Annotated in this window: 54 protein-coding genes (2 of these 54 cut by a window edge); 23 read left to right on the top strand and 31 right to left on the bottom strand. The window is 68.9% G+C overall.

Going from position 1 to position 57,671, the window contains the following annotated elements:
• Positions 1-528, bottom strand: partial view of a methylmalonyl-CoA mutase family protein gene (locus J4E04_RS10970; RefSeq protein ID WP_490150484.1) — the beginning only. Its footprint begins 1,404 nt before the window's first position; 528 of the gene's 1,932 nt are visible here — the first part of the coding sequence; it begins with the start codon at positions 526-528; its stop codon lies off the left edge, out of view.
• 274 nt (positions 529-802) lie between these two features.
• Here J4E04_RS10970 and J4E04_RS10965 point away from each other — a divergent pair, with 274 nt between their 5' ends.
• From J4E04_RS10965 to J4E04_RS10955, 3 genes are all read left to right on the top strand, one after another.
• Positions 803-1,426: a TVP38/TMEM64 family protein gene (locus J4E04_RS10965; protein ID WP_285186007.1), complete on the top strand. Its 624-nt coding sequence runs from the start codon at positions 803-805 to the stop codon at positions 1,424-1,426.
• Between the two features lie 115 nt (positions 1,427-1,541).
• Positions 1,542-2,138 carry a hypothetical protein gene (locus tag J4E04_RS10960; protein WP_027505318.1) on the top strand — a complete coding sequence of 199 codons (597 nt, stop codon included), beginning with the start codon at positions 1,542-1,544 and terminating at the stop codon, positions 2,136-2,138.
• Positions 2,138-2,716 carry a hypothetical protein gene (locus J4E04_RS10955; RefSeq protein WP_490150483.1) on the top strand — a complete coding sequence of 193 codons (579 nt, stop codon included), beginning with the start codon at positions 2,138-2,140 and terminating at the stop codon, positions 2,714-2,716. Before J4E04_RS10960 ends, J4E04_RS10955 begins: the two co-directional genes overlap by 1 nt.
• Positions 2,717-2,719: 3 nt before the next feature.
• Here the strand turns inward: J4E04_RS10955 and J4E04_RS10950 are convergent, their stop codons facing one another.
• The 3 genes from J4E04_RS10950 to J4E04_RS10940 all read right to left on the bottom strand — a co-directional run bounded on the left by J4E04_RS10950 (position 2,720) and on the right by J4E04_RS10940 (position 5,293).
• Positions 2,720-3,949, bottom strand: a complete 1,230-nt coding sequence (locus tag J4E04_RS10950) for an SPFH domain-containing protein (protein WP_051613228.1) — start codon at positions 3,947-3,949, stop codon at positions 2,720-2,722.
• Complete coding sequence (locus tag J4E04_RS10945) at positions 3,950-4,381, bottom strand: NfeD family protein (protein WP_027505316.1); 432 nt, start codon at positions 4,379-4,381, stop codon at positions 3,950-3,952.
• Positions 4,382-4,444: 63 nt separating this feature from the next.
• Positions 4,445-5,293, bottom strand: a complete 849-nt coding sequence (locus tag J4E04_RS10940) for a DUF3097 domain-containing protein (protein ID WP_490150482.1) — start codon at positions 5,291-5,293, stop codon at positions 4,445-4,447.
• Positions 5,294-5,426: 133 nt separating this feature from the next.
• On the opposite strand from J4E04_RS10940, the gene J4E04_RS10935 reads away from it, so the two are divergent.
• Positions 5,427-6,248: an Rv1486c family protein gene (locus J4E04_RS10935; RefSeq protein ID WP_222631088.1), complete on the top strand. Its 822-nt coding sequence runs from the start codon at positions 5,427-5,429 to the stop codon at positions 6,246-6,248.
• A 104-nt stretch (positions 6,249-6,352) separates the two neighbouring features.
• On the opposite strand, the gene J4E04_RS10930 is transcribed toward J4E04_RS10935, so the two are convergent.
• The 8 genes from J4E04_RS10930 to J4E04_RS10895 all read right to left on the bottom strand — a co-directional run bounded on the left by J4E04_RS10930 (position 6,353) and on the right by J4E04_RS10895 (position 15,009).
• Positions 6,353-7,405, bottom strand: a complete 1,053-nt coding sequence (locus J4E04_RS10930; protein WP_222637577.1) for a ferrochelatase — start codon at positions 7,403-7,405, stop codon at positions 6,353-6,355.
• Positions 7,406-7,468: 63 nt separating this feature from the next.
• The gene (gene inhA, locus J4E04_RS10925) at positions 7,469-8,293 is read right to left on the bottom strand and encodes an NADH-dependent enoyl-ACP reductase InhA (RefSeq protein ID WP_027505312.1); all 825 of its coding nucleotides are present in this window, start codon (positions 8,291-8,293) and stop codon (positions 7,469-7,471) included.
• 68 nt (positions 8,294-8,361) lie between these two features.
• Complete coding sequence (fabG1, locus tag J4E04_RS10920) at positions 8,362-9,120, bottom strand: 3-oxoacyl-ACP reductase FabG1 (protein ID WP_037185384.1); 759 nt, start codon at positions 9,118-9,120, stop codon at positions 8,362-8,364.
• 108 nt (positions 9,121-9,228) lie between these two features.
• Entirely contained in the window at positions 9,229-10,224 is a 996-nt protein-coding gene (locus tag J4E04_RS10915; RefSeq protein ID WP_027505310.1) for a VWA domain-containing protein, read from the bottom strand.
• A complete protein-coding gene (locus J4E04_RS10910) occupies positions 10,221-11,231 on the bottom strand; it encodes a DUF58 domain-containing protein (RefSeq protein ID WP_374197736.1) in 1,011 nt (336 codons plus the stop codon). Before J4E04_RS10910 ends, J4E04_RS10915 begins: the two co-directional genes overlap by 4 nt.
• Positions 11,228-12,445 (bottom strand): AAA family ATPase, encoded by a 1,218-nt coding sequence (locus tag J4E04_RS10905; protein WP_490150481.1) that lies wholly within the window; start codon positions 12,443-12,445, stop codon positions 11,228-11,230. The genes J4E04_RS10910 and J4E04_RS10905 overlap by 4 nt, the downstream gene beginning before the upstream one ends.
• A 95-nt stretch (positions 12,446-12,540) precedes the next feature.
• Positions 12,541-14,151 (bottom strand): NlpC/P60 family protein, encoded by a 1,611-nt coding sequence (locus tag J4E04_RS10900; protein WP_490150480.1) that lies wholly within the window; start codon positions 14,149-14,151, stop codon positions 12,541-12,543.
• 288 nt (positions 14,152-14,439) lie between these two features.
• Positions 14,440-15,009, bottom strand: a complete 570-nt coding sequence (locus J4E04_RS10895) for an Rv1476 family membrane protein (protein ID WP_231476272.1) — start codon at positions 15,007-15,009, stop codon at positions 14,440-14,442.
• 379 nt (positions 15,010-15,388) lie between these two features.
• On the opposite strand from J4E04_RS10895, the gene J4E04_RS10890 reads away from it, so the two are divergent.
• Both J4E04_RS10890 and J4E04_RS10885 read left to right on the top strand, forming a co-directional pair.
• Positions 15,389-18,193, top strand: coding sequence for an aconitate hydratase (locus tag J4E04_RS10890; protein WP_056445197.1), 2,805 nt, complete (start codon positions 15,389-15,391; stop codon positions 18,191-18,193).
• Positions 18,194-18,327: 134 nt separating this feature from the next.
• Positions 18,328-18,897 carry a TetR/AcrR family transcriptional regulator gene (locus tag J4E04_RS10885; RefSeq protein ID WP_027505306.1) on the top strand — a complete coding sequence of 190 codons (570 nt, stop codon included), beginning with the start codon at positions 18,328-18,330 and terminating at the stop codon, positions 18,895-18,897.
• 6 nt (positions 18,898-18,903) lie between these two features.
• Here J4E04_RS10885 and J4E04_RS10880 read toward each other — a convergent pair whose 3' ends face one another.
• Positions 18,904-20,535 (bottom strand): ABC-F family ATP-binding cassette domain-containing protein, encoded by a 1,632-nt coding sequence (locus J4E04_RS10880; protein ID WP_027505305.1) that lies wholly within the window; start codon positions 20,533-20,535, stop codon positions 18,904-18,906.
• A gap of 140 nt (positions 20,536-20,675) precedes the next feature.
• Here J4E04_RS10880 and J4E04_RS10875 point away from each other — a divergent pair, with 140 nt between their 5' ends.
• The 7 genes from J4E04_RS10875 (at position 20,676) to J4E04_RS10845 (ending at position 27,295) form a co-directional block, all read left to right on the top strand.
• Positions 20,676-21,446 (top strand): SDR family oxidoreductase, encoded by a 771-nt coding sequence (locus tag J4E04_RS10875; RefSeq protein WP_027505304.1) that lies wholly within the window; start codon positions 20,676-20,678, stop codon positions 21,444-21,446.
• Positions 21,443-22,570 carry a lycopene cyclase family protein gene (locus J4E04_RS10870; RefSeq protein ID WP_490150536.1) on the top strand — a complete coding sequence of 376 codons (1,128 nt, stop codon included), beginning with the start codon at positions 21,443-21,445 and terminating at the stop codon, positions 22,568-22,570. Before J4E04_RS10875 ends, J4E04_RS10870 begins: the two co-directional genes overlap by 4 nt.
• Positions 22,571-22,613: 43 nt before the next feature.
• Entirely contained in the window at positions 22,614-23,636 is a 1,023-nt protein-coding gene (gene ku / locus J4E04_RS10865) for a non-homologous end joining protein Ku (RefSeq protein WP_027505303.1), read from the top strand.
• Positions 23,637-23,819: 183 nt separating this feature from the next.
• On the top strand, positions 23,820-25,070 hold the full coding sequence (locus J4E04_RS10860; protein ID WP_261769385.1) for an SDR family oxidoreductase: 1,251 nt from the start codon (positions 23,820-23,822) through the stop codon (positions 25,068-25,070).
• A 40-nt stretch (positions 25,071-25,110) separates the two neighbouring features.
• The gene (locus J4E04_RS10855; RefSeq protein WP_155956982.1) at positions 25,111-25,350 is read left to right on the top strand and encodes a hypothetical protein; all 240 of its coding nucleotides are present in this window, start codon (positions 25,111-25,113) and stop codon (positions 25,348-25,350) included.
• Complete coding sequence (locus J4E04_RS10850) at positions 25,347-26,108, top strand: phosphatidylserine decarboxylase (protein ID WP_307108850.1); 762 nt, start codon at positions 25,347-25,349, stop codon at positions 26,106-26,108. The genes J4E04_RS10855 and J4E04_RS10850 overlap by 4 nt, the downstream gene beginning before the upstream one ends.
• Positions 26,105-27,295 (top strand): GNAT family N-acetyltransferase, encoded by a 1,191-nt coding sequence (locus J4E04_RS10845; protein ID WP_490150479.1) that lies wholly within the window; start codon positions 26,105-26,107, stop codon positions 27,293-27,295. The genes J4E04_RS10850 and J4E04_RS10845 overlap by 4 nt, the downstream gene beginning before the upstream one ends.
• Before the next feature lie 7 nt (positions 27,296-27,302).
• Here J4E04_RS10845 and J4E04_RS10840 read toward each other — a convergent pair whose 3' ends face one another.
• The 7 genes from J4E04_RS10840 to J4E04_RS10810 are packed head-to-tail and all read right to left on the bottom strand — an operon-like array spanning position 27,303 to position 33,808.
• Complete coding sequence (locus J4E04_RS10840; RefSeq protein WP_027505300.1) at positions 27,303-27,650, bottom strand: metal-sulfur cluster assembly factor; 348 nt, start codon at positions 27,648-27,650, stop codon at positions 27,303-27,305.
• Positions 27,647-28,117, bottom strand: coding sequence for a Fe-S cluster assembly sulfur transfer protein SufU (gene sufU / locus J4E04_RS10835; RefSeq protein WP_027505299.1), 471 nt, complete (start codon positions 28,115-28,117; stop codon positions 27,647-27,649). Before sufU ends, J4E04_RS10840 begins: the two co-directional genes overlap by 4 nt.
• The gene (locus J4E04_RS10830) at positions 28,114-29,382 is read right to left on the bottom strand and encodes a cysteine desulfurase (protein ID WP_056444665.1); all 1,269 of its coding nucleotides are present in this window, start codon (positions 29,380-29,382) and stop codon (positions 28,114-28,116) included. The genes sufU and J4E04_RS10830 overlap by 4 nt, the downstream gene beginning before the upstream one ends.
• Positions 29,379-30,152 (bottom strand): Fe-S cluster assembly ATPase SufC, encoded by a 774-nt coding sequence (sufC, locus tag J4E04_RS10825; protein WP_027505297.1) that lies wholly within the window; start codon positions 30,150-30,152, stop codon positions 29,379-29,381. The genes J4E04_RS10830 and sufC overlap by 4 nt, the downstream gene beginning before the upstream one ends.
• A gap of 49 nt (positions 30,153-30,201) precedes the next feature.
• Positions 30,202-31,419 (bottom strand): Fe-S cluster assembly protein SufD, encoded by a 1,218-nt coding sequence (sufD, locus tag J4E04_RS10820; protein WP_490150478.1) that lies wholly within the window; start codon positions 31,417-31,419, stop codon positions 30,202-30,204.
• Positions 31,416-32,867: a Fe-S cluster assembly protein SufB gene (sufB, locus tag J4E04_RS10815; protein WP_027505295.1), complete on the bottom strand. Its 1,452-nt coding sequence runs from the start codon at positions 32,865-32,867 to the stop codon at positions 31,416-31,418. The genes sufD and sufB overlap by 4 nt, the downstream gene beginning before the upstream one ends.
• Positions 32,864-33,808 carry a helix-turn-helix transcriptional regulator gene (locus tag J4E04_RS10810; RefSeq protein WP_490150477.1) on the bottom strand — a complete coding sequence of 315 codons (945 nt, stop codon included), beginning with the start codon at positions 33,806-33,808 and terminating at the stop codon, positions 32,864-32,866. The genes sufB and J4E04_RS10810 overlap by 4 nt, the downstream gene beginning before the upstream one ends.
• A gap of 250 nt (positions 33,809-34,058) precedes the next feature.
• On the opposite strand from J4E04_RS10810, the gene mptB reads away from it, so the two are divergent.
• From mptB to J4E04_RS10790, 4 genes are all read left to right on the top strand, one after another.
• On the top strand, positions 34,059-35,726 hold the full coding sequence (gene mptB / locus J4E04_RS10805) for a polyprenol phosphomannose-dependent alpha 1,6 mannosyltransferase MptB (RefSeq protein ID WP_222637793.1): 1,668 nt from the start codon (positions 34,059-34,061) through the stop codon (positions 35,724-35,726).
• Complete coding sequence (locus J4E04_RS10800; RefSeq protein WP_490150476.1) at positions 35,723-36,697, top strand: ABC transporter ATP-binding protein; 975 nt, start codon at positions 35,723-35,725, stop codon at positions 36,695-36,697. Before mptB ends, J4E04_RS10800 begins: the two co-directional genes overlap by 4 nt.
• Positions 36,694-37,494, top strand: coding sequence for an ABC transporter permease (locus J4E04_RS10795; protein ID WP_027505292.1), 801 nt, complete (start codon positions 36,694-36,696; stop codon positions 37,492-37,494). Before J4E04_RS10800 ends, J4E04_RS10795 begins: the two co-directional genes overlap by 4 nt.
• A 97-nt stretch (positions 37,495-37,591) precedes the next feature.
• A complete protein-coding gene (locus tag J4E04_RS10790) occupies positions 37,592-38,575 on the top strand; it encodes a COX15/CtaA family protein (protein WP_027505291.1) in 984 nt (327 codons plus the stop codon).
• A 10-nt stretch (positions 38,576-38,585) separates the two neighbouring features.
• Here the strand turns inward: J4E04_RS10790 and J4E04_RS10785 are convergent, their stop codons facing one another.
• The gene (locus tag J4E04_RS10785; RefSeq protein WP_027505290.1) at positions 38,586-38,966 is read right to left on the bottom strand and encodes a hypothetical protein; all 381 of its coding nucleotides are present in this window, start codon (positions 38,964-38,966) and stop codon (positions 38,586-38,588) included.
• Positions 38,967-39,071: 105 nt separating this feature from the next.
• Between J4E04_RS10785 and J4E04_RS10780 the strand changes: the two genes are divergently transcribed.
• On the top strand, positions 39,072-40,037 hold the full coding sequence (locus J4E04_RS10780) for a quinone oxidoreductase family protein (RefSeq protein ID WP_490150475.1): 966 nt from the start codon (positions 39,072-39,074) through the stop codon (positions 40,035-40,037).
• A 13-nt stretch (positions 40,038-40,050) separates the two neighbouring features.
• On the opposite strand, the gene J4E04_RS10775 is transcribed toward J4E04_RS10780, so the two are convergent.
• Complete coding sequence (locus J4E04_RS10775; protein ID WP_490150535.1) at positions 40,051-41,028, bottom strand: heme o synthase; 978 nt, start codon at positions 41,026-41,028, stop codon at positions 40,051-40,053.
• A 337-nt stretch (positions 41,029-41,365) separates the two neighbouring features.
• On the opposite strand from J4E04_RS10775, the gene tkt reads away from it, so the two are divergent.
• Genes tkt through pgl form a run of 5 tightly spaced genes read left to right on the top strand, consistent with a single transcriptional unit; the run spans position 41,366 to position 47,789 of the window.
• The gene (tkt, locus tag J4E04_RS10770) at positions 41,366-43,465 is read left to right on the top strand and encodes a transketolase (RefSeq protein ID WP_490150474.1); all 2,100 of its coding nucleotides are present in this window, start codon (positions 41,366-41,368) and stop codon (positions 43,463-43,465) included.
• 4 nt (positions 43,466-43,469) lie between these two features.
• Positions 43,470-44,591, top strand: a complete 1,122-nt coding sequence (gene tal, locus J4E04_RS10765) for a transaldolase (protein ID WP_490150473.1) — start codon at positions 43,470-43,472, stop codon at positions 44,589-44,591.
• Positions 44,592-44,594: 3 nt separating this feature from the next.
• Positions 44,595-46,154: a glucose-6-phosphate dehydrogenase gene (zwf, locus tag J4E04_RS10760; protein ID WP_490150472.1), complete on the top strand. Its 1,560-nt coding sequence runs from the start codon at positions 44,595-44,597 to the stop codon at positions 46,152-46,154.
• Positions 46,151-47,056: a glucose-6-phosphate dehydrogenase assembly protein OpcA gene (opcA, locus tag J4E04_RS10755; RefSeq protein ID WP_027505284.1), complete on the top strand. Its 906-nt coding sequence runs from the start codon at positions 46,151-46,153 to the stop codon at positions 47,054-47,056. The genes zwf and opcA overlap by 4 nt, the downstream gene beginning before the upstream one ends.
• Positions 47,049-47,789: a 6-phosphogluconolactonase gene (pgl, locus tag J4E04_RS10750; RefSeq protein ID WP_490150471.1), complete on the top strand. Its 741-nt coding sequence runs from the start codon at positions 47,049-47,051 to the stop codon at positions 47,787-47,789. Before opcA ends, pgl begins: the two co-directional genes overlap by 8 nt.
• A 236-nt stretch (positions 47,790-48,025) precedes the next feature.
• Here the strand turns inward: pgl and ppc are convergent, their stop codons facing one another.
• The 9 genes from ppc to uvrC all read right to left on the bottom strand — a co-directional run.
• Entirely contained in the window at positions 48,026-50,794 is a 2,769-nt protein-coding gene (gene ppc, locus J4E04_RS10745) for a phosphoenolpyruvate carboxylase (RefSeq protein WP_222637592.1), read from the bottom strand.
• A gap of 68 nt (positions 50,795-50,862) precedes the next feature.
• Positions 50,863-51,096: a preprotein translocase subunit SecG gene (gene secG, locus J4E04_RS10740; protein ID WP_027505281.1), complete on the bottom strand. Its 234-nt coding sequence runs from the start codon at positions 51,094-51,096 to the stop codon at positions 50,863-50,865.
• An 89-nt stretch (positions 51,097-51,185) separates the two neighbouring features.
• Complete coding sequence (gene tpiA, locus J4E04_RS10735) at positions 51,186-52,001, bottom strand: triose-phosphate isomerase (RefSeq protein ID WP_490150470.1); 816 nt, start codon at positions 51,999-52,001, stop codon at positions 51,186-51,188.
• 3 nt (positions 52,002-52,004) lie between these two features.
• Complete coding sequence (locus J4E04_RS10730) at positions 52,005-53,216, bottom strand: phosphoglycerate kinase (RefSeq protein WP_490150469.1); 1,212 nt, start codon at positions 53,214-53,216, stop codon at positions 52,005-52,007.
• Positions 53,217-53,220: 4 nt separating this feature from the next.
• The gene (gene gap / locus J4E04_RS10725; protein ID WP_027505278.1) at positions 53,221-54,240 is read right to left on the bottom strand and encodes a type I glyceraldehyde-3-phosphate dehydrogenase; all 1,020 of its coding nucleotides are present in this window, start codon (positions 54,238-54,240) and stop codon (positions 53,221-53,223) included.
• Between the two features lie 175 nt (positions 54,241-54,415).
• Complete coding sequence (whiA, locus tag J4E04_RS10720) at positions 54,416-55,393, bottom strand: DNA-binding protein WhiA (protein WP_197027771.1); 978 nt, start codon at positions 55,391-55,393, stop codon at positions 54,416-54,418.
• On the bottom strand, positions 55,390-56,421 hold the full coding sequence (locus J4E04_RS10715) for a gluconeogenesis factor YvcK family protein (protein WP_490150468.1): 1,032 nt from the start codon (positions 56,419-56,421) through the stop codon (positions 55,390-55,392). Before J4E04_RS10715 ends, whiA begins: the two co-directional genes overlap by 4 nt.
• Positions 56,418-57,335 carry an RNase adapter RapZ gene (rapZ, locus tag J4E04_RS10710; protein ID WP_051613222.1) on the bottom strand — a complete coding sequence of 306 codons (918 nt, stop codon included), beginning with the start codon at positions 57,333-57,335 and terminating at the stop codon, positions 56,418-56,420. The genes J4E04_RS10715 and rapZ overlap by 4 nt, the downstream gene beginning before the upstream one ends.
• On the bottom strand, positions 57,332-57,671 hold the end of the coding sequence (uvrC, locus tag J4E04_RS10705) for an excinuclease ABC subunit UvrC (RefSeq protein WP_490150467.1). It continues 1,874 nt past the right edge of the window; 340 of the gene's 2,214 nt are visible here — the last part of the coding sequence; its start codon lies beyond the right edge, outside the window; it ends in the stop codon at positions 57,332-57,334. The genes rapZ and uvrC overlap by 4 nt, the downstream gene beginning before the upstream one ends.

Genomic DNA, 57,671 nt, shown 5'->3' with positions numbered 1-57,671 from the left:
CACCGCTGTGACGTCCGCACCCGCGTCCAGTGTCAGGGGCGCGAGGTCGAGCAGGACCCCGTCGAGTGCGCGGGCCAGGCCCTCGGCGCCCACGGACGCCGTGTCGAGCCACAGGGCGCTCGTGCCGTTCTGCAGCGCGTCGAGGAGCTGGTCATTGAGCGTCGCCGCGTCCGAGTCCGCACCGGCGGGACGACCGAACCGACCGGCGACCAGCCACCCGACGTTGACGTCGCGATGCGCGTCCGTGCCGCGCGTGAAGGGGAAGGTGCCGGGCAGCGGAGCCTCGGCAGTCTCGTCCAGCGGCCCGTACAGGGGCCGCACCGTGACCCCGTCGTACGTGGTCACCTCGAGCAGCGTCTCCGGATGCTCGGGGAGCTCCGAGACGTCCACCCGACGAGCCTTGGCCAGCACCCCGGCCACGCCGCGGCGCCAGGTCGCGAAACCCTCCTCGGCGCTGCTCACCGGTACGGCCGCGCCGACGTCCTCGGCAGCGACGGAATCCGGTGTCCCGGTGTGTGACGTGGCCATGTGTCCCTTTCGCGCCTGCGGATGCTGTGATGTTAACCGCACTCCGGGCACGCTATCCCGAGTCCCATCACAGTGGCCTGAGACAAACTTCACACTAGTAGGGCGTCCGAGCATCGGTCCTCCTAGTGACCGTTCCGACCGCGTCGACGAGCACCGCTCGCATCGCTCTTCGGTAGCGTGAGCAGACGTGACGACCCCCGACATCGACCCGCACGACACAGTGCCGTCGGAGGAGTCGATCGTCGTCGGAGGCCGCCGCGCGCTCGTGCTGCGCGTGGCCGCGACCGTCACCGTGCTCGCCGCCCTGATCGTCGTGGCACTGCTCGTACCCCTCCCCACCATCGACCGCGTGCGGGAGTGGGCCGTCGCCGTCGGGCCGGCCTTCCCCCTCGTCTTCTTCGCGGCGCACGCGATCATCACGGTGGCGCCGATCCCCCGCACCCTGTTCACGGTGTCGGCGGGTGTGCTGTTCGGACCCGTGACGGGGGTCGGCGTGGCGGTCGCGGCGACGACCGTGAGTGCAGTGCTCGCGTTCCTGCTGGTCCGAGCACTCGGCCGCGACGTGGTGACCGCACGCTGGGATCATCCGGTGATCCGGGCCGTCGATTCCCGTCTCGCGCGACGGGGATGGTTGGCGGTGGGGAGTCTTCGACTCATCGCGCCGGTGCCGTTCTCGGTGGTCAACTACTCCGCCGGCCTGTCCTCGGTGGCCGTGGTGCCGTTCGCGCTGGCGACGGTGGTCGGGGTGATCCCGGGGACGGTCGGCATCGTGTTGCTCGGCGACGCTCTGGCCGGTCACGGCGATCCGGTCCTGCTCGCGATCTCGGGGGTCTGCATTGCCGTGGGCGTCGTGGGACTGATCCTGGACGCGCGGATGCCGGTGGCCGGCGATCGATGAGGTCAAGGTCACGGGCTTGATGTGGCCGGATCAAGGTCGACGACGAACTCTATACGTCGCAACGCATCAAGACTCGAGGCTTGATTCGGACTGATCAAGCTTCTAGGGTTGATCGATGTTCGTTCTGACCGTGGACCAACGCGGAAGTCGACGCGACATCGATCGCGTCGCCGACATCCTCGACCGAGCCACCGACCTGGTCCGCCCGTTCGAACGCACGGCCGGCGACGAGGTCCAGGGTGTGGCGGACGACGCGTCGGTGGCACTCGACCTCGCCCTCGACTTCCTCGAGGACGGGCACTGGAGCGTCGGGATCGGGGTGGGGGCCGTGGAGGATCCGTTGCCACGCTCCACCAGAGCGGGTCGGGGCCCGGCGTTCGAAGCCGCGCGGGACGCCGTCGACAGCGCCAAGAACGCCGTCGCCCACATCGCGGTCCGCGGCGGTGACGCCGAGTCCGCCGGCGATGCCGACGCCGTGGTGGCACTGCTCGCACTGCTCCTGGTCCGGCGCACCGAGCAGGGCCGCGCCGCGGTCGACAGTGTCCGCAGGCTCGGATCGCAGACCGCCGTCGCCGAGGAACTGTCCATCACACCGCAGGCCGTGTCCCAACGACTGGCCGTCGCGGGGTGGCAGGCCGAGCGTGCAGCACGACCGGTCGTGGCGCGGATGCTCGCGCTCGCCGATCTGCGCGCACGCGGAACGGACGCCTGATGGCGATCACCCTCGCGCTGCTCGCACTCGCGCTCTCCGCCGGAGCAGCACTGCTTCCCGCCCGACCGGTGCCGACGATCCCACCGACGGCTGCGCCGGGTCGCCGCGTCCGGTGGCTGCCGCCGCTGCGCTGGTGGATTCCGGCACTCCTGTCCGCCGGGATGCTCGCACTGGCGGGTCTCGCCGCCGCGATCGCCGGCGCACCGGTCACCGGGCCACCACTCGTCGTCGCGATGGTCCTGGTCGTCGCGGTCGCCGTCACCGGCGGCACCGTCGTCGTTCCCGCGGTCTTCCATCTCGCGCGCCGACGGCCCGAGCCCGGAGACGGCGATGCCGACGACGAGCGCCCCGTCCTGCGTGGGGGGCTCGTCATCGGCACACTCGAACGCATCGCCGTCGTGGTCGCGGTGCTCACGGGGTGGCCCGAGGGCATCGCCGTGGTGCTCGCGGTGAAGGGACTCGCACGCTACCCCGAACTCCGCGACCCGCGGGCGTCCGAGTACTTCATCATCGGAACCTTCACCAGCGTGCTCTGGGCACTCGCCGCGGGCGGCATCGGCGCGGGCCTGGCTGCCTGACCGTCAGCGGTCCAGTTCGCGCGGTGCGTCGTCGCCCGACCCGGACCCGTCCGGCGTGGAGGCCTCGACGGCCTTCGCGGGCTCCGGAGCCGAGTCCCGCGCCGGGTTGGGTGCGGCGGCCAACGACGTGTCGACAGGCTTGCGTGCCACGGCCTCGGCGTCGGCGACCGCCCGAGCGATGGCCGGGTCCGTCTTCGTGTCGAACCAGTCGGCCACCTCCGCGGAGTCGTCCTCCGGCTTGGAGTGCGTCTCGCCCTGGTCGCTGGGCTCGAAACGGAAGACGCCGTCGTCGCCCGGCGCACCGAGATTCTTGGCGAAGCCCTTCAGGGCATCACCGAAGTCGGACGGCACCACCCACATCTTGTTCGCATCACCCTGCGCCATCTTCGGCAGCGTCTGCAGGTACTGGTAGGCGAGCAACTCGGGCGTCGGCTTGCCGGCCTTGATCGCCTCGAACACCTTCTCGATGGCCTTCGCCTCACCCTGTGCGTTGAGGTACTTGGCCGCCCGCTCACCCTGCGCACGGAGGATGCGGGACTGACGCTCACCCTCGGCGGAGAGAATGGCGGCCTGCTTGGCGCCCTCCGCGGACAGGATCTGCGACTGCTTGTCACCCTCGGCCGTCTTGATGGACGACTCACGGTGTCCCTCGGCCGTGAGGATGGTGGCGCGCTTCTCGCGGTCCGCCTTCATCTGCTTCTCCATCGACTCCTGGATGGAGGGCGGCGGATCGATGCTCTTGAGCTCCACTCGGGCGACACGCAGGCCCCATCGCCCGGTGGCCTCGTCCAACACTCCGCGGAGCTGGCCGTTGATGGAGTCACGCGAGGTGAGCGTCTCCTCCAGGGTCATACCGCCGACCACGTTGCGAAGCGTCGTCGTGGTGAGCTGCTCGACACCGACGATGTAGTTGCTGATCTCGTAGACCGCGGCCTGCGGGGTGGTGACCTGGAAGTACACGACGGTGTCGATGGACACCGTCAGGTTGTCCTGCGTGATCACCGGCTGCGGTGGGAAGGACACGACGCGCTCACGCAGGTCGACCTTCGCTCGGACACGGTCGACGAACGGCACGAGGAACGTGAGCTGCCCGGAGACCGTCTTGGAGTATCGGCCCAGACGCTCGATCACCGCGGCCTCGGCCTGCGGCACGAGCGTCACCGACTTCGCCACCACCACTGCGACGAACAGCACCACCACGGCAAGGGCGATCAAGGCGGCATAGTCACCCATCTAGGGTCCTTTCCACACGACGGCCGTGGCGCCGTCGATCTTCATCACGGTCACGGTCGTTCCGGCCGCGTACACCTCGGTGGGATCGAGCGGACGAGCCGTCCACACGTCACCGTCCAGCCGCACCGTGCCGGAGTGCTGATCGATGGCATCCAGCACCTGCGCGGATCGCCCGGTGAGCGCGGCGATCCCGGTGGGGGTCGGCGGGGGCGTCGAGAACCGGCGGGTCAGCACCGGTCGGACACCCAGGATCAGGGCTCCGGACAGGATCGCGAACACGATCGCGTCGCCCCACACCGGGAAGTCGGTCAGCGCCGAGATGCCCGCGGTACCCAGGGCCCCGCCGGCCAGCATGAGAAGGAAGAAATCTCCGGACAGCGCTTCACCCGCAGCGAGAATCACCGCTCCGACGAGCCACAGAAGTGCAACCACGAACTCCACAGTAGCGACGAACGACGAGCCCGTGGGGTGCGCGCGACCGTCGTGGGGAGATCGTTACCGACCTGTCTCCCCGTTCTCGTCACCCAGGGTGACGAAGTCGACGAGGCGCTCCACCGCGCCGATGAGCGGCGCCTCGAGATCGCGAAAACTGGACACCGCACCGTAGACCCGGCGCCACCCGTCCTGCGGTGTGCCCCAACCCAACTCGCGGCAGATGCCGGTCTTCCAGTCGGTGCCGCGCGGGATCCGTGGCCATGCCTCGATGCCCACCGCGGCGGGCTTCACCGCCTCCCACACATCGATGTAGGGGTGTCCCGTGACCGTCACGTACGGGCCGAGCGACCGCGTCAGGCGGTCCTCCTTCGAGCCGTCGACAAGGTGGTCGACGAGAACCCCCACCCTGCGTCCCGGCCCGGGTCCGAACTCCTGCAACCGCTCTGCCAGGTTGTCCAGTCCCTCGAGATGCTCGACGACCACACCCTCGACCCGCAGGTCGTGGCCCCAGACCCGTTCGACGATGGCGGCGTCGTGAATGCCCTCCACCCAGATACGGCTGGGCAGAGCCACTTTCGCTCGTACGTTCTCCACCCGCGTCGACCCGGAGGCCGAGCGGGTCGGAGCGACGGCACGGGTCGGCGCCGGACGCGTCAGCGTCACCGGGCTTCCGTCGACGAGGAAGGCGGCCTCGCGCATCGCGAAGAGCCTCCGTACGCCTCGGCCGTCCTCGAGCCGGACGAAGTCACCGTCGTACGTGCGCTCGAAACCCACCACGGCGCCGCAGAATCCGGTCGCCGCGTCCTCGACCACCACGTCCCGTTCGGCCGCCATCGTCGGGACCACGCGTCGCGCTCGCCTCGCGTGCCCGGCGAAGAAGTCGCCGCCGTACCGGTTGTCCGCTGTCATCGTCTTCCCTCGCCCTCCGCGCTCACTCCCGGGACAGGACTGTCGGGTCACCGGGCCGTCCCACGGTATCGGCGCCGCGCACTCCCCGACCGCAGCCACGCCGGTCGCCTCCGACGCCGCCTATGATCGGACGGTGTCGTCCCCATCCTCGAGCCTCGCCATCTGGTGCGGCGCCTGGCTCGCCGGAGCCGCGCCGCCCGACGACGTGATCGATGCCCTCACCGAGTGGGCACCGTTGGCCCTCGTCGTCGCCGCCGATCCCGAGACAGCCGAGCGGCACGACCTCCCGTGGCCCACTCCTCGTGACATCGGCATCGCCCAGTTGCTCCGAGTCGTCCGCGCCGCGGCGCCCGTCGGCGACCGCGAGGTGACCGTCGACATGGTTCTTCCCGCCCCCGGTGACGTCGCCGGGCTGCCGACCGACTCCGCGTTCTCGGCCGCCGCCGTGCTCGCGGGCGAAGGCGTCGTCATCGGAGTGCCGGGTCAGCCGGGTGTCGGACTCGTCCCCACCGACGAGGGCCCCGACGTCATGCGGTGGACGGTGTTCACCGTCACCGTGCCGGTCACCTACCAGGAGCTGGCGCTCGGGGAGATCGAGTACTCGATGCGGGACACCGTCCGGAGTGCGGCCGAGGCCCTCACCGCGGTGCAGACGGTCGACACCGGCCGTTCCGGCGGCGACCCGCACACGATGATTGCCGAGCGCCTCGCCATCGCGAGCCGCCATCGCTACCCGCCGCTCCCCGAACGCACCACCCGAGTTCTCGACACGGCCGACCGGGTGGACGCCATCCTCGCGGCCGCGCAGACGTCGGCGCCCTCGGAGGCACCCAGCAGCAGCGGTGCCGAGGCCCGCGAGGCCGTGCTCCGACCGTTGCGTCGCGCCGTGCGCGCCGCGCGACGTGCCGCCGTGCGCGCCGCCGTGGACGGATACCTGTCGCCCGATCGACGCTAGCGGTACCCCCTCGCGCGAGTACGTCCGTAGTGTCGCGATCCATGCCCGGATCACGACACTTTCGGCGTACTCGCGGGTGGGTGGTTCCCGGGATGTTCGAGCTGTCAGGCCGGGCGGCGACGCACCGGGGGCTCACAGCAGCCGGGATTGCACGGCGTTCCGTCGACGGTGGTCCCGAAGGCGGGCTCGGAACCCAGACGCAGCGGCGCGGTGCCCACGGTGCGTTCCTCGACCAGCGTGCGCACGAGCCGGGCGAATCGAGGGTCCGCACCCGGGGTGCCGGCACGCTCGAGAGCGATGCCGAGTTCCTGCGCCTTCTCGACCGCCTCGGTGTCCAGGTCCCACACCACCTCGAGGTGATCCGAGACGAACCCGACCGGGCAGATCACCACGGCGTCGACGCCCGTCTCCGCCAGGGCTTCGAGGTGATCGCAGATGTCGGGATCCAGCCACGGGATCTGCGGCGGTCCCGACCGGGACTGCCACACGACGTCGAACTCGTCGACACCTGCTGCGGCGGCGCACAATCGGGACGCCTCGGTGACCTGACGGCTGTAGAGGTGGCCGCCCGCCGACGGCGGACCCGCGGCCTCGTCCGCCGAGACGGGCACCGAGTGCGCCGTGAAGACCACGCGAGCACCGGCCCGGCGATCCGCCGGAAGCCTGCCGATCGCCGCGCGGATCGCGTCGGCGAAGGCATCCACCATGAGCGGATGGTCGTAGTACTGCCGCAGTTTGGTGAGCTGCGGAGCACCCTCCCCCACGGCGGCACGGGCGCGGGCGATGTCTTCGTGGTATTGCCGACAGCCCGAGTACCCGCCCCAGGCCGAGGTGGGGAACACCAGCGCGTTGCGCACGCCGTCGGCCTTCATCGCGGCGACGGTGTCCTCCGCCATGGGATGCCAGTTGCGGTTGCCGAAGTACACGGGCAGGTCGATGCCCGTGAGCGCGAACTCGGTCTCGACCGCGGCGATGATCTCGCGGTTGAGTCGGTTGATCGGCGAGACCCCACCGAAGTGGTGGTAGTGCTCGGCGACGGCATCGAGGCGCTCGGGCGGGATTCCGCGGCCACGGGTGACGTTCTCCAGGAACGGCCGCACCTCGTCCGGCCCCTCGGGCCCACCGAAGGACAGCAGCAGAAGCGCGTCGTAGGTCATGACGCCATTGTGCCGGAACCCGTTTCGGTGGACCCGAGAGGATGCTCGGATCGAGTCGAGATGTCAGAGATTCTCGGGCAGCCAGGTGTTGTGGCTCGCGCCGCCGTCGACGTAGACGATCGACCCGGTGGTCGCCGGCAGCCAGTCCGACAGCAGCGCGCAGATCGACTTGGCCACGGCCGTCGGGTCGTTGAAGTTCCAGCCGATCGGGGACGCACCGTTCCAGTACTCGTTGAGCTGGTTCATCTTGTCCGCGTCACCCGTCGCGGTACCCGCGATGGCCTTGGCGGCGAGCGTCTTGATCGGGCCCGCGGCGACCAGGTTGGAACGGACCTTCTTGGCCTCGCCGACCTCGCGGGCGACGTAGCGGTTGACCGACTCGAGCGCAGCCTTTGCCACGCCCATCCAGTTGTAGAACGGCATCGCCGTGCGCGGATCGAAATCCATGCCGACGATCGATCCACCCTCGTTCATGACGGGGAGCACGGCGCGTGCTAGCGAGGCGTAGGACCAGGCAGAGATCTGGAACGCGGCGGCGGCGTCGGGACCCGGTCCCTCCAGGAACGGCTTGGACCCCGGGCCCATCAGGGTGCGCGGAGCGAACGCGATGGAGTGCAGAACGCCGTCGATGCCCTCCGGAGCGACTTCGGAGATGCGACCGGCGAGCGCGGCGAGATGTTCCTCGTTCGTCGCGTCCAGCTCGATCGCCGGCGGCACGGGCTCCGGCAGTCGCTGGGCGATCCTGTCGATCAGTCGCAGCCGGTCGAACCCGGTGATGACGACCTTGGCGCCCTGCTCCTGCGCGACCTTGGCCGCGTGGAACGCGATGGACGCGTCGGTGATGATCCCGGTGATCAGGATGGTCTTGCCTTCGAGCAGTCCGCCCATGTGCGTGTGCCTTTCGTGTGAAGTCTGGTGTGCCCGAGTCGATCGGGCAGGAGTCGGGACGAGGTGGGCTAGTGGCCCATGCCCATACCGCCGTCGACCGGGATGATCGCGCCGGAGACGTAGCTCGAATCGGGTGACGCGAGGAAGCTCACCACCGCGGCGACGTCCTCGGGAGTACCGAGTCGCTTGAGCGGGATGTACTCGCGCGCGGTGTCCCGGAGTTTGTCGTCGAGCTCGGCCGTCATGTCGGTCTCGATGAACCCGGGTGCCACGACGTTCGCGGTGATCGAACGCGAGCCCAGCTCACGGGTGAGCGAGCGCGCCATGCCGACGACACCCGCCTTGGAGGACGCGTAGTTGATCTGGCCGGGTCCGCCGGCCTGACCGACGACGGAACCGAGAAAGACGAACCGTCCGAAGCGCGCCCGCAGCATCGAGCGGCTCGCTCGCTTGGCCACCCGGAACGCGCCGGTGAGATTGGCGTCGATGACGGAGGTGAACTGCTCCTCGGTCATCCGCATCAGCAGGGTGTCGTCCGTGATGCCCGCGTTGGCGACGAGCACCTCGACGGGGCCCTGATGCTTCTCCACCTCGGTGAACGCGGCATCGACGGAAGCGGTGTCGGTGACATCGCACTGCACCCCGAACAGTCCGTCCGGTGCACCCGAGCTGCGGTGCGTGACCGCGACCTTGTGGCCGTCCGCGGCGAGTCGGCGGGCCACGGCCAGGCCGATGCCCCGATTACCGCCGGTGACGAGCACGGACCGGGAGACGAATCCCCCGCCGGCCGTCGCGTCGGGTGTCGCGGACTCGGGCGCAGAGGACATACGGATGAACCTTCTCTCTCGGGGGTGCTGCTCGCAGCATCGGCCAGTCGGTGGGCGATCACGGACGTCGTCGATCGCCTCGACCCGCGCGTACTTTACCGATGCGTGTCAGGGGACTCGCTGGCGTAGTGACAATGCTGTGACAAGTCCCGCCGACACGAACAGCACTCCGGCGATCAACCAGGGCCGACTCGCGTCACCGCGGGTGGTCTCGTAGCCGATCTGCTCCTCGAGCGTGTCGTACACCTCGGTGAGTTCCTCGAGACTCGACGCCGTGAAGAAGTTGCCACCCGACAGGCGTGCGATCTCCTCGAGCGACGGGTCGTCGACGGGCACCGCGACGCGCTGGGTGTCGCCCTGCTCGTCGGTGATGTCCACCGTGCCGTAACTGGTGCCGAACGAGATGGTGGAGACCGGGATCCCCTTCGTCTCCGCCTCGCGGGCCGCCGTGTACCCACCGCGCGGGTCGTCCGGGTTCTCGGGAACGGTCTGCTTGCCGTCGGACAGCAGCACGATCCGTGCCGGCGGCGCCGCGTCCGATCCACCGAGCACCGCGCCGAGTGTCTCGATCGACTGCATCGCTGTGAAGATGGACTCGCCCGTGGCGGTCCGCTCGGCCAGCTGCAACCGATCGATGGCCGATTTCGTCGCCTCACGATCGGTGGTCGGTGAGACCAGCACCGATGCCGTGCCCGCGAACGCGACGAGTCCGAGGTTGATGCCGGGAGTCAGGCCGTCGGCGAACTGCTTGCCGGCCTCCTGCGCCGCTGCCAGTCGCGTCGGTTGGACGTCGGTGGCCTCCATCGACAACGACACGTCGATGACCAGCATGACCGTCGCCCGATTACGCGGAACCCGTTGATCGGACGTCGGTCCGGCCAGCGCGACGGTCAGGAAGAGCAGCCCCACGAGCACGAGCGCCGTGGGGACGTGGCGCACCAGTCCGGGGCGCTGCGGTGCGACGCGTTCGAGCAACTCCATGTTGGTGAAGCGCATGGTGTTGCGCTGACGGCGGCGCTGCGCGAGCACGTAGGCCACCACCAGGCCCGCGACCACGAGGAGGAAGAGCAGCCACCAGGGTGACGAGAAATCGGACAGGCTCACCGCGTACTCGCTCCCATGCTCGCGCCGTGGCGTCGCCGGGACACGAAGCGGACGACGTCGGCGATCCAGTCGCCGTCAGTCCGCAGGGTGAGCCGAGGCGCGCTGCAGCCACGCAGGATCTTCTCGACGTTCGCGCGGTGCGCCGCAGCGGCGGCCGCGAAGTCCTCCCGCAACCGGGGTGTCGTGCTGAACTCCCGCGTCCGTCCCGTCTCTGGATCGTGCAACACCACGTCACCGACATCCGGCAGCTCGAGGTCGCGGGGGTCGACGACCTCCACGGCCAGCACGTCGTGGCGCGCCGCCAGGGCGCGGAGCGGACGCTCCCAGTCCGTCGGACCGAGGAAGTCGCTGACGACGACCACCATGCCGCGTCGACGTTCGGGCCGTCGCAGAGCGTCGATGGCGCCGACGAAGTCGCCGCGGGTGCCGTCGGGTGCGTGCGGTGTGGTGGCCACGGTGCGGAGCAGGGACTGGATGTGCGCCCGACCACCCCGCGCGGGGACCCGGACGACGCGTTCGCCCGTCGCGACGACGGCGCCGATGCGGTTGCCGCCGCCACTGGTCAGATGCGCGATGGCCGACGTGGCCGCGACGGCGAGGTCGCGCTTCTCGCACCCCGCGGTGCCGAAGTCGAGGGAGGCCGACAGGTCGATCGCCATCCACGTCTCGAGCTCGCGGTCCGCGACGCTCTGCCGGACGTGGGGGTGCGTCGTCCGGGCGGTGACGGACCAGTCCATCTGACGTACGTCGTCGCCCGGCTGATACTCGCGTGCATCGCCCGGCTCGGAACCCGGGCCCGGGATGAGGCCCAGATGATCGCCGTGCAGAACGCCGTCGAGGCGCCGACGAACGGTCAGCTCGAGGGTGCGCAGCGCAGCCGACAACCGAGGGTCCTCCAGCGATCCCGAGGCGAAGGACGGGGGCGCACCGCGCAACGACTGCTGCACGGCGGGCGCGCCGAACACCGGATCACCGGGCCGGCCACCCGTGGGTGACGCCATGGTCACCGCGTGGGATCGGTCGCGGGAGTCTGCTTCTGCATCCACGGCGCCGGGCCACCCTGCTGAGGACCGTTCTGCTGGGGGCCACCCTGCTGCGACGGTCCGTCGGGACCGGGCTGCGGGGGTCCGGGCTGGAACTGCTGCGGTCCGCCCGGTCCCGCCTGCTGGGGGCCGTTCTGCAAGGTTCCGTTGTGCTGGGGAGCCGGCGCCTGCTGCTGGACCGGCTGGGCGCCGACCTGCGGCAGACCCACGGTCTGCAGGATGCGCGTGATGATCTGCTCGGGTGTGATCTCGTCGGCCAGGGCGTCGTACGAGAGCACGAGACGGTGCCGCAGCACGTCCGGCACCACGTCGAGGACGTCCTGCGGCACGACGTAGTCCCGTCCACGCAGGAACGCCAGCGCACGGGAGGCACTGATGATGCCGAGGGTCGCACGGGGTGACGCGCCGTAGGCGATCCAGCCGGCCACGTCGTCGAGGCCCACGTCGCGCGGAGTACGGGTGGCGGCGATGACGCGCACGACGTAGTCGACCAGAGCATGGTGGACGAACACGGACGCCGCGACGTTCTGGAGGCGCACCAACTCGACCGGGTCGAGGATCTGCTTGGGCTTCGGTGCCGCGACGCCCATGCGGTAGACGATCTCGCGCTCCTCCTCGACCGTCGGGTAGTCCACGACGATCTTGAACAGGAAGCGGTCGCGCTGCGCCTCGGGAAGGGGGTACACGCCCTCGTTCTCGATGGGGTTCTGCGTCGCCATGACCAGGAACGGATCCGGCATGGGGTACGTGTGACCACCGATGGAGACGTGGCGCTCGGCCATCACCTCGAGGAGAGCCGACTGCACCTTGGCCGGAGCTCGGTTGATCTCGTCCGCGAGCACGAAGTTCGCGACCACCGGGCCGAGCTCGGTGTCGAATTCTTCTTTGCCCTGACGGTAGATGCGCGTACCGATGAGGTCGGTGGGCACCAGGTCGGGCGTGAACTGCACGCGGGAGAACGAGCCCCCGACCACCGTCGCGAACGTCTCCACCGCCAACGTCTTCGCCACACCGGGAACACCCTCAAGCAGGACGTGCCCCCGTGCGAGAAGCCCGACGAGGATGCGTTCGACCAGTCGGTCCTGACCGACGATGACGCGTTTGACCTCGTAGACGGCCTTCTCGAGCGTCTGCACGTCCCGAGAGATGTCGGTCGTGTCGGTCTCTCGTGACGTCACCTGTGGAACCACCGCTTTCTACCCGGACTCTGCTGCCGAGCACCACTATTGCAGGTGGCGAGGACACATGACGTTCTACCTGCTCGGACGGGGTGTCACTCCACCATGCGGACGGCGTACGGCGTCATGCCGTCGAAACGGACGGGCGACACCTTCACCACCGATCCCGACTGCGGAGCCTCGAGCATCTTGCCGTCACCGAGGTAGAGGGCGACGTGCTGCGAGGCGCCCGGACCGTAGAAGATCATGTCGCCGCGGCGCATCTGGGACGACGGCACCTGCTTGCCGGCCGTGTACTGGTAGCCGGTGTAGTGCGGGAGCGAGATCCCGAGTCCACCGAAGGCGTACATCATGAGGCCGGAGCAGTCGAAGCCCACCTTGTTGTAGTCGCCGTAGCTGTCGGCGACACCGCCGTCACGGATGCCCTTGGTCGGCCCGTTCTCGTTGCCGCCACCCCACGAGTAGGGGGTGCCCAACACGGACATGCCGCGGTCGATGACGAGTTCGATGGCTGCGGACCCGGTGAGCGACGGATCCTTGGTGGCGGTCCCGCGACCGCCGCCGGACGACGTGCTGCCCGACGACGTGCCGCCCGAGGACGAGGTACCGGACGACGCGCCGCCCGAGGACGAGGTACCGGACGACGTGCTGCCCGAGGACGAGGTACCGGACGAGGTGCTCCCCGACGAGGTGCCGCTCGACGTCGATCCGGTCAGGTCGGTGTGGTCGCGCTCCCCGTCCACCAACGCTGCGGCACGATCGGCGGCGGCCTGGTTCGCGGCCACCCGGGCGGCCGCGGCCACCGCTGCCTCCTGCGCTGCCTGCGCGGCTGCCGCGGCGGCGGCTTCCTCCGCCTGACGCTGCTGGTCCCACTGCGAGTACGCGTCGCGCTGTCCCTCGAGCCCCGCGGCGTCGTTGCGCGCCTGCTCCAGCTCGGCGGAGGCGCTGTCCCGCTGTGCCTCGACGGCCGCTTTCTGCGCTGCCTGCTCCTGCTGTGCGGTCACGGCCGCGGCGATGGCCTGTTCCGCCTCGTCCTTCTTCGCGTCCGCTTCCGCGGAGGCACGGTCGGCCTCGATCTTGCTCTGGCGTGCGGTGGAGTCTCGGTTGGCCTCCTCGGTACGCGCCCGCTGCAGGCTGTCCAGGGTGGCGTTCTGCTTGGCGGACAGCATCCGCAGGATCTGCGCGCGATCGAGCACGTCCTGCGGCCCCTGCGCGTCCAGGAGTGAGGAGACACCGGCGGACCCGGTGCCCTTGACGTAGTCGGTGACGGCGAAGGCGTCGAACTTCTTCTGCGCGTCGGAGATCATCTGGCCGGCGTCGCGGAGGGCCTGTTGCGCGATGCCGACGGCCGCCGCGGCGGCGTCGGCGACGGTGCGAGCGTTCTGCAGGTCGACGAGGGCCTTGTTGACGTCCTCGCGCTTGACGGCCACCTGCGCGTCGATCGCGGCGAGTTGCTGGTTGGCCGAGGCGACCTGGTCGATGAGTCGACCGACTCGTCCGAGCTGGTCCCCCACGCGCGCGCCGGCGGCGGCGATGTCGGAGTCGGAGGGATTGGGCGGGGGCGGCGGCACGGCGGACGCGAGACTCGGTGCGAGGAACCCCGTCCCGGACAGCAGCAGCGTCGTCGCGACGACGGCGCCCCCGATCGTGCGACGCAGAGCCCGCGATCGACCGACGTGCCGTCGACCTCCGGAGTATCGCTTCACCTGTTCGTCTCCCTCACGTCCGCAGTGCGGATTCACCCACCGCACGCGTGGGGAGGACACGACGCAGCGTGACAGGATCCCGGACCACAGCCGACAACGGCCGACCCGGGAGCAACGATCAGCCCCTCTGCGACACTTCTTCCCCAAGCAGTGCCATGCGAACCGTACGACACTTCGAACGCTTAAGGAACTCCAGTCACAAATGACACATGTGTCATTCCGCCGACCGCATCCGCGCTGATCAGGACGTTGTCCGAGAAAGATTCGTTGAGACTTTTTTGGGAACGGTCACTGCCCGTCGGGCGTGACGGCCTCTCGATCGGTGACATCGCCCGAACGATGACGGCGTTCGTTCACCCACCAGGTGCCGCCGAGCACGGCGACGACCACGAGAACGAGGCCCAGAGTGATGCCGGTCCACGGTGGGCCGGGCTCGACGAGCACGTCGAGGAAGTTGTCCGCGGACTGCACCGCGTTGCCGGTGTACGCCTGATCCTGACCCGCTTCGAGCGTCACGCGATCGATCGAGTCGCTGAACGTGCCGACCTGTCCCGGACCGATCACGAGGACCGTCCCACCGTCGGTGGCACCGACCGACGTGGCGAGATCGCGGAGCTGCGAATCGAGCGGCGCCGGCGCGTCGAGCACGACGATGCTCAGGTCGATACCGTGCTCGCCGGCGCGCGCCACGACACCCTCGAGCCCGACGACGTCCTGACCCGGCGCGGCCACCCCGTCGTCCGCGACGTCGGCGAGGGTCGCCTGCAGGTCGACGAACGTCGGCACCTCGCTGATCATCGGGAGGGCGACCAGCGGCTGATCACTCAGCGGTAGGGCCGGGAGAGGAGAGAGAGACATCGTCCGTCCGTTGTCGTCGATCGCGAGGCGATGCGGTGGATCGCGAGGCGATGATGGTCGAAGTGTGTGCGCCGTCGAGCGGGACCCTACGGGACGGGGCCGTCGCCGAGTCCGAGGCGCACCGAGGTGCACGGAGGCAGCCCTTCGTTGCGCCCGGAACGCTGCCGGGGAACGATGAGTGCGCACCACGGTGAGAGCGACACGGCGATTCGGCCACTCGTTCTCACAGGACAAGCGTACTGTTAGAATCGAAACACCGAGACTGCGGCGGCCTCGACGCCACCCGGGTGCACCCTCACCCACGGCGATGTCCGCCCGCTCTCGCCACGCCGTCGACACAGCCCCGTCGACGGCAGCCCAGAAGACGAGTGGAGCTGACGTGACCGCAAGTATCGATTCGTTCGGCGCCAAGGGAACGCTGGAGGTCGGAGAGAACTCGTACGAGATCTTCCGCCTGAAGGCCGTCCCCGGCACCGAGAAGTTGCCCTATGCCCTCAAGGTCCTCGCGGAGAATCTCCTGCGTACCGAGGACGGCGCGAACATCACCAAGGACCACATCGACGCGATCGCCGCGTGGGACCCGTCCGCCGATCCGAGCATCGAGATCCAGTTCACGCCGGCCCGCGTGATCATGCAGGACTTCACCGGTGTCCCCTGCATCGTGGACCTCGCGACCATGCGTGAGGCCGTCACCGCTCTCGGCGGCGACCCGGAGAAGGTCAACCCGCTCGCTCCGGCCGAGATGGTCATCGACCACTCCGTCATCATCGACGTGTTCGGCCGCGCGGACGCCTTCGAGCGCAACGTCGACATCGAGTACCAGCGCAACGGTGAGCGCTACCAGTTCCTGCGGTGGGGCCAGGGTGCGTTCGACGACTTCAAGGTCGTCCCGCCCGGCACCGGCATCGTGCACCAGGTCAACATCGAGCACCTCGCCCGCACCGTCATGGTGCGGGGCGGTCAGGCCTACCCCGACACGTGTGTCGGCACCGATTCGCACACCACGATGGTCAACGGCCTCGGCGTGCTCGGCTGGGGCGTCGGCGGCATCGAGGCCGAGGCGGCCATGCTCGGCCAGCCCGTCTCCATGCTCATCCCCCGTGTCGTGGGCTTCAAGCTCAGCGGCGAGATCAAGCCCGGCGTCACCGCGACCGACGTCGTGCTCACCGTCACCGACATGCTGCGCAAGCACGGCGTCGTCGGCAAGTTCGTCGAGTTCTACGGCGAGGGTGTGGCCGAGGTCCCCCTGGCCAACCGCGCGACGCTCGGCAACATGAGCCCCGAGTTCGGTTCCACCGCGGCGATCTTCCCGATCGACTCGGAGACCGTCGACTACCTGCGCCTGACCGGACGCTCCGACGAGCAGCTCGCGCTCGTCGAGGCGTACGCCAAGGAACAGGGCATGTGGCACGACCCCGAGAACGAGGCGACGTACTCCGAGTACCTCGAGCTCGACCTCGGCGACGTGGTGCCGTCCATCGCCGGACCGAAGCGTCCGCAGGACCGAATCCTGTTGTCGGAGTCCAAGATCGCGTTCCGCAAGGACATCCACAACTACGTGGGTGGCGAGGACGTCGACGCCACCCCGTCGAAGCTGGACGAGGCACTCGACGAGACGTTCCCGGGCTCGGATCCGGCCACGCTGTCCTTCGCCGACGACGATGCGGCTCCGCTGCACTCCGCCGCCGGCAACGCCGAGGGTCGCCCGACCAACCCGGTGCGCGTCGACTCGGACGAGCAGGGCTCGTTCGTCCTCGACCACGGCGCCGTCGCCATCGCGTCGATCACCTCGTGCACCAACACCTCGAACCCGTCGGTCATGCTCGGCGCTGCCCTGCTGGCCAAGAAGGCCGTCGACAAGGGTCTGACCAGCAAGCCGTGGGTCAAGACCTCGATGGCGCCGGGCTCACAGGTGGTCACCGACTACTACGACAAGGCCGGCATGTGGCCGTACCTGGAGAAGCTCGGCTTCTTCCTCGTCGGATACGGCTGCGCCACGTGCATCGGTAACTCGGGACCGCTCGATCCCAAGATCTCCGAGGCCATCCAGGACAACGACCTCACGGTCACCGCGGTCCTGTCCGGTAACCGCAACTTCGAGGGTCGCATCTCCCCCGACGTGAAGATGAACTACCTGGCGTCCCCGCCGCTCGTCATCGCCTACGCGCTGGCCGGCACCATGGACTTCGACTTCGAGCACGACGCACTCGGTCAGGACAACGAGGGCAACGACGTCTTCCTGAAGGACATCTGGCCCTCGCCCAAGGAGATCCAGGACACGATCGACTCGTCCATCTCCAAGGAGATGTACACCAAGGGCTACGCCGACGTCTTCAAGGGCGACGAACGCTGGCGCGGACTGCCCACCCCGGACGGCAAGACGTTCGAGTGGGACCCGCAGTCGACCTACGTGCGGAAGCCCCCGTACTTCGACGGCATGCCCAAGGACCCGGAAGCCGTCACGGACATCTCCGGTGCGCGCGTGCTGGCGTACCTCGGAGACTCGGTCACCACCGACCACATCTCCCCCGCCGGCAACATCAAGGCAGGAACGCCTGCTGCGCAGTACCTCGACGAGCACGGTGTCGAGCGCAAGGACTACAACTCCTTCGGCTCGCGTCGCGGCAACCACGAGGTCATGATCCGCGGAACGTTCGCGAACATCCGGCTGCGCAACCAGCTCCTCGACGACGTCTCGGGTGGCTACACCCGCGACTTCACGCAGGACGGTGGCCCGCAGGCCTTCATCTACGACGCGTCGCAGAACTACCAGAACGCCGGCATCCCGCTGGTCGTCCTGGGCGGCAAGGAGTACGGCTCCGGATCCTCGCGTGACTGGGCTGCCAAGGGCACCCGCCTGCTCGGCGTCAAGGCCGTCATCACCGAGTCGTTCGAGCGCATCCACCGCTCCAACCTCATCGGCATGGGCGTCGTCCCGCTGCAGTTCCCCGCCGGCGAGTCGGCGGCGTCGCTGAAGCTCGACGGAACCGAGACCTTCGACATCTCGGGCATCACCGAGCTGAACGAGGGCCGCACGCCGAAGACGATGCACGTCACCGCGACGAAGGAAGACGGCTCTGCCGTCGAGTTCGACGCCGTGGTCCGCATCGACACCCCCGGCGAGGCGGAGTACTACCGCAACGGCGGCATCCTGCAGTACGTGCTGCGCAACATGATCGGCTGATCACCGCAGTGATCACTGCCCCGTGAGGGGAGCAGAACGCGCACGACCGCGCCGCGATACCGCGTGTATCGCCGGTTCGGTCGTGCGCGTTCTGCGATCAGCACGATGTCCCCAGCACACGACAGGAGCACCGAGTGCCGAAGGTCAGTGACGACCATCTCGCGGCGCGCCGAAGTCAGATCCTCGACGGCGCGCGCCGCTGTTTCGCCGAATACGGTTACGAGGGCGCCACGGTGCGGCGACTCGAGGAGGCCACCTCGCTCTCGCGAGGAGCGATCTTCCACCACTTCAAGGACAAGGACGGGCTGTTCCTCGCGCTCGCCCGCGACGACGCGCGCCGCATGGCGGACGTCGCCGCCGAGCAGGGGCTCGTCCAGGTGATGCGGGACATGCTGGCCGCTCCCGACCAGTTCGACTGGCTCGGTACACGTCTGGAGATCGCCCGACGGCTCAAGACCGACGCCGAGTTCCGGGCCGGGTGGTCGGAGCGCTCGGTCGAGCTGCAGGACGCCGTCCTGTCACGTCTCGAGCGTCAGAAGTCTGCGGGCCGACTGCGGGACGACGTGCCCACCGCGGTACTGCTGGGATACCTCGACCTCGTCATGGACGGTCTCGTGACCCGCATCGCGTCGGGCCAGGGCACCGAGAATCTGTCGGCCGTCCTCGATCTGGTCGAGGAGTCGGTCCGTCGCGATCGGCCGTGAGCCGACTCAGGCGAGCGTGATCAGGTCGAGGTAGTCCTGCGACCAGTGGTCCTCGTTGCCGTCCGGCAGGAGGATCACTCGTTCGGGAGACAGTGCCTCGGCCGCACCCGGATCGTGCGTCACCAGCACGACGGCGCCCTTGTAGCTCCGCAGCGCCTCGAGGACCTGCTCACGCGAGATCGGGTCGAGGTTGTTGGTCGGCTCGTCGAGCAGCAGCACGTTGGCCGCCGACGAGACCAGGCCGGCGAGCGCGAGTCGCGTCTTCTCACCGCCGGAGAGAGTGCCGGCCGGCTGTTCGAGCTGCGGGCCGGTGAACATGAACGCACCGAGCAGCGACCGCAGCTCCTGCTCCGGGGTGTCCGGTGCCGCGTGCCGCACGTTCTCCCAGACCGATGCCATGTCGTCGAGGGTGTCGTGTTCCTGGGCGAAGTAGCCGATGCGTAGACCGTGACCGGGCTCGATCTGGCCCGAGTCGCTCTTCTCCGTGCCGGCGAGGATGCGGAGCAGCGTCGTCTTGCCGGCGCCGTTGAGGCCGAGCACCACGACGCGGGAACCGCGGTCGATGGCCAGATCCACACCCGCGAAGATCTCCAGGGACCCGTACATCTTGGTGAGGTTCGACGCCATGAGCGGCGTCTTGCCGCACGGTGCGGGCTCGGGGAAGCGGATGTGTGCCACCCGGTCGGACACGCGTTCCTCGTCGAGGTTCGCCATCAGCTTGTCGGCACGCTTGGCCATGTTCTGGGCGGCCACGGCCTTGGTGGCCTTCGCACCCATCTTGGCGGCCTGCGCGCGCAGAGCGCCGGCCTTCTTCTCCGCGTTGGCACGCTCGCGGCGACGACGCTGCTCGTCCGTCGAGCGCGCGTCGAGGTACTTCTTCCAGTTCATGTTGTAGACGTCCGGCTCGCCGCGGACGGCATCGAGGAACCACACTCGGTTCACGACGTCGTTCAGCAGCTCCACATCGTGACTGATGACGATGAGCCCACCCTCGTGGCTCTGCAGGAAGCCGCGGAGCCAGGTGATGGAATCGGCGTCGAGGTGGTTGGTGGGCTCGTCGAGCAGCAGCGTGGTGGCCGAGCGACCACCACTGCCGTCGGACGCCGCGAACAGGATGCGTGCCAGCTCGACGCGGCGGCGCTGACCGCCGGAGAGGGTGCGTAGGGGCTGCGCCAGGACACGGTCGGGAAGTCCGAGGCTGTTGCAGATGCGCGCCGCTTCGCTCTCGGCCACGTAGCCGCCGAGCGAGGCGAAACGCTCCTCGAGCTCGCCGTATCGGCGGACGGCCTTGTCGAGGCGATCCTCGTCGGCCACCTCGGCCATGAGCGCCTGCTGCTTCTCCATGTCGTGGAGCAAGGTGTCGAGTCCGCGGGCGGACAGGACGCGGTCCTTGGCCAGCAGGTCGAGGTCGCCCTCCTTGGGGTCCTGCGGCAGGTAACCGATGTCCCCGGTGCGGGTGACCGAGCCGGCGTAGGGCTCGCCCTCTCCTGCCAGAATGCGGAGAGTGGTGGTCTTCCCGGCGCCGTTGCGGCCCACGAGGCCGATGCGGTCGCCGGCCTGCACGCGCAGGGCGGGCCCGGGAGCGGACAGAAGAGTACGCACGCCGGCACGAACCTCCAGGTCGGTGGCGGTGATCACGGTGCGAACTCCTCGATCGTCGTAGTTGTCCGGTGGCAGACCGGGCGCAGCGCGAAGTCGACTGCGCAGCAATCCCTCATTTTAACGCCTCCGCGGGCTCCCACGGTCCACGCAGACGTGACTCCGCTAACGTTCGACGCATGGAGAAGGAACAGGATCTGCAGGGGCGTGTCGCCGTGGTCACCGGCGCGAGCCGCGGAATCGGTCGGGCCATCGCGGCCGACCTCCTCGCTCGCGGCGCCGCCGTGACGGTGACCGCCCGCAAGAAGGAGCAGCTCGACGCCACCGCCGAGGAGTTGCGCGCCGCGGTACCGGGGGCCACAGTGCTCGCCATCGCCGGCAACGCCGGGGACGAGGAGTCCCGCCGCGAGACGGTCGACCGCACGGTCGCCGAGCTCGGCTCACTCGACATTCTGATCAACAACACCGGCATCAATCCGGTGTACGGATCGCTGATGGAGGCCGATCTGGCCGGCGTCCGCAAGATCTTCGAGGTCAACGTCGTCGCGACACTCGGCTTCATCCAGGAGGCGCACCGAGCGTGGATGGGCGAGCACGGCGGCTCGGTCGTGAACCTCGCCAGCGTGGCGGGAATCCGATCCACCGGAGTCATCGCCGCGTACGGCTCGTCCAAGGCGGCGCTCATCCGGCTGACCGAGGAGCTCGCGTGGCAGCTCGGACCCTCGATCCGTGTGAACGCGGTGGCCCCGGGCGTCGTCAAGACCAAGTTCGCCGAGGCACTCGTCGCCAATGGCGAGGAGGCGGCGGCCGCCGGCTACCCGATGAAGCGGCTGGGAACGCCCGAGGACGTGGCCTCGCTCGTCGGGTTCCTCGTGTCCGACGCCGCGTCGTGGATCACCGGCGAGACGGTGCGCGTCGACGGCGGACTGCTGGCGACGGGAACGTTCTGACCGACGTCCTCGTCGTCGGCGCCGGCCCGTCCGGCCGCGCGGCGGCACATCGCTGCGCGGCCGCGGGGGCAACGGTGACTCTCGTCGACCCCCGTCCGGATCGTCGATGGATCAACACGTACGGGATGTGGACCGACGAGATTCCGGACTGGGTGCCGGAGTCGACGCGCGCGTCCACGTCCTGCTCCCCCGTCGTGGTCGGCACACGCCGACACGTGGTGGACCGGGGGTACTCGGTGCTCGACACCGGACGACTGCAGGACGACCTCACGCTCGACGGAGTGTCGGTGGTCGCGGAGTCCGCGGCGGAGGTCACGCCCACGTCGGTGACCCTGCGGAACGGCACCGCCCTGTCCGGCGGCACGGTGATCGACGCCCGCGGCTCGGCGGTCGGACCCGGCGTCCCCGAGCAGACGGCCCACGGGGTCGTGGTCGACGAGGAGACCGCTGCACGTGCCTGCGGCGGCGAGTCCGCGGTGATCATGGACTGGCGGCGGGACAACGGTGCGGACGCGGACGCAGTGCCGTCCTTCCTGTACGTCGTGCCGCTGGGCGGCGGCGCGGTGTTGCTCGAGGAAACCTGCCTGGTCGGCCGGCCCGGCCTCACCTCACCCGAGCTCGCGCGTCGGCTGCTCGCACGACTGGCCGCGCGGGGTGTGACTCTGCGCGGCGACGAGCCCGTCGAGCGGGTGCGCTTCGCGATGCGTCCGCCGACCCGTCCGACGCGCGGGGTCGTCACCACCGGGACGCGGAGTCCGGCTCTGCACACCGCCACCGGGTACAGCGTCGCTGCTTCCCTGCGCCGAGCGGACGTCATCGCGTCGGCCGTGCTGGACGGCGGCGGCGTCGACTCGGCGGGATCGCGGGCGGTCACCCGGCTGCGGTCGGTGGGCGCGGACGCTCTGCTGTCCTTCCCGCCCGATGCCCTCGCGCCGTTCTTCGACCGATTCTTCGAGATGCCGTCGACGCTGCAACGCGCCTATCTGTCGTCGGACGACGACGTCGCCGGCATGTCCCGGGCGATGCTGACGCTGTTCTCGCGGATCGGTTCGTCCGACCGCCGCGTGATCCTCGGAGCGGTCCGTCGGGCGATGTTCTCCGCAGCGGTGGGGACGCGTTCGTGACGGGTGGTGGAAATGTGACCGGGCGTGCCCCAAGATTGGACACATGCGATCGATCTGGAAAGGCTCCATCGCCTTCGGCCTGGTGAACGTCCCGGTCAAGGTGTACACGGCCACCGAGGACCACGACATCAAGTTCCATCAGGTCCACGGCAAGGACGGCGGTCGCATCAAGTACGACCGGAAGTGCTCCGTGTGCGGTGAGTCGGTGCAGTTCGCCGACATCGACAAGGCCTACGAGACCCCCGACGGCGACCGGGTGATCCTGACCGATCAGGACTTCTCGTCGCTGCCCGCCGCCGAGAAGCACGAGATCCCGGTTCTCGAGTTCGTGCCGACCGACCAGATCGATCCGATCCTGTTCGACAAGAGCTACTACCTGGAGCCGGACTCGACGTCCCCGAAGGCGTACGTGCTCCTCCGGGAGACCTTGTCCACGACCGATCGCACCGCACTGGTGCACTTCACGCTGCGACAGAAGACGCGCCTCGCGGCCCTCCGCGTGCACGACGACGTGCTGATGATCCAGACGCTGCTGTGGCCCGACGAGGTGCGGGCCGCCGAGTTCTCCTCGCTCGACGACGTCACCGCGCCCCGCCCCAACGAACTGAAGATGGCGGGGGCACTCGTCGAGAGCATGTCGGGCGACTTCGACCCGTCCGAGTACACCGACGACTACCAGATCGAACTCCGCAAGGTCCTCGACGAGATGATCGAGAACGGCGGCGAGAAGGTGGTGCACGCCGAACCGGAGGACACCGACTCGGGAGAGGACGCCGAGGTCGTCGACCTGGTCGCGGCACTCCAACGCAGCGTCGAGGCGGCGGGCCGGTCCGGCCGTGGTCGTCGCGGCGACACCGACTCGGCATCGACGAAGGACGAGTCGGGGAACGAAGAGTCCGCGACGAAGGCTCCGGCGAAGAAGGCAGCCGCGAAGAAGGCACCGGCCAAGAAGGCGGCGGCGAAGAAAGCGCCCGCCAAGAAGACGGCCGCGAAGAAGGCGGCGGCGAAGAAGGCCGGGAGCGGCACGTCGTCGGGCGACGAGGACCAGCAGCGCAAGGGGGCGTGAGGTCTCACGACCACGGCGTGCGCGTCCGCACGGGCCTCACAATCAAGTGCCCACGGAACCGTATGTCTCACAACGCCAAACGTGGTTGATCACCCCAAGGATGCTTTTACTCTCTCTGGAGAGACACAGCGAGTCGTCCCGGTCACACCGGCGACGGGCGCCGCATCCATCGGGGGAGATCACATGTTCGACGAGTACACGTTCAGCACTGTCGCCAACGACGGGCACCTGGTCAGTCCGGTCGTCGCTCTGACGGGCGACGCGCCGTCGCTGTTGTTCTCGCGAAAGTATGCGGACGTCGCGGCGCTGTCGGCCGGCGACCACGAGCTGCTGCGACCGATCGTCGATCCGAGCACCGCCGAGCAGGTGCGCTCCATGGCGCCGCCCGCCGACGAGATCGCGCTGGTGTTCGGTGCCAACGGCTTCGTCGGAGCGCATCTCGTCGCGGAACTGTCTCTGCGCCCCGGAATCACGACGGTCTACGCCGGTGTCCGATCCGCCGGCGACTCCTCCGCCGCCGAGCGTTTCGAGGAGACCGTCGCCCAGTACTCGATCACCGGGATCGATCTCGCGAAGATCGTCGTCATCGAGGCGGTTCCGACCCGGACGAACTTCGGTCTGGACGAGGACACCTACCTGCGGCTCCGCGGCACCGTCGACCAGGTGTTCAACTCGGCCAGTTCCACCGACTACGACTCCAGCTACCTCGAGTTGCGACAGGACTGGTTCGTCTCCCTGCTGCGCGTCGTGCAGTTCACCCTGGAGGACCGTCGCAAGCACCTCACCTACATGGGGTCGATCGGCGCCTTCATCTACACCAGCCCGGAGGACTTCCTGCGTCCCGATTCCTGGTGGTACTCGGGCTACTGCCAGATGAAGTGGATCAACGGTCAGCTCCTCGGATGGCTCGCACGGGACGGCGTCGCCTCAGTCACCCTGGTCGAGTCGCCGTACGTGCTCGGCAGCACCACCGTCGGCAAGGACCCGGGTCGCGTCTACAGCTTCTGGCGCGCGATCGAGCTGGCGAACAGTGTCGGTGCGATGTGGGACGGACCGGGCATGAACTACGCGCCCGTCGACGTGCTCGCGCGCGTGCTGGCGGACAACGCTCTCGGCGACGGCACGCTCCCCCACCTCGTGCCGTCCAATCCGGTGCCCTACAGCAACGCCGTCCTGGCATCGGCTCTCGGCCTGGACCTCGTGCCGTGGGCGGAGTTCAAGGCGATCGTCGACAGCAAGATCCCGGCGGAGAAGACGGCGTCCCTGCTCGGGTCCGACGTCAACGACCTCATCCGCCGTTCCAACGCACCGTCGCTCATGCCGTCGTCCTTCGACGGATCCTCGTGGGATCACGATGCGCTCTTCGCGCTGTACCTGTCGGTCATCCAGTTCCGCGACGCGACGGCGCGCCGACCCCGACTGGTCACCGCGTGAGCAGAAGCGCACAGACCCGCGACGTCCTCGGTCGTGCACGATGAGTCGCGTCCCGCCGCAACCGATGTTCCTGGAAACCGGCGCGAGGTACCGGGTCCGGGTGTTCCTCGGCGATTTCGTGAACTTCACGCTCGGGCTCGTCTACTACGTCGCCTGCGCGACCCTCGGGGTGCTCGCCGTCGCGATCGACGCCGTGCTGCGCACCCATCTCTACGACGCGTTCATCGCACTGGTCGAGCGCATCGACCACGGTAAGGAGACGGTGGTGGAGCCGTCGTGACCAGAGCAGCCACCACCGCTGGAACCGTGGCTCTCGCCGCTCTCGTCGGCGGGTACTCGTACTGGCGCAGCGCCGCCTTCCTCCGTGATCCGGAGCGGTCGGTGCCCCCGGACCCGTCGTCCATCGTGTCGGCGGCCGACGGCTACATCACCTACGTCAAGCGTGTCGAGTCGGGCCAGATGCCGGTCGCCGTGAAGAAGCGGCGCACCATCCGGCTGTCCGAGTACGCCGGGATCGACTCCGACGCGAGCGGGTGGCTCGTCGGCACCTACATGACCGAGCACTCGGTCCACCGCAATCGCGCACCGATCGAGGGGGCGGTGGTGGTGCGTGAACACCGCGGCGCGGCGCCGTTCAACAGGTCGATGGCTCGCATGACGGCGAACCTGTTCCTGCACCGCACGCCCTACGACGAGGGGTGCGAGTACCTCCTGACCAACGAGCGACTCACCATCGGTGTCCGGCACGCCGACGGTCCCACCGTCTTCGTCACACAGATCGCCGATCTGTGGGTGGACCGGATCGTCGCCCACGTCGAGGTCGGTGAGAATCTCGCTCGCGGCGAGCAGTACGGCCTGATCCGCTTCGGGTCACAGTGCGACGTGTTCCTTCCCGACGCTCTGCTCGACGGCGACGTCCTGGTACGGCCGGGGCAGTACGTGTGGGCCGGTGAGTCGGTGCTCGCCCGGTCCGTCGTGCGGCCGGCACCGACGACCCGGAGCACGATGCAGAACGATCTCGAGGAGGCCCTCTCATGACCTCACGTACGGTCGGTCGGCCGGTCACGACCGCGGCCGTGACCATCACGGCGGTACGCACCCGTCGCGACTGGACCGCCTTCGCGAAAGTCCCGTTCGCGGTCTATCGGAACGACCCGAACTGGATCCCCGGCGACATCGCGGACGTGGACTCGATGCTGCGTCGGCCGTCGGAGAAGACGCGGAGCCGGATGACGAGTCAGGCGTTCCTCGCGTATCGCGGTCGGCGGCTCGTGGGGCGGATCGCGGCCATCGCCGACCTGGTCTTCATCTCGCACTACGAGGAGCAGACCGCGTACTTCGGCTACTTCGAGTGCCTCGACGACCGGGAGGCCGCGCACGCTCTGCTCGACGCCGTGGCCGCCTGGGCTCGGGGGCGGTCGCTGAGCACCGTGGTGGGTCCGATGAGCCCGTCACTGCTGTGGAGCGCGGGAGTGCTGGTGCACGGCAACGACATTCCGCCGCTGGTCGGGATGCCCCACAATCCCCCGTATTACGCCGATCTCCTCGAGTCGTGGCGTATGACCAGCATTAAGGAGTTCCACAGCTTCTATCACGACGACCCGCACACGCTCGTCCAGTCGCCGCCGTTCGCACGCAAGTACGCGATGGGCCAGAGGTGGAAGGCGCGGTCGTCCGTCGTCGTCCGGCCGATGAATCCGGCGACGTTCGACGAGGACGTGGCCAAGCTGCGCGTGCTCTACAACACCGCATTCGCGTCGTTCTGGGGATTCACGCCCGTGGAACCCGACGAACTCGATGCGCTCGTGGCGACCATGCGTCCGATCCTCGATCCCGAGATCGTGCTGTTCGCCGAACTCGACGGCGAGGTCGTCGGCTTCGTCATGGGGATCCCGGACGTGAACAAGGCGGCCCTCGGAGCGGTGCGCTCACGGTTCGGCATCGTGCGCGATCTCCACACGATCGCGCGGTGGCGGGGGCCCGGCGGACGCAGACACCGCACGCACGTGCGGCTCGACATGATGTTCGTGGACCCGAGCTGCCCCGACAAGGGCACCTCGGCACTGCTGATCTTCGAACTGTTCCAGCGCCTCCACGACGGCGGGTACGCCTCCGTGGAGGCAGCCCCCGTGCTGGCGGACGGGGGCTGGTTCCACTCGGTGCGTTCGTCCTACCCGGTGGACCCGAGCAGGACGTACCGCATCTTCTCGCGTGAGATCGGGTGAGCCGGCTCTAGACGGTGAAGCCGAGCGCGCGCAGCTGCTCGCGGCCGTCGTCGGTGATCTTGTCCGGTCCCCACGGCGGCATCCAGACCCAGTTGATCTTGAGGTCCTCGGCCAGACCACTGCGCACCAGGGCGGTGCGGCTCTGGTCCTCGATGACGTCGGTCAACGGGCACGCCGCGGACGTCAGCGTCATGTCGAGGGTGACCACGGCCTCGTCGTCGATGGTGATTCCGTAGACCAGTCCGAGGTCGACGACGTTGATGCCGAGCTCGGGGTCGACGACGTCACGCATGGCCTCCTCGAGGTCTTCGATGACGGAATCGGGCGCCACTGCGCCGTTGTCGGTATCGGTCATGATCGTCCTCCACTGTTCGCGTGCTCGTCCTGCGTCTCCACAGTACGAACAACGGCGTCCTTGAATGCCATCCATCCGAGCAGCGCGCACTTCACGCGTGCCGGGTACTTCGCCACACCCGCGAAGGCGATGCCGTCGCCGATGACGTCCTCGTCCCCCTCGACGGTGCCGCGGCTGCCGACCATCGCCGAGAAGGCGTCCACCGTGAGAAGCGCGTCCTCGACGGAGAGTCCGACGACCTGGTCGGTCAGGACCGAGGTGGCCGCCTGACTGATGGAGCACCCCTGCCCGTCGTAGGACACGTCGGCCACGACACCGTCGGCGACGTTCACGCGCAACGTGACCTCGTCACCGCACGTGGGGTTGACGTGGTGCACCTCGGCGCCGAACGGCTCGCGGAGCCCACGACCGTGCGGGTGCTTGTAGTGATCGAGGATCACTTCCTGGTACATCTGTTCCATTCTCACGCGGCACCGCCGACGCCGAAGAACGACTGTGCCGTGCGGATCGCGTCGCGCAGCGCGTGCACTTCCTCCACCGTGTTGTAGACGGCGAACGAGGCACGGGCCGTCGCGGCCACGCCGAAACGACGGTGCAGCGGCCACGCGCAGTGATGCCCGACGCGGATGGCGACGCCCTCGTCGTCGAGGATCTGCCCCAGATCGTGCGCATGGATGCCGTCGACGACGAACGACACGGCTCCCCCGCGGTCCTGCGTGTCCGTGGGCCCGATGATGCGGAGCCCGTCGATGGTGGCGAGCTCCGACAGTGCGGCAGCAGTGAGCGTCTGTTCGTGCGCGGCGACGGCGTCCATCCCCAGCGCGTTCAGGTACTCCACGGCGGCACCGAGACCGACGACCTGCGACGTCATGGGCACACCGGCCTCGAACCGCTGCGGGGGCGGTGCGTAGGTGGTCTGCTCCATCGTCACGGTCTCGATCATCGACCCGCCGGTGATGAAGGGAGGCATCTCGGCCAGGAGCGCCGACTTGCCGTACAGGACACCGACCCCGGACGGTCCGAGCATCTTGTGCCCGGAGAACGCCGCGAAGTCGACGTCGAGCGCGGAGACGTCCACCGGCATGTGCGGCACCGACTGGCAGGCGTCGAGGACGACCAGTGCGTCGACCGCCCGTGCACGACGGACGAGTTCCTCGGTGGGAGCCACCGCGCCCGTCACGTTGGACTGGTGGGTGAACGCGACCACGCGCGTGCGGTCGGTGAGCTCGAGCGAGTCGAGGTCGATCCGGCCGTCGTCGGTGACCCCGTACCACCGGAGCGTCGCACCGGTGCGGCGTGAGAGCTCCTGCCATGGAACGAGATTCGCGTGGTGTTCGAGCTCGGTGATGACGATCTCGTCACCGGGACGCAGTGACCGCGCGAAGCGGTCGTCGCCGAGGACGTGCGTCACGAGGTTCAGCGACTCGGTGGCGTTCTTGGTGAACACGATCTCGTCCGCGCGGGCACCCACGAAGGCCGCGATGCCCGCGCGGGCACCCTCGTAGGCGTCCGTGGCCTCCTCGGCCAGCTGGTGGGCCCCGCGGTGCACGGCGGCGTTGCAGGTGGTGAGGAAGTGCCGCTCGGCATCGAGCACCTGCACCGGACGTTGAGACGTCGCGCCGGAGTCGAGGTACACGAGAGGCTTGTCGTCGCGCACGGTACGACCGAGGATCGGGAAGTCCTCCCGAAGCCTCGCGACGTCCAGGGTGCCGACCGACGCGACGGCCGTCATGCGCCCGCGGTGGTCTTCGTGAAGCGCTCGTATCCGTTGGCCTCGAGCTCGTCGGCCAGCTCGGGTCCACCGGACTCGACGATGCGGCCCGCGGAGAACACGTGCACGTGATCGGGCGTGATGTAGCGCAGGATGCGGGTGTAGTGCGTGATCAGGAGGATGCCGCCGTTCTCCCGCTCCTTGTAACGGTTGACACCCTCCGAGACGACGCGCAGAGCATCGACGTCGAGGCCCGAGTCGGTCTCGTCGAGAATCGCGATCTTGGGCTTGAGCAGGCCCAGCTGCAGGATCTCGTGGCGCTTCTTCTCGCCGCCGGAGAAGCCTTCGTTGACGCTGCGCTCGGCAAAGGCCGGATCGATGTCGAGCTCGGTCATCGCCTCCTTGGCCTCCTTCACCCAGTGCCGCAGCTTCGGGGCCTCGCCGCGCACGGCGGTGGCCGCGGTGCGGAGGAAGTTGGACATGGAGACACCGGGAACCTCGACGGGGTACTGCATCGCGAGGAACAGGCCGGCGCGAGCACGCTCGTCCACGGACATCTCCTGCACGTCCTCACCGTCGAGCAGGATGGTGCCCGAGGTGACGCGGTACTTGGGATGGCCGGCGATCGCGTAGGAGAGCGTCGACTTGCCCGAGCCGTTGGGGCCCATGATGGCGTGCGTCTCGCCCGACGAGACCGTCAGATCGACGCCCTTCAGGATCTCGATCGGCTGCGCGGCGTCGTCGGTGTTCGCGACGTCGACGTGCAGATCGCGGATTTCGAGAGTGGACATGATGTTCCTTGCCTGTCTGTGAATCGGGAGAAGGTGGTCGCGCGAGGGGTCAGACGCCGGTGATGGCGAGTTCCGCCTCGACCGCGTCGGAGAGACGCTCACGGATGGACGCGACCGGGATCTTCGCGATGATGTCGTGGAAGAAGCCGCGCACGACGAGCTTGCGTGCCTGGTCCTCCGGGATGCCGCGAGCACGGAGGTAGAACAGCTGCTCGTCGTCGAAGCGACCCGTGGCACTTGCGTGACCGGCCCCGACGATCTCGCCGGTCTCGATCTCGAGGTTCGGGACGGAGTCCGCGCGCGCGCCGTCGGTGAGAATCAGGTTGCGGTTGAGCTCGAACGTGTCCGTGCCCTCCGCCTTCGCACCGATGACGACGTCGCCGACCCACACGGTGTGGGTGTCGGGCTTCTTCGACACCGGGTCGCCCTGCAGGGCGCCCTTGTAGACCACGTTGGACTTGCAGTGCGGCGCGGTGTGGTTGACCAGCAGGCGCTGCTCGAGATGCTGACCGTCGTCCGCGAAGTACAGGCCCAGGAGCTCGGCGTCGCCACCTGGACCGGTGAAGTTCACCGTCGGTGTCAGGCGCACCAGGTCGCCGCCGAGGCTGACCGACACGTAACGCAGGACGCTGTCGCGGCCCACCTTCGCGTGATGCGACGCGACGTGCACCGCGTCGTCGTCCCACTCCTGCAGGGCGACGACCGTGAGGTGTGCGCTGTCCGCGACGACGAACTCGACGTTCTCGGCGTAGGTTCCGCTGCCGCGCTGCTCGAGCACGACGGTCGCCTTGGCGAACGCCTCGACGCGGATCTGGACGTGGCCGTAGGCGACGACGTCCGCTCCCGGACCGTCGACCGTCACGATCAGCGGATCCGCGAGCTCTGCTTCGGAGGCCACTGTGACGACGGTGGCCGAGTCGAAGGACGAGTACGCCTGGGCGGCGACCCGATCGGCCGGCGCACCCGCGGTGCCGAGCCGCGCGTCGTCACGACCGACGGTCTCGACGCGCACGGAGTCGGGTGCGTCGGTGACCGTCACGGTCGCGGAGCCCGTGGCCACGGCGGTGCCGTCGTGGAGACCTCGCAGGCGCCGCAGCGGTGTGAAGCGCCAGATCTCGTCGCGGCCGGACGGCACCTCGAACGCGGCGACGTCGTAGGACGAGAACTGCGCGCCCTTGTTCGCGACGATCGCGCGCTTGTTCTCGGTGGCGGGGTTCTCGCCGGTGACGGCAGCCTTCACCCCGGTGTCGGTGTGGGGCAGGGTCATCCGACCGATCCCTCCATCTGCAGCTCGATCAGGCGGTTGAGCTCGAGGGCGTACTCCATCGGGAGTTCCTTCGCGATGGGCTCGACGAAGCCGCGCACCACCATGGCCATGGCCTCGTCCTCGGTCATACCGCGGCTCATCAGGTAGAACAGCTGATCGTCGCTGACCTTGGAGACGGTGGCCTCGTGGCCCATCGTCACGTCGTCCTCGCGGATGTCGACGTACGGGTAGGTGTCGCTGCGGCTGATCTGATCGACCAGGAGTGCGTCGCACTTGACGGTCGACTTCGACCCGTGCGCGCCCTTGTTGATCTGGATCAGGCCGCGGTACGACGCCCGGCCGCCGCCGCGAGCGACGGACTTGCTCACGATGTTGGACGACGTGTTCGGCGCGAGGTGGAGCATCTTCGAGCCGGTGTCCTGGTGCTGGCCCTCGCCGGCGAACGCCACCGACAGAACCTCGCCCTTGGCGTGCTCACCGGTCATCCACACGGCCGGGTACTTCATCGTGACCTTCGAGCCGATGTTGCCGTCGATCCACTCCATCGTCGCGCCGGCCTCGGCCTTCGCGCGCTTGGTGACGAGGTTGTAGACGTTGTTCGACCAGTTCTGGATGGTGGTGTAGCGGCACCGACCACCCTTCTTCACGATGATCTCGACGACCGCCGAGTGCAGCGAGTCGGACTTGTAGATCGGGGCGGTGCAGCCCTCGACGTAGTGCACGTACGCACCCTCGTCGACGATGATGAGCGTCCGCTCGAACTGACCCATGTTCTCGGTGTTGATGCGGAAGTAGGCCTGCAGCGGGATGTCGACGTGGACGCCCGGCGGCACGTAGATGAAGGACCCACCGGACCACACCGCGGTGTTCAGCGCGGAGAACTTGTTGTCGCCGGCCGGGATCACCGAGCCGAAGTACTCCTGGAACAGCTCCGGGTGCTCACGCAGACCCGAGTCGGTGTCCAGGAAGATGACGCCCTGCTCCTCGAGATCCTCGCGGATCGAGTGGTAGACGACCTCGGACTCGTACTGAGCGGCGACACCCGACACGAGGCGCTGCTTCTCCGCCTCCGGGATGCCGAGGCGGTCGTACGTGTTCTTGATGTCGGCGGGCAGATCGTCCCACGTGGCGGCCTGCTTCTCGCTGGACCGCACGAAGTACTTGATGTTGTCGAAGTCGATGCCGTCGAGGTTCGAGCCCCAGTTCGGCATGGGCTTGCGCTCGAACGTGCGCAGCGCCTTGAGGCGTGCCTCGAGCATCCACTCGGGCTCGCTCTTCTTGTCGGAGATGTCGCGGACGACGGCGTCGCTGATGCCGCGCTTGGCGCTCGCACCGGCGACGTCGGAGTCGGACCAGCCGTATCCGTAGGTCCCGAGAGACGCGATGGTCTCGTCCTGCGTGAGTGTCGCGGGCACCGTGGGGGTCACCTGGTCTGGTGTGACGGTCATGCGGGCTCCTTCCGGAGACGATCGAGCGGGCTGTTCGGGCTGGAGCGGGTGGTACGGGCCGAATCGAGAGCTGTGCGGTCGTGGTGGACCGTGCCGCTGTCGGCAGCATCACTCGGTGCAACGCCGACATCGTCGTCGGTATTGCCTGATTCGGGAGTCGAGAGTGTGCGAAGGGGCACATGGGTGGTGCACGCGCAGTCGCCGTTGGCGATGGTGGCGAGGCGCTGCACGTGCGTTCCGAGCAGATCGGCGAACGCCTCGCGCTCGGCGGTGCACAGCTCGGGGAACTCGGCCGCGACGTGCGAGACCGGGCAGTGGTGCTGGCAGATCTGCACCCCGTTGCCGACCGGGCGGGTGGAGGCGGCGAAGCCGGACTCGGTCAGCGCCTCGGCGATGGCGTCGGCCGTCTCGGAGACGGACTGCTGCGAGGACGTGTCGGCAGGCTCGACGTCGCCCACGATGGACTGGATGCGTCGGCGGGCGAACGTGCGCACCGCGTCGTCGCCGCCGATCTCCCGTAGGTGCCGCATGGCCGCACCCGCGAGATCGTCGTACGAGTGGCCGAGTCGAGAGCGTCCGTGCGCGGTCAGGGAGAACAGCTTCGCTGGGCGGCCGCGGGTACGTGCGCCGGGACGCGAGGTCATCGTGACGCGCGCGTCGCCCGCGTCGATGAGAGCATCGAGGTGGCGCCGCACGCCGGCGGCGCTGATGCCGAGACGGGACCCGACCTGGGTGGCGCTGATCGGACCCTCCTCGAGCAGGAGCGTCACGACGGACGACCGCGTGCGACCCTCCGACGTTGCCGAGCCCGACGTTGCCGAGCCCGACGTTGCCGAGCCCGACGTCGCTGAACCAGATCCCGAAGCCGGGGTGACGGTGACCGACGCGACGTCGGCGCGGGCGCTGACGCGCTCGCCGGAACGTTCGGTAGTCGTTTTCACAACACCAGTGTGACCGAATTACCGGAGAGGTTCCAGCAAGGGCACCCTGGGTAGCAGGGCCGATGCCGCGGCGACGTTCGTGATCGGCGCCGGTGTCGATACGCTCCGTTCTGTGCCCGCACCTGCCGACGACTCCGTGCCCCCCGCGCCGGTGACACCGACCGACGCCTCGGCGTCCCTCGCGGGCGGCACCGACGACGTGGTCACGGCGGGTGCGACGGAGCCGAGCCGCTCCGGTACCGCCGCGCGGATGCGGGCGACGGCCCGTCGAGCGACGCGTCGGGTGCTGGGGATCGAGGGGTCTCCGCGCAGCGACCGCGTCGCGTTTCTGCACGACAACGAGCCCGAGCGCCCCGAACTGAACGCCGCCGAGGTGCGCGATCTCACACGGATCCGCCGCTTCGGTGCCATCGGCGCCGCGATGATGGCCCTCGGTGCACTGGGCGCCGGCGCACAACCGGTTCTCCAGAACCCGGTGCAGGGTGTCCGCGTGCTCGGGCTCTTCGCTCGCGCGCTGCCCGCCGCACTCACCATCACGATGATCGGCACCGCCGTCGTGGTACTCGCATGGCTGCTCCTCGGACGCCTCGCCGTGGGATCTTTCGGCACGCACTCGTCGCCGCGCCGGATGTCTCGCTCCCAGCTGGACCGCACGCTCGCGCTGTGGATCGTGCCGCTGTGCGTCGCGCCACCGATGTTCAGCAAGGACGTCTACTCGTACCTGGCGCAGAGCGAGATCACGGCCCGCGGACTCGATCCGTACGCCATCGGTCCGCAGGCGGCACTCGGCGTCGACCATGTGCTCACCAGAACCGTGCCGACCATCTGGCGCGACACCCCGGCGCCCTACGGACCGTTCTTCCTGTGGATCGGTCGGGGCATCACCGCGCTCACCGGTGACGACATCGTCGCCGGGATCTTCCTGCATCGCATCGTCGCGCTGATCGGCGTCGCGCTCATCGTGTGGGCTCTCCCCCGCCTCGCCGCCCGGTGCGGAGTGTCCAGCGTGGCGGCGCTGTGGCTCGGTGCCGCCAATCCGCTCCTGCTCTTCCACCTCGTCGCCGGGATCCACAACGAGGCCGCGATGCTGGGCCTGATGCTCGCGGGGCTCGAACTCTCGTTCCGTGCGGTCGAGTCCGCGGCACCACTGCGGGGCCGTACCGGCGTGCTGCTGCTCGCCGGCGCGGCGGTCATCGCCCTGTCCGCGACGATCAAGATCCCGTCGGTGCTCGCGCTCGGATTCGTGGGCATGGCCCTGGCCCGTCGATGGGGTGGTCGGCCCCGCGACGTCGCCGCCGCCGCCGCCCTGCTCGGCGCGGTGACCGTCGCCGTGATCCTGGGCGTCAGCGCCGCGAGCGGGCTCGGATTCGGCTGGCTGGACACCCTGGGCACGGCCAACGCCGTGCGCAGCTGGATGTCGTTGCCCACACTGCTCGGCCTCGCCACGGGAGGCGCCGGCGTCCTCCTCGGCATCGGCGACCACACCACTGCCGTGCTGTCCCTCACCCGCCCGATCGCCTCCCTGGTGGCCGCGCTGATCATCGTGCGGATGCTGGTGTCGGTCCTGCTGGGTCGGCTCCACCCCATCGGAGCCCTCGGCGTGTCGCTCGGGGCACTCGTGCTGCTCTTCCCCGTGGTCCAGCCCTGGTACCTGCTGTGGGCCGTCACCCCGCTGGCCGCCTGGGCCACCCGACCGGCGTTCCGGGTGCCGGTGATCGTCTTCTCCGCGTTCGTCTCGCTGATCGTCATGCCGACCGGCGGTGAGGTCCAGCCCTTCGTCATCGTCCAGGCGGCGGTGGCGACAGTCCTGACGATCGCCGTGCTGTACGCCTCGACGAGGCGACTGCTGCCCTGGCGGGCACGCGACGGGGCGGCGGCGCCGGACCGTCCGTCGGACGCCTACGCTGGATCATCGTGACCGCCCGACCTGTCCCTCCGCCCACGGCGTCCGATGCCGGGACGCCGACGGACTCTCCGGCGGTGTCGCTCCGCGGTGTGGTCAAGCACTTCGGTGACGTCGCGGCCGTCGACGGACTCGACATCGATCTGCAGCGCGGCCGGGTGCTCGCACTCCTCGGTCCCAACGGGGCCGGCAAGACCACCACCGTCGAGATGTGCGAGGGCTTCCACACGCCCGACTCCGGTGAGGTCCGCGTCCTGGGGCTCGATCCCATCGTCGACTCCGACCGTCTCAAGCCGCGGATCGGGGTGATGCTGCAGGGCGGCGGCGCCTACCCCGGCTCGCGTGCGGGCGAGATGCTCGACCTCGTCGCCGCGTACTCGGCCGACCCGCTCGATCCCAAGTGGCTCCTCGGACAGTTGGGGCTCACCGATGCCGTCCGCACGCCGTACCGACGACTCTCCGGCGGTCAGCAACAACGCCTCTCGCTGGCCTGTGCGCTGGTCGGCCGCCCGGAGCTCGTGTTCCTCGACGAGCCGACCGCCGGGCTCGACGCACAGGCCCGGCTCCTCGTGTGGGACCTCGTCGAGGCGCTGCGGCGCGACGGCGTGAGCATCCTGCTGACCACCCACCTCATGGACGAGGCCGAGCACCTCGCGGACGACCTGGTGATCATCGACCACGGCCAGGTCGTCGCCTCGGGGACGCCCACCGAGCTCACCCGTCGGGGCGCCGAGGGCCAGTTGCGCTTCTCCGCACCCTCCGGTCTCGACCTGTCGTTGCTGCAGATGGTGCTGCCCGAGGGGTTCGATCCGGTCGAGAGTTCGCCGGGCTCGTATCTGCTCGAGGGGACCATCGACCCCCAGGTGCTCGCGACGGTGACCTCGTGGTGTGCTCGACTGAACGTGCTGGCCACCGATCTCCGTGTGGAGCAGCGCAGCCTCGAGGACGTCTTCCTCGACCTCACGGGGCGGGAACTGAGAGGGTGAGCGTGACATCACGGTCCGAACGTGCGTCCGACCGATTCGCACCGGGGACGTTCACACCGGATCCCCGGCCCGCACCGCGCCGCCGCATGCTGCTGGCGCAGAGCCGCCTCGAACTACTCCTGCTCCTGCGCAACGGTGAGCAGCTGCTGCTGACGATGTTCATCCCGGTGACGTTGCTCATCGGCCTCACGCTGCTGCCGTTCGGCGACTTCGGCACCGAGCGCGTCGGCACAGTCGTACCCGCCGTGATGACCGTCGCGGTGATGTCGACCGCGTTCACCGGCCAGGCCATCGCCGTCGGCTTCGACCGGCGCTACGGCGCTCTCAAGAGACTCGGCGCCACCGCTCTGCCGAAGTGGGGCGCGATCGCCGGGAAGTCGATCGCCGTCCTCCTCGTGGTCGTGCTGCAGTCGGTACTGCTCGGCGCCATCGGCCTCGCCCTCGGGTGGCGTCCGACTCCCGGCGGACTCGTGCTGGGCGCGCTGGTCATCGCTCTCGGCACCGTCACCTTCGCCACGATGGGCCTCCTGCTCGGCGGGACGCTGCGGGCCGAGATCGTGCTCGCCCTCGCCAACATCGCGTGGTTCGTGATGCTAGGAATCGGCAGCGTGGTGTTCGCGAACGAGGCACTTCCCGGCGGCGTCCGCATGATCGCGCGACTGATCCCGTCGGGCGCGATGGCGGAGACGCTCGAGCAGGCCGTCGTGGGACGAGCCGATCTGTTCGGCATCCTGGTCCTCGTCGTGTGGGCGGCGATCTGCGGCTTCTGGGCGACCCGCAAGTTCTCGTTCACCTGACACCGAAGCCGCAGTCCGACCACCCGAAGCCGCAGGCCGACTACCCCGGGCCGCAGGCCAACTACGCAGCGTAGGAGATGCCGTCTACCATCGACGTGTGCTCTCCCGTGCGTACTTCTCCGTGGTCGACCGCCTCCCGGTCCCCTCCGTTCGCGTCCAGCGAATCATCGCGTTCGTCGTGATCCTGACGCAGGGCGGTATCTCGGTGACGGGCGCCGTGGTCCGGGTGACGGGCTCCGGGCTCGGGTGCCCCACGTGGCCGCAGTGTTTCCCCGGCAGCTTCACGCCCGTCGGTGTGTCCGAGGTGCCCGTCCTGCACCAGGCGGTCGAGTTCGGCAACCGCATGCTCACCTTCGCCGTGGTCCTCACCGCGGCTGCCATCGTCCTGGCGGTGACACGGGCACGGCGCCGCCGCGAGGTGGTCGTCTACGCGTGGCTCATGCCTGCGGGCACGGTGCTGCAGGCCGGCGTCGGCGGCATCACGGTGCTCACCGGGCTGCTGTGGTGGACCGTGGCGGTGCACCTCGTGATCTCGATGCTGATGGTCTGGCTCGCGACGTTGCTGTTCCACAAGATCGGTGAGAAGGACGAGGGCGTCTCGGTACCCGCCGTGCCCGCGCCGCTGCGATGGTTGACCGTGCTGTCTGCGGTCCTTCTCGCCGGAGTTCTGGTGGCGGGCACCATGGTCACCGGCGCGGGACCGCATGCCGGTGACGCGGACGTGGCTCGGCTCGAGGTGGAGATCGTCACGCTGGTGCACCTGCACGCCGAACTTCTGGTGGGGTACCTGGCGCTGCTGGTGGGGCTCACGTTCGCCGTCTACGCCGTCAGTCCGTCCGGAGCCTCGGCCATCAAGAAGCGTCTGCAGGTGGTCATCGCGATCGTCGTCGCCCAGGCGTGCGTCGGCATCGTCCAGTACTTCACCGACGTCCCTGCGGCCCTCGTGGCCGTCCACGTCGCCGGTGCTGCCGCGGCCACGGCCGCCACGGCCGCTCTCTGGGTGTCTCTGCGGGAGCGGGAGACCGTGCCGGCAGCCGAGGACACCGACGTGACCTCGCCGCGGCTGGCCCGCGCGGACTGATCGGACGCGGTCAGAGACCGTTGCGCGCCTTCGGGAAACGCGACTGACGCGCCACCCATCCCGCCATCTGCGCGAAGTGACCCTTGCGCGGGGTGACGATGCTCGTCAGCTCGCGGTCCCAGTCACCGAGGGTCACGGAGTCGAGCGAGTCCACCACCGCGTGCGCGATGCGGAGATTGCCGGCGACCCGGTCCCCCAGGATCCCGTCGGCACCGACCAGGGTCATGCGGACACCGGCGCGGCCGAGCGGCTGCAACACCACCGTCGCGGACCCGCCGTGCGCTGCGACGAACGACTCGATCGAGGACACCAGGTTCGACGGCGGGGCCGCCGTCTCGGTGCTCTGCCCGGAGTCACCCTTGGGTGCGTTCTCGATGCTCTCGGTGCTCATGATCGTGAGAATACCCGGTCCGTCCCACGCGTCCCTACTGGCCGGTAACTCAGCGGTGGGTCCGTCCCGCCCCCGCTGTCGCGGGCGCGGTGGCAGACTTTTCCCATGCGCGCTGTACTCGTGACCAGAACCGGCGGACCCGACGTCCTCGACGTGACCGACGTCCCCGATCCGGTACCCGGCCCGGCCGATCTCCTGGTCCGGGTCCAGGCCTCCGGGATCAACTACATCGACACGTACTTCCGTAGCGGGTCCTACCCGCGGGAGCTGCCGTACGTCCCGGGCGACGAGGGCACCGGCGTCGTCGAGCAGGTGGGCTCGGAGGTGTCCGGTTTCTCGGTCGGCGACCGCGTCGCATGGGCCGCAGCGCCCGGGAGCTACGCCGAACTCGTGCGGGTCCCGGCCGCCTCTGCCATCGCGGTGCCGGCGGGTGTGGATCCCCCGCAGGCGGCATCCGTGCTGCTCCAGGGCATGACGGCGCACTATCTGATCGAGTCGACGTACCCCGTGCGGTCCGGCGACGTGGTGCTGGTGCATGCCGGCGCGGGCGGAGTCGGGCTGATTCTCACGCAGCTCGTCACGGCGAAGGGCGCGACGGTGATCACCACCGTGTCCACCGACGAGAAGGAGGCGTTGTCGCGCGAGGCAGGCGCGACTCACGTTCTCCGCTACGACGACGACATCCCGGCACGCGTGCGCGACATCACCGACGATGTCGGCGTCGCGGCGGTCTACGACGGCGTCGGTGCCTCGACGTTCGACGCGAGCCTCGGGAGCGTGCGCATCCGCGGAACAGTGGCCCTCTTCGGTGCCGCGAGCGGGCCGGTACCGCCGGTGGACCCGCAGCGCCTCAACAAGGCCGGCTCGGTGTTCCTGACCCGCCCCACCCTCGCGCATCACATCCGCGACCGGGCAGAGCTGGAATGGCGCGGCGGAGACGTGGTGCGCGCGCTGGCGGACGGAACCCTGACGGTCCGAGTCGAGCATCGCTATCCGCTCGAGCAGGCCCGGCAGGCGCACATCGACCTGGAGAGCCGGCGGACGGCGGGATCGATCGTGCTGGAACCCTGACGCGGAGCGGGTGTCAGGAGAAGAAGTCGGAGACCGTGGACATCCCGAGCACGGAGTCGACAGCGAGACCGATGAAGACGACCGCGAGGTAGTTGTTCGACTGCAGGAACAGGCGCAGCGGCTTCACGGCCTCGCCGCGTCGCACGCCCGAGTAGAGCTGGTGCGCCATGAGGAGGAACCAGGCACCCGCCGCCAGGGCGACCGCGGCGTAGACGACACCGGCCGCCGGGATCAGCGCAGCCGTGGCCGCGACCGTGGCCCACGTGTAGAGGACGATCTGCCGGGTGACGACCTGCTCGGTGGCGACGACGGGCAGCATGGGCACACCCGCCGCCTTGTAGTCGTCCTTGTAGCGCATGGCCAGGGCCCACGTGTGGGGCGGAGTCCAGAAGAAGATGACGAGGAACAGGACGATCGCCTGCCACCCGACGGTCCCGGTCACGGCGGACCATCCGACGAGTGCGGGCATGCATCCCGCGGCACCGCCCCAGACCACGTTCTGCGAGGTCCGGCGCTTGAGCACCATCGTGTAGACGAGGACGTAGAACAGAATCGTCGCGACGACCAGCATCCCACTGAGGAGGTTCGCCGCCCACCAGAGCCAGAGGAAGGATCCGACTCCGAGGAGCGCGCCGAAGACGAAGGCGTGCGACGTCGGCACGGCCTCGCGGGCCAGGGGCCGCCGCGCGGTGCGCTTCATGACCTTGTCGATGTCCGCGTCGACGACGCAGTTCAGCGTGTTGGCGCTGGCGGCACCCATCCACCCGCCGAACAGCGTGGCGAACAGCAGCGGGAGGTTCACCGTGCCGCGGTCCGCGAGGAGCATCGTGGGGATGGTCGCGACCAGGAGGAGCTCGATCACGCGCGGTTTCGTCAGCGCGATGTAGGCGGCGGGTTTGGCCGTCAGCCGGCCGAGTCTCGACGTGGGAGCGGTCGACACGTCCCGGGTCGGACTGTCGGTGAACCCGTGTCCGCTCGGGCTCTGCCGCATACCCACTCGAATCTCCCTCTCGCACCGTCCGCTCCACCACCCGGCCCAGTTACCGAGCGGAATGGTGCTACTACAAGCGATGGTAGACGCCGCCTGTGTCATCACCCCAATCGGCGGGTAGTCGGATGGTTCGGGCGTCGTGTGACGGATCGGCGGCGGACCACCCGTCGCGGAACCAGCGAGGCGTCCCGGACGGAACTAGGCTCGACCGTGAACCGGGTATCCCCGACCGACCCGCCGGGGAACTAGGCTCATCACGCGCGGAGCGGCGACGAGTGCGCCGCGTCCGTGCACTACTGGCCACCCCCACCCCGACAGTGTCAGGAGATCTCCACCCGTGTCGATCACAGACGACATCACCGTTCTCACCAGCGCTCACCATCCGAGCGACTGGACCGATCTGGACACACGGGCGGTGGACACTGTGCGTGTTCTCGCTGCCGACGCGGTGCAGAAGGTCGGCAACGGCCACCCCGGAACCGCCATGAGCCTCGCTCCCCTGGCGTACTCGCTCTTCCAGCGCACGATGCGCCACGATCCTACGGACACCACGTGGATCGGCCGCGATCGCTTCGTGCTCTCGTGCGGTCACTCGAGCCTCACGCTGTACATCCAGCTCTACCTGGGCGGCTTCGGCCTCGAGCTCGCCGATCTCGAGGCGCTGCGCACGTTCAAGTCGAAGACTCCCGGCCACCCGGAGTTCCGCCACACCAAGGGCGTCGAGATCACCACCGGCCCGCTCGGTCAGGGCCTGGCCTCGGCCGTCGGCATGGCCATGGCGTCGCGCCGTGAGCGTGGACTCTTCGATCCCGAGCCCGCATGGGGCGACAGCCCGTTCGATCACTACGTCTACGTCATCGCGTCCGACGGCGACATCGAGGAGGGCATCACCTCCGAGGCGTCCTCACTCGCCGGCACGCAGCAGCTCGGCAACCTGATCCTGTTCTACGACGACAACAAGATCTCCATCGAGCACTCCACCGACATCGCGCTGTCCGAGGACACCGCCAAGCGCTACGAGGCGTACGGCTGGCACGTGCAGGTCGTGGAGGGCGGCGAGAACGTCACCGCCATCGAGGAGGCGGTCGAGGCGGCCAAGGCCGTCACCGACAAGCCCTCGATCATCGTGCTGCGCACCATCATCGGCTTCCCGGCCCCCACGATGATGAACACCGGTGCCGTCCACGGTGCCGCTCTGGGTGACGACGAGGTCGCCGCCGTGAAGAAGGCGCTCGGCTTCGATCCCGAGAAGACGTTCGAGGTCACCGACGAGGTCATCGAGCACACCCGCGGCCTGCAGGCGCGTGGCCGCGCGGCGCACGAGGCGTGGAGCAAGGACTTCGACGCGTGGAGCGAGCGCGAGCCCGACCGTCGCCGCCTGCTGGACCGTCTGACCGAGGGCACGCTGCCCGACGGATGGACCGACGTCCTCCCCACCTGGGAGCCGGGCGGCAAGTCCATCGCGACGCGCGCCGCGTCCGGTGAGGTCCTCAGTGCCGTCGGCCCGGTCCTGCCGGAGCTGTGGGGCGGCTCCGCCGACCTCGCCGGCAGCAACAACACCACCATGAAGGGCGCCAAGTCCTTCGGCCCGACGTCGATCTCCACCGACGACTGGGACGCCGAGCCCTACGGCCGCACGCTGCACTTCGGTATCCGCGAGCACGCGATGGGCGCGATCCTGTCCGGCATCGTCATGCACGGACCGACGCGTGCGTACGGCGGCACCTTCATGCAGTTCAGTGACTACATGCGTCCCGCGGTGCGCCTCGCGTCCCTCATGGACATCGATCCCATCTACGTCTGGACCCACGACTCCGTCGGTCTCGGCGAGGACGGCCCGACGCACCAGCCGGTCGAACACCTCGCGGCGCTGCGCGCGATCCCGAACCTCTCGGTCGTGCGCCCCGGCGATGCGAACGAGACCGCCCACGCCTGGCGCGCGGTGCTCGCGCGCTCGTCGAGCAGCGGACCCGTCGGCCTCGCGCTCACCCGTCAGGGCATCCCGATTCTCGACGGCACCAGCTACGAGGGTGTCTCCAAGGGCGGGTACGTCCTGGTCGAGTCGTCCAAGGCCGCACCCGACGTGATCATCGTCGCGACCGGTTCCGAGGTGCAGTACGCCGTGGAGGCACAGAAGCTTCTCGAGGCGCAGGACATCGCGGCGCGCGTCGTCTCGATGCCGTGTGTCGAGTGGTTCGAGAGCCAGGACCAGAACTACCGCGACCAGGTCCTTCCGCCCACCGTGAAGGCCCGTGTCTCCATCGAGGCCGGCATCGCGATGCCCTGGTACAAGATCGTCGGCGGCTTCGGCGAGATCATCTCGCTCGAGCACTTCGGCGAGTCCGCGGACGCGGCGACGCTCTTCCGCGAGTACGGCTTCACGGCCGAGGCCGTCGTGGCCGCAGCTCAGCGCTCCATCACCAACGTGAAGGGATGACAGCATGACTCAGAACCAGAATCTCGCAGACCTGTCCGCCGCCGGAGTCTCGGTCTGGCTGGACGACCTCTCCCGTGACCGGATCTCCTCAGGCAACCTGAAGGACCTGATCGACTCCAAGTCGGTCGTCGGCGTCACCACGAACCCGTCGATCTTCCAGGCCGCCCTGTCGAAGGGCACCTCGTACGACGAGCAGGTGAACGAGCTCGCCGCTCGCGGTGCCGACGTCGATTCCGTCATCCGCACGGTCACCACCGACGACGTCCGCAATGCGTGCGACGTTCTCGCACCGGTGTACGAGGCGACCAACGGAGTCGACGGACGGGTGTCCATCGAGGTCGATCCCCGCCTGGCCCACGACACCGACAAGACGGTCGCGCAGGCGATCGAGCTGTGGAAGATCGTCGACCGGCCCAACGTCCTGATCAAGATCCCCGCCACCGAGGCCGGCATCCCCGCCATCGCCAAGGTCATCGGCGAGGGCATCAGCGTCAACGTCACGCTCATCTTCTCGGTCGAGCGCTACGAGGCCGTCATGAGCGCCTACCTCGAGGGACTCGAGTCGGCGAAGGCCGCGGGCCACGACCTGTCGTCGATCCACTCGGTCGCGTCGTTCTTCGTCTCGCGCGTCGACACCGAGATCGACAAGCGTCTCGACGCCATCGGAACACCGGAGGCGACCGACCTGAAGGGCAAGGCCGCACTGGCCAACGCACGCCTCGCGTACGTCGCCTACCAGCAGGTGTTCGAGATCGGGTCGCGTTTCCAAGGCATGCTGACCGACAACACCCGGCCGCAGCGCCCGCTCTGGGCCTCCACCGGAGTGAAGGACCCGACCCTGCCCGACACGCTGTACGTGTCCGAGCTGGTCGCCCCGAACACCGTCAACACCATGCCCGAGAAGACGATGGACGCCTTCGCCGACCACGGCGAGGTCACCGGCGACACCATCACGGGCAAGGGTCAGGAGTCGCAGGCCGTCTTCGACGCCATCAGTGCACTGGGTATCGACCTGACCGACGTCTTCCTCGTGCTCGAGAACGAGGGCGTCCAGAAGTTCGAGGCGTCGTGGGGCGAACTGCTCGACGCCACCTCCGAGCAACTCTCCGCCGCGTCGAAGAGCTGAACCGTGGCGACGGAGTCAGCCACACCCTGGGTGAATCCGCTCCGTGACAGCAGAGACAAGCGTCTCCCGAGGATCGCCGGGCCCTGCAGCCTGGTGATCTTCGGTGTCACCGGCGACCTGGCGCGCAAGAAGTTGATGCCGGCGGTGTACGACCTCGCGAACCGTGGGCTCCTGCCGCCCGGGTTCGCGCTGGTCGGGTTCGCCCGGCGTGAATGGTCGGATCAGGACTTCGGCACCATCGTGCACGACGCGGTCCGCGAACACTCCCGGACGCCGTTCCGTGAGGACGTGTGGGAACGGTTGTCGGAAGGCATCCGCTTCGTGCAGGGGTCGTTCGACGACGCCGCGGCGTTCGATCAGCTCACGAGAACGCTTGCGGAACTCGACGTCGAGCGCGGAACCGGTGGGAACCACGCGTTCTACCTGTCCATCCCGCCGGGCGCGTTCCCCACGGTGCTCGAGCAGTTGTCGGCGTCCGGTCTCGCCACCGGACCGGAGACCGAGGACGAGGCGCCGCGGCACTGGCGTCGAGTGGTTATCGAGAAGCCCTTCGGCCACGATCTCGCGAGCGCGAAGGAGCTCAATGCGATCGTCAACCGGGTGTTCCCGGAGGATCGCGTCTTCCGCATCGACCACTACCTCGGCAAGGAGACGGTCCAGAACATCCTGGCGCTGCGCTTCGCCAACCAGCTGTTCGACCCGATCTGGAACGCCCACTACGTGGACCACGTGCAGATCACGATGGCCGAGGACATCGGCCTGGGGGGTCGAGCGGGGTACTACGACGGCATCGGCGCTGCGCGCGACGTGATCCAGAACCACCTGCTGCAGTTGCTCGCCATCACCGCGATGGAGGAGCCGGTCAGCTTCAGCCCCAGCGAGCTGCAGAGCGAGAAGATCAAGGTCCTCTCGTCGACGCGTCTGGCGGAGCCGTTCGCGCAGACCGCTGCCCGGGGGCAGTACACCTCGGGGTGGCAGGGCAGCCAGAAGGTGAAGGGGCTCAAGGAGGAGGAGGGGTTCGACGCGGAGTCGAACACCGAGACCTACGCGGCCATCACCCTCGAGGTGGACACCCGGCGGTGGGGCGGCGTGCCGTTCTACCTCCGCACGGGGAAGTCGCTCGGGCGGCGCGTGACCGAGATCGCGATGATCTTCAAACGCGCACCGCACCTGCCGTTCGACGCCACGATGACCGAGGAACTGGGCCAGAACGCACTCGTCATCCGCGTGCAGCCCGACGAGGGCGTCACGCTGCGCTTCGGATCGAAGGTGCCGGGGTCCAGCATGCAGGTGCGGGACGTCAGCATGGACTTCAGTTACGGCCAGGCCTTCACCGAGTCGTCGCCCGAGGCGTACGAGCGGCTCATCCTCGACGTGCTGCTCGGTGAGCCGTCGCTCTTCCCGGTCAATGCCGAGGTCGAGCTGTCGTGGAAGATCCTCGACCCCATCCTCGAGTACTGGGCGTCCGGAGGTGCGGCCGAACCGTACGAGGCCGGCACGTGGGGCCCCGACTCGGCCAACGAGATGATGCAGCGCACCGGACGCGAATGGAGAAGGCCGTGATCGTCGATCTGCCCGCCACCACCACCGGTGCCGTCTCGAAGAAGCTGGTGGAGCTCCGCGAATCGGGCGGCGCCGTCACGCTCGGTCGGGTGCTCACCCTGGTGGTCGTCATCCGTGATCCCGCGAAGTTCGAAGCCGCGATCGAGGCGGCCAACGAGGCCAGCCGGGAGCACCCGTGTCGTGTGATCGTGCTGGCCCGCGGTGATCGCGACGACGACGACGTGCTGGACGCGCAGATCCGCGTCGGCGGCGACGCGGGCGCGTCCGAGGTGGTCTTCCTGCGACTACGGGGCGAGCTGTCGGAACACGAGCAGAGCGTCGTCCTCCCCTTCCTGCTGCCGGACACCCCCGTGGTGGCCTGGTGGCCGAGCGGAGCACCGGCGGTCCCGAAGGAGGACCCGGTGGGCCGACTCGCCATCCGCCGGATCACCGACGCGACCAACTCACCCGACCCGCGCGCTGCCATCTCGTCGCGACTCGAGTCGTACGCCGAGGGGGATTCCGACCTCGCCTGGTCGCGCATCACCTATTGGCGTGCGCTGCTCACCACGGCACTCGACCAGCAGGCCGAGCCGGTGCGATCGGTGACCGTGTCGGGTCTGCGCGAGGAGCCCGCACTGGACATCCTCGCCGGGTGGTTCGCCGCCCGCCTCGACGTCCCCGTGGTGCGCAAGGTCGGCGACCTGCGTGTGGAGATGGTGCTGGCCGACAGCACCGTGTCCATCAGCAGGCCGCAGACCGGCACCACGGCCACGCTCATCCGCACCGGACAACCGGACACGCTGGTCTCACTCGCCCGGAGGGAGACCCGCGACTGCCTCGCGGAGGAGCTGCGTCGACTCGACCGTGACGAGATCTACGAAGAGGCCCTCGCCGGCCTGACGAAGGTGACCTATGAGTGAGACACGACCGGAGATCCACCGTTCCGACGACACGGCGGCTCTCGCCCGCGCCGCGGCCGAGCGATTCGTGTCGGTGGTCGTCGACGCCCAGCGAGCACGCGGTACCGCATCCGTCGTTCTGACCGGTGGCGGCACCGGCGTCGCGACCCTGGCCGCTGTCCGCGACCTCGGCGGCGACATCGACTGGTCCGCCGTCGACGTCTTCTTCGGTGACGAACGCTTCCTCCCCGAGGGCGACCCGGAACGCAACTACGTGCAGGCCAGGGACGCCCTGCTCGATCACGTCGGCATCGATCCCGATCGCGTGCACGTCATGGCCCCGTCCGACTCGCCGCTGGGCGACGACGTCGAGGCCGCGGCGGTGACCTACCTGCAGTCGGTGGCAGCCTTCGCACCGGAGGACGGACCCGCCTTCGACATCCACCTGCTCGGCATGGGCCCGGATTCTCACGTCAACTCCCTCTTCGCCCACGGTGACGCGGTGCAGGAGAAGTCACGCTGGGTCGTGGCCGTGACCGACTCCCCCAAGCCGCCTCCCGTGCGCATCACGCTGACGCTCCCGGCGGTGAACAGGTCTCGGCACGTGTGGTTCCTCGTCTCGGGCGAGGGCAAGGCCGATGCCGTCGCCGCCTGTGTCGGGGGCGCGGACCCGGTCGAGCATCCGGCCGCCGGCGCACACGGCCTCGAGTCGACCGTGTGGTTCCTGGACGCGGGGTCGGCGTCCCGCCTCTGAGCGACGCGGGGTCGGCGTCCCGCCTCTGAGCGACGGTCAGGCCGGCGGCCGTCCGGGCTGATCGTCCTTCGGTCGGACGGGTGTCGAGGCCGCTGGTCGACGCCGGGGCACTCCCCTGCGCCACGCGGATGCGGTTGCGGTGCAACGGTGTTCGTTCTGCGGAGTCATGACGGAGATCCTCCCGGCGTCGAATGGGTCTGTTCTGTTCGACGCCGGGAGGGTCCTCGCGGTTCCCTCTATCCGCTGTTGCGCAACGCGGTCGCGAGCCCGTTCATGGTCAGCAGGATGCCGCGCTTGACCTGCTCGCGGTCGTCTCCCGCCCGCAGCTGTGCGAGTAGTTCCACCTGCAGGTGGTTCAGCGGCTCGAGGTACGGGAAGCGGTTGAACACCGACCGCGCCAGCGCCGGGTTGTCGTCGAGCAGCCCGTCGTGCCCGGTGATCTTCAGGTACATCGACACGGTCTTGGCATGCTCGGTCGAGATCATGTCGAACACGGTCTTGCGGAGCTGCTCGTCCGGCACCAGTTCGGAGTACCGGGCGGCGAGCCCCAGATCCGACTTGGCCATGACCTGCGCCATGTTGGACAGCACCGTCCGGAAGAACGGCCACCGCCGGTACAGATCGGTCAACGTGGCCAGCTTGTCCGCATCGCCGCCGACCCAGTCCTCGAACGCGGTACCCACTCCGTACCAGCCGGGCAACATCACCCGCGACTGACTCCACGACATCACCCACGGGATCGCCCGCAGGTCGTACACCGAGTTGGTGGGCTTCCGCGACGCCGGCCGGCTGCCGATGTTGAGCTCCCCGATCTCGGCGACCGGTGTGGACATCCGGAAGTACTCGACGAAGCCCGGCGTCTCGTGGACCAGTGCCCCGTACGCGGCCTGGGCGCGTGCCGCCAGATCGTCGAGCAGCGCGTAGGCCGGCTCGGCGTCGTCCCCGAGCCCCTCGACGTCGAGCAACGTGCTCTCGATGGTCGCCGCCAACAGCGTCTCGAGGTTGCGGCGCGCCAGGCGGGGTTCCGCGTACTTCGCCGCGATCACCTCGCCCTGCTCGGTGATCCGCAGCGAGCCGGTGACCGCACCGGTGGGCTGAGCGAGGATGGCGTCGTAGCTCGGGCCACCGCCGCGGCCCACGGTGCCACCGCGGCCGTGGAACAGTCGTAGCCGGATCCCGGCGGCGCGTGCAGCCTCGACGAGGTCGAGTTCGGCACGGTAGAGCGCCCAGTTCGCGGCCAGGTACCCGCCGTCCTTGTTGGAGTCGGAGTACCCCAGCATCACTTCCTGGTTGTCCCCGCGGGACGTCACCAGCGCGCGGTAGACGGGGATGGACAACGTCGCGGTGAGGGTCGCCGCGCCCTGCTGAAGATCGTCGATCGTCTCGAACAGCGGCACCACACCGACAGGCGAGGACGGACCCGTCTCGGCGTCGCCGGGATCGAGGATGCCCGCCTCCTTGAGCAGCACCGCGGCCTCGAGCATGTCGCTGACCGAGGTGCACATACTGATGATGTAGTTCGGCACCGCGCCGCCGCCGAACGTGCGCACGGCGTCCGCGGCGGACTCGACGATCGCCAGTTCCTTGGCCGTCTGCTCGCTGAACTCCGCGCGGGGCCCGATGAGGGGTCGCCGCGTCTCGAGCTCGGCGGCGAGGATCTCGACGCGCTCGTCCTCGGACAGTGACGCGTAGTCCGCGTGGACGCCCGCCCAGGCCAGCAACTCCGCCACGACCTGTTCGTGGATCTCGGAGTTCTGCCGCATGTCGAGCCCGGACAGGTGGAACCCGAAGGTCTCGAGCGCCTGCCGGAGCGTCGCGAGTCGGTCGTCGGCGATGACGCCGTTGGCCGTGCGCCGCAACGAGCGGTCCAACAGGTCCAGATCGTCGAGCATCTCCTGCGGGGCGCCGTACGGCTCGAGTTCCGGCGAGTCGAGGGTGTTGTCCGGAACCACGTCCAGCATGCGGCGTGCCGTCGCCGACAGTCGCCCGCGGATACCGCGCACAGCTCGGCGGAACGGCTCGTCCGCACGGAACGCCGACTCGTCCTTCGACGCATCGGCCAGGGCCTGCAGGTCCGCGTCCACGTCGATCAACCGAGCCGACATGGACAGCTCGTGCTCGAGACCGACGAGATCCGCGAGATACCGGGTGAACGCGACCTGCGCGGCGCGGTTGGTCGCGCGGTGCACGATCTCCCCGGTGACGAAGGGGTTGCCGTCCCGGTCGCCGCCGATCCACGATCCGGGTCGCAGCATCGGCTGCGTCAGCAGGTCGGCATCCGGCCAACGGCTGCGGAGCGCTGCCCGCAGCTCGGTGTTGATGCGTGGGATCACGTCGAAGAGCGACATGTCGTAGTAGCGCAGACCCACCTCGATCTCGTCCTGGATCCGCAAGCGGGACAGCCGGATCAGCGCCGTCTGCCACAGTGCGAGGATCTGCCGCTCGATCTTCGCGTCGGTCTCCGCGATCTCCGTGTCGTCCAGTTCCGTGCGCTCACGGAAGCGCATCAGATCGGTGATGCGGCTCTGGATCTCCGACACGGTGCGGCGACGCGTCTCGGTGGGATGCGCGGTGATGACGGGCGACACCAGGGCGTCGCGGAGCAGGTCCTCCACCGTGGCGGCGTCGAGGCGCGCCGCATCGAGCTTGCTGTAGGTGGAGGCGAGACTGCTGTCCTGGGGCGGCTCCCCGGCACGCACGTGCACGGCGCGGCGGCGCTCGCGGTGAATGTCCTCCGCCAGGTTGGCGAGAAGCGAGAAGTGACTGAACGCCCGGATCACCGGGATGGCACGCGTGATGTCGATTCCGTCGAAGAGCCGGGCGAGTTCGCCGCGATCGATCTCCGACCGCCGCACCCGGAACGACTCCACTCGGGCCTGCTCGACGAGGTCGAAGATCTCCTCGCCCTCGTGGTCCCGGACGACGGAACCGAGTATTCCGCCGAGGAGCCGAATGTCCTCTCGCAGAGGTTCGGTGGCGGGCAGACCTGGATCCACGACTGTCATGGGGACAGTATCGTCGGCGCACCCCCGGACCGCAGCGCGGGGCTCACGGCAGGGGTCACATCACCCGATCAGGCGAACTTGATCTCCAGGCCGATGCCCAGGATGCAGATGAGCCACACGACACCGGTGAAGACGGTGACACGGTCGAGGTTCTTCTCGACGACGCTGGACCCGGACAGAGACGACTGCACGCCACCACCGAACAGGCTCGACAGGCCGCCGCCCTTGCCGCGGTGCAGCAGGACGAAGACGAGCAGGCCGATGCTGGTGACCACCAGCAGGATGTCCAGGAACGTGCGCATGATGGCCAATGTTACAGGCCGCGCGCCGCCGAACGACGAAGGGCACGTCGCGTGTGCGACGTGCCCTTCGATCGGTGATGCGCGGTGGGTCAGGGAAGCGGTCCCCCGGCGGCGATGGCACACAGGGTGGCGAACTCGTCCGCCTTCAGCGACGCTCCGCCCACCAGTGCACCGTCGACGTCGGTCTGGCCGACGATCTCGCCCACGTTCTTCGAGCTGACCGATCCGCCGTACAGCACACGGACCGCCGCCGCGGTGTCGACGTCGGCGAGCGACGCCAGCTCCTGACGGATGGCTCCGCAGACTTCCTGCGCGTCCGCGGCACTGGCCACGCGGCCGGTACCGATGGCCCACACCGGCTCGTAGGCGACGACGATTTTCCCGATCTCCTCGGCACTCAGACCCGCGAGGGACGCGCGGAGCTGCGCGACGTTGAACGCCACGTGCTCGCCGGCCTCCCGCACCTCGAGACCCTCACCGATGCAGACGATCGGCACGAGTCCGTGCTTCAGCGCGGCCTTGGTCTTGGCGAGCACCGTCTCGTCGGTCTCGCCGTGTCCGGCGCGACGCTCCGAGTGCCCGACCACGACGTACGTGCAGCCCAGCTTGGCCAGGAACGCGCCGCTGATGTCACCGGTGTACGCGCCGGAGTCGTGGGGCGACAGGTCCTGCGCACCGAAGGTGAGCAGCAGCTTGTCGCCCTCGATCAGCGTCTGGACGCTGCGGATGTCCGTGAACGGCGGGATGACCGCGACGTCGACCTTCTCGAAATACTTCGCGGGCAGTGAGAACGCGATCTTCTGCACCAGCGCGATGGCCTCGAGGTGGTTCAGATTCATCTTCCAGTTACCGGCGATGAACGGGGTCCTGGCCTTACGGTCGAGCGAAGCTCGTGGAGATGTCATGGTTCAGCCCTCCAGGACCGACAGGCCGGGGAGCTGCTTGCCCTCGAGGTACTCGAGGGAGGCACCGCCACCGGTGGAGATGTGCGAGAAACCGGCGTCCGGGAGACCCAGCGTGCGCACGGCCGCGGCGGAGTCGCCACCGCCCACGACACTGAACGCGCCCTTCGTGGTCGCCGCGATGATCGCCCGAGCGATACCTTCGGTGCCCTTCGAGAACTTCTCGAACTCGAAGACTCCGGCGGGACCGTTCCAGAAGATGGTCTTGGCGTTGCTCAGCACCGCCTCGAACCGATCCACCGAGTCGGGTCCCACGTCCAGACCCATCCAGCCGTCGGGGATCTCCGACGCCTTCACCGTCTTCGACTCCGCGTCGGCGGAGAAGCTGTCGGCGACGACGACGTCCGTCGGAAGGTGGATGACGTCACCGAAACGTTCGAGCAGGTCCTTGCACGTCTCGATGCGATCTTCCTGCAGCAGCGACGTGCCCACGGAACACCCTTGCGCCGCAAGGAAGGTGAAAGCCATGCCGCCGCCGATGACCAGCGTGTCGACCTTCGGCGCCAGCGCCTCGATGACACCGATCTTGTCGGACACCTTGGAGCCGCCGAGCACCACGGCGTAGGGACGCTCGGGGGTCTCGGTCAGCTTCGTCAGGACGTCGACCTCGGTCGCGACCAGCGTGCCCGCGTAGTGCGGGAGCAGCGTCGCGACGTCGTAGACCGACGCCTGCTTGCGATGCACGACACCGAAACCGTCGGACACGAACGCGGCGTCGTCGCCGGCCAGCGTGGCCAGTTCCTTCGCCAGCGCCAGCCGCTCGGCGTCGTCCTTGCTGGTCTCGCGCGGATCGAAGCGGATGTTCTCGAGCAGGAGAACGTCTCCGTCGGTCAGACCCTCGGCGCGAGCCTCGGCGTCCTGACCGACGACGTCACCGGCGAGCTGGACGTGGCGTCCCAGCAGTTCGCCGAGCTTCGCCGCGACCGGAGCCAACGAGAACGCGGCGTCCGGCTTGCCCTCCGGCCGGCCGAGGTGCGCGGTCACGATGAGCTTGGCACCCGCCTCGAGCAGCGTCTTCAGCGTCGGGAGCGACGCCTCGATACGGCCGGCGTCCGTGATCTGCCCGTCGTCGAGCGGAACGTTGAAATCGGCACGGACGAGCACGCCGCGTCCGTCGACGCCCTCGTCGATGAGATCCTGCAGTGTCTTGACGGCCATCGGGTCAGAGCGACTTTCCGACGAGTCCGATGAGGTCGACGAGACGGTTGGAGTAGCCCCACTCGTTGTCGTACCAGGAGACGATCTTGACCTGGTCCTCGATGACCTTGGTCAGACCCGAGTCGAAGATCGACGACGCCGGGTCGGTGACGATGTCGGAGGAGACGATCGGTGCGTCGGTGTACTTCAGGATGCCCTTCAGCGGGCCCTCGGCCGCAGCCTTCATGGCCGCGTTGATCTCCTCGACCGAGGCGGTCTTGCGCACCTGGGCGGTGAGGTCGGTGACCGAGCCCGTGGGGATCGGGACGCGCAGCGCGTAGCCGTCGAGCTTGCCGAGCAGCTGCGGGAGCACCAGGCCGATGGCCTTCGCGGCGCCGGTGCCCGTGGGCACGACGTTGAGCGCGGCGGCGCGGGCGCGACGCAGGTCCGAGTGCGGACCGTCCTGCAGGTTCTGATCCTGCGTGTAGGCGTGGATCGTGGTCATGAGGCCCTTGACGATGCCGAACTCGTCGTCGAGCACCTTGGCGATGGGGCCGAGGCAGTTGGTGGTGCACGAGGCGTTCGAGATGATGTTCTGGCTGCCGTCGTACTTGTCGTCGTTGACGCCCATGACGATGGTGATGTCCTCGCCCTTGGCCGGCGCGGAGATGATGACCTTCTTGGCACCGGCGTCGATGTGGCCCTGAGCCTTCGACGCGTCGGTGAAGATGCCGGTGGACTCGACGACGACGTCGACGCCCAGGTCTCCCCACGGCAGGGCGGAGGGACCCTCGCGCAGCGAGAGAGCCTTGATCTTGCGGTCGCCGACGACGATGGTGTCGTCGCCCTCGAGCGAGACGTCGTGCGGGAGGCGGCCGAGGATGGAGTCGTACTTGAGCAGGTGAGCGAGCGTTGCGTTGTCGGTGAGGTCGTTCACCGCAACGATCTCGATGTCGGTGGTGCCGAGCGCCTTCTGCGCATCGACCGCCCGGAAGAAGTTACGTCCGATACGACCGAAGCCGTTCACGCCAACCCGAACCGTCACTGTTCGCTCCTTTGTGTTGAAACTCGTGTTCCTCGTCGATGCACGGGTCGTGCATCGGTTTCCTCCACCGCACGTGATGGTGCGGACGTGTCCGTCACGGGCGACCGAGCCGCTCCGCGACCTGTGATCACCCTAATGGTTCGGGGTGGTGCAGTTCTCGGTCAGGCACCCGCGCTCATGCCTCGTCGAGCAGGTCGGCCGTGACGGCCGACTCCGTGTCCGGGATGCCCGAGTCCTTCGCCTTGCGGTCGGCCATGGACAGCAGTCGGCGGATCCGGCCCGCCACCGCGTCCTTCGTCATGGGCGGATCGGCGAGCTGCCCGAGCTCCTCGAGCGACGCCTGCCGGTGCTGCACGCGCAGGTGACCCGCCGCGGCGAGATGGTCCGGGACGTCCTCGCCGAGAATCGCGAGCGCCCTCTCGACCCGCGCCGCGGCCGCGACGGCCGCCCGCGCGGAGCGGCGCAGGTTGGCGTCGTCGAAGTTCGCGAGACGATTCGCCGTGGCCCGCACCTCGCGGCGCATCCGGCGCTCCTCCCACGTCAGTCGAGTGTCCTGGGCGCCCATCCTCGTGAGGAGGACACCGATGGCCTCGCCGTCGCGTACGACCACGCGATCGGCGCCGCGCACCTCTCGCGCCTTGGCCGCCACACCGAGCCGGCGGGCGGCGCCGACCAGCGCGAGTGCTGCCTCGGGTCCGGGGCAGCTGACCTCGAGCGCGGACGACCTACCGGGTTCGGTGAGCGAGCCGTGCGCGAGGAACGCACCGCGCCACGCCGCCTCGGAATCGGCGACGGTGCCGCCCACCACCTGGGCGGGGAGTCCGCGCACCGGCCGACCACGCATGTCGAGGAGCCCGGTCTGGCGCGCCAGGGCCTCGCCGTCCTTGGCCACCCGGACGATGTAGCGGGTCGACTTGCGCAACCCGCCCGCGCCGATGGAGTGCACGTCCGCGTTGTAGCCGAACAGATCGAACACCTCGCGCTTGAGCCGCCGGGCGATGGACAGCTGGTCCACCTCCGCCTCGACGACGACGCGACCGGCCACGATGTGCAGCCCCCCGGCGAAGCGCAGCAACGCGGCGACCTCTGCCTTGCGGCAGCTGACCGCCGTGATGGTGAGGCGGCTCAGTTCGTCCTTGACATCGGCTGTCATGGCCACGACGTCGATCCCTTCCTGCTGTCGGTGCTGCTGTCGAGGTCGGCCCGGTCGGCGCCCTCGAGAACAGCGGCGAACACGGCCGCGAGCTTGCTCGGGTCGTGTGCGTGTGGTGTCGCCCCCGCGACGTCGGCGTGGACCACGTCGGCGCCGAACACCGCGGCGGCCCGCGCGAGGTGATCACGCTCGGACCCCGGCGGCACCGACGTCGAGTCGACCACCACGTGATGCACCCGAAAACCCGGCGCGTGTTGGGACAGTACGTGGAGATGACGCTCCGCCGAGAATCCCGTGGTCTCCCCCGGCTCCGGCCCGAGATTGAGCACCAGCACCTTGCGGGCCTCGGTGGCGCGCAGCGCCGAGGCGAGCTCGGGCACGAGGACGTGCGGCAACACGCTGGAGAACCAGGACCCGGGTCCGAGGACGACCAGATCGGCGGCGCCCACAGCGGTGACGGCCTGCTCGGTGGCCGGCGGATCCGACGGGCGCAGTCGGACGCGCCGCACCTTGCCGGGGGTGGTGGCGACGGCGACCTGCCCACGGATGACGCGGCTCACGCGCGGGTCGGACTCGAGTCCCGACACGTCCGCCTCGATGTCCAGGGCGATGGGCGACATCGGCAGCACCCGGCCGTCGACACCGAGCAACCGCGCGGCCTCGTCGAGTGCGGCCACCGGGTCACCGAGCACCTCGGACAGTCCGGCGAGCAGAAGGTTGCCCACCGAGTGCCCGGCGAGCGCGCCGCTGCCGCCGAAGCGGTGCTGCAGGATGTCCGCCCAGAGCCTGCCCTGCGGAGAGTCTGCGGCCAACGCCGCGAGCGCCATCCGCAGATCGCCGGGCGGGATCATGCCGAGCTCCGCGCGTAATCGGCCGGACGACCCGCCGTCGTCGGCCACGGTGACCACCGCCGTCACCCGGGTGGAGAGCGACCGTACGGCGGACAGGGTCGCGAAGAGACCGTGTCCGCCGCCGAGCGCGACGATGTGCGGAGCGTCGTCGTCGCCGCGTCCGCCGTCCGCGCTCACTCTCGACCCAGGTCGCGGTGCACGACGCGGACGCTGGTGTCGGCATCGGCACGCAGCCGTTCGGCGAGCGCCTCGGTCATGGCGACGCTGCGATGCTTGCCGCCGGTGCAGCCGACGGCGACGGTCATGTACCGCTTGCCCTCGCGCCGGTAGCCGGCGAGCGTCATCGTCAGCAGGCGGTGATACAGCTCGAGGTACTCCTCCGCGTCCGGCTGCCCCAGCACGTAGTCCCGCACGCCGGCGTCCTTGCCGGTGAGCGGGCGCAGCTCGGGGATCCAGTGCGGGTTCGGGAGGAAACGCATGTCACACAGCACGTCCGCGTCGAGCGGTACCCCGTACTTGAAGCCGAAGGACTCGACGGTGACGGCCACGGTGCCCACCACGTCGTCGCCGAACGCCGCGGCGACACGATCGCGCAGACCGTGCACGGAGAGCGAGCTCGTGTCGATGACGATGTCCGCGGCCTCCTTGACGGTGGCCAACCGGGCCCGCTCGTCCGAGATGCCTTCTGTGAGTGTGCCGTCCACACCGTAGTTCTGCAGCGGGTGGCTGCGGCGCACCGATTCGAATCGCCGGATCAGCACGTCGTCGGACGCGTCCAGGAACAGCACGCGCGGGCGCACCCCGTCCGCTGCCAGGTCGGCGAGCAGGGTGCCGACGTCGCCGTTGAACAATCGGCTGCGCACGTCGACCACCAGGGCGAGCCGCTCGATGCCGGGGTCCGAGGTGCGACCGATCTCGATCATGCGAGTGATCAGCTCGGGCGGCATGTTGTCGGCGACGTACCAGCCCAGGTCCTCGAGGACCTTGGCCGCCGTGCCGAGCCCGGCACCGGACAGCCCTGTGACCAGAGCGACGTCGATGTCGGAGTGCGGTCGAACGGGGTCACCCACCTGCTCTCGCTGCACGTTCACTCGTCCCGGTGTCCTGTTCCTCGATGCGCGGCCACCGACAGCGGCTCACCGGACGGTGCCGGCAGCTCGTCACGGTCGCTGCCGTCGGTGCGTTCATCATGTCGTACCGGGGCGCTGTCCGCTTCGTTGTCGGGGACCGCGGTCGGTTCCGACGCGGCCGCGGCAGCCGACGCGTCCTGGTCCTGTGGAACTCCCAGTGCCTCGAGGACGGCGCGTGCCGTCGTCTCGCCGATACCCGGCACCTTCACGATCTCGGACACCTCGGCCTGCTTGAGCTTGGCCACCGAGCCGAAGTGCGTCACCAACGCCGTGCGACGCGCCTCACCGAGCCCGCGC

Source organism: Rhodococcus sp. NFXS4 (assembly GCF_058139645.1).
Note: the sequence above shows the minus strand (reverse complement) of the source record. Positions and strands in the feature narration are given on the sequence as shown.

What these genes read in the sequence shown, in the direction of transcription:
- J4E04_RS10960 (WP_027505318.1), top strand. Translation starts at nt 1,542, where the DNA reads ATGTTCGTTCTGACCGTGGACCAACGCGGAAGTCGACGCGACATCGAT.
- J4E04_RS10955 (WP_490150483.1), top strand. Translation starts at nt 2,138, where the DNA reads ATGGCGATCACCCTCGCGCTGCTCGCACTCGCGCTCTCCGCCGGAGCA.
- J4E04_RS10950 (WP_051613228.1), bottom strand. Translation starts at nt 3,949, where the DNA reads ATGGGTGACTATGCCGCCTTGATCGCCCTTGCCGTGGTGGTGCTGTTC.
- J4E04_RS10940 (WP_490150482.1), bottom strand. Translation starts at nt 5,293, where the DNA reads ATGACAGCGGACAACCGGTACGGCGGCGACTTCTTCGCCGGGCACGCG.
- J4E04_RS10930 (WP_222637577.1), bottom strand. Translation starts at nt 7,405, where the DNA reads ATGACCTACGACGCGCTTCTGCTGCTGTCCTTCGGTGGGCCCGAGGGG.
- inhA (WP_027505312.1), bottom strand. Translation starts at nt 8,293, where the DNA reads ATGGGCGGACTGCTCGAAGGCAAGACCATCCTGATCACCGGGATCATC.
- fabG1 (WP_037185384.1), bottom strand. Translation starts at nt 9,120, where the DNA reads ATGTCCTCTGCGCCCGAGTCCGCGACACCCGACGCGACGGCCGGCGGG.
- J4E04_RS10895 (WP_231476272.1), bottom strand. Translation starts at nt 15,009, where the DNA reads ATGTCTCTCTCTCCTCTCCCGGCCCTACCGCTGAGTGATCAGCCGCTG.
- J4E04_RS10875 (WP_027505304.1), top strand. Translation starts at nt 20,676, where the DNA reads ATGGAGAAGGAACAGGATCTGCAGGGGCGTGTCGCCGTGGTCACCGGC.
- ku (WP_027505303.1), top strand. Translation starts at nt 22,614, where the DNA reads ATGCGATCGATCTGGAAAGGCTCCATCGCCTTCGGCCTGGTGAACGTC.
- J4E04_RS10860 (WP_261769385.1), top strand. Translation starts at nt 23,820, where the DNA reads ATGTTCGACGAGTACACGTTCAGCACTGTCGCCAACGACGGGCACCTG.
- J4E04_RS10855 (WP_155956982.1), top strand. Translation starts at nt 25,111, where the DNA reads ATGAGTCGCGTCCCGCCGCAACCGATGTTCCTGGAAACCGGCGCGAGG.
- J4E04_RS10845 (WP_490150479.1), top strand. Translation starts at nt 26,105, where the DNA reads ATGACCTCACGTACGGTCGGTCGGCCGGTCACGACCGCGGCCGTGACC.
- J4E04_RS10840 (WP_027505300.1), bottom strand. Translation starts at nt 27,650, where the DNA reads ATGACCGATACCGACAACGGCGCAGTGGCGCCCGATTCCGTCATCGAA.
- J4E04_RS10830 (WP_056444665.1), bottom strand. Translation starts at nt 29,382, where the DNA reads ATGACGGCCGTCGCGTCGGTCGGCACCCTGGACGTCGCGAGGCTTCGG.
- sufC (WP_027505297.1), bottom strand. Translation starts at nt 30,152, where the DNA reads ATGTCCACTCTCGAAATCCGCGATCTGCACGTCGACGTCGCGAACACC.
- sufD (WP_490150478.1), bottom strand. Translation starts at nt 31,419, where the DNA reads ATGACCCTGCCCCACACCGACACCGGGGTGAAGGCTGCCGTCACCGGC.
- sufB (WP_027505295.1), bottom strand. Translation starts at nt 32,867, where the DNA reads ATGACCGTCACACCAGACCAGGTGACCCCCACGGTGCCCGCGACACTC.
- mptB (WP_222637793.1), top strand. Translation starts at nt 34,059, where the DNA reads ATGCGGGCGACGGCCCGTCGAGCGACGCGTCGGGTGCTGGGGATCGAG.
- J4E04_RS10785 (WP_027505290.1), bottom strand. Translation starts at nt 38,966, where the DNA reads ATGAGCACCGAGAGCATCGAGAACGCACCCAAGGGTGACTCCGGGCAG.
- J4E04_RS10780 (WP_490150475.1), top strand. Translation starts at nt 39,072, where the DNA reads ATGCGCGCTGTACTCGTGACCAGAACCGGCGGACCCGACGTCCTCGAC.
- J4E04_RS10775 (WP_490150535.1), bottom strand. Translation starts at nt 41,028, where the DNA reads ATGCGGCAGAGCCCGAGCGGACACGGGTTCACCGACAGTCCGACCCGG.
- tal (WP_490150473.1), top strand. Translation starts at nt 43,470, where the DNA reads ATGACTCAGAACCAGAATCTCGCAGACCTGTCCGCCGCCGGAGTCTCG.
- pgl (WP_490150471.1), top strand. Translation starts at nt 47,049, where the DNA reads ATGAGTGAGACACGACCGGAGATCCACCGTTCCGACGACACGGCGGCT.
- ppc (WP_222637592.1), bottom strand. Translation starts at nt 50,794, where the DNA reads ATGACAGTCGTGGATCCAGGTCTGCCCGCCACCGAACCTCTGCGAGAG.
- secG (WP_027505281.1), bottom strand. Translation starts at nt 51,096, where the DNA reads ATGCGCACGTTCCTGGACATCCTGCTGGTGGTCACCAGCATCGGCCTG.
- tpiA (WP_490150470.1), bottom strand. Translation starts at nt 52,001, where the DNA reads ATGACATCTCCACGAGCTTCGCTCGACCGTAAGGCCAGGACCCCGTTC.
- J4E04_RS10730 (WP_490150469.1), bottom strand. Translation starts at nt 53,216, where the DNA reads ATGGCCGTCAAGACACTGCAGGATCTCATCGACGAGGGCGTCGACGGA.
- whiA (WP_197027771.1), bottom strand. Translation starts at nt 55,393, where the DNA reads ATGACAGCCGATGTCAAGGACGAACTGAGCCGCCTCACCATCACGGCG.